The organism is Streptomyces sp. NPDC044063 (assembly GCF_056434285.1).
This window is the reverse complement of the sequence record NZ_JBWKFM010000007.1, coordinates 108,135-163,925: the sequence shown is the minus strand read 5'-3', so window position 1 is coordinate 163,925 and position 55,791 is coordinate 108,135. Positions and strand designations below refer to the sequence as shown.

The following is a 55,791-nucleotide window of genomic DNA, read 5'->3' as shown; positions in this document are numbered from 1 at the left end:
GTCCTCGGCGATGATCTCCAGCTCGCGCTTGAGCTTCGGGGCGAGCTTGTCGGAGTTCGCCAGCTTGTCCTCGGCGAACAGACCGGCCTCGATGCGCTTGGCGAGCTCGACCTCCTGCTCGGCGTTGAGCAGGGGGACCTTGCCGATCTGCTTCAGGTAGTCCTTGACCGGGTCGGCGGTGGCACCGGCCACCGCGACCTGCTGCGCGGGAGCGTCGTCCTCGTCCTCATCGGACAGGACGAAGCCCTTGGTCTCGCCGCTCTCGTCCTCTTCGTCGCCCTTGCCGGGAGCGGGGGTCTCGTCGAGGAGCTCGTCGTCGAGGAGCTCGTCGGCGTCCTTCTTCGAGGCGGTCTTCTTCGCCGCCGTCTTCTTGGCGGTGGTCTTCTTGGCCACCGTCTTCTTGGCCGTGGTCTTCTTGGCCGCGGCCTTCTTGGCGGGCGCCACGGCCTCGTCCGCCTCGCCGTCGTACACGCCCTGGGCCGAGGCCGAGGACGCCGTGGACGCCGAGGAAGACGTCTGCCGCGCCGTGACCGTCTTGGAGGAGACGGCCTTGGTGGCGGTGCGCTTCGCCGGGCTCTTCGCTGCGACGCTCTTGCGGGTGCGCTTGGGCGCCTCTGCGGCACTGACCATCAGCGTCACACCCTCCTCGTCGAGGACCTGGTTGAGGCTGCGCAGAACGTTCTTCCACTGGGTTGGCGGAATCTGGTCAGCCTCGAAGGCCCGACGCACGTCGTCGCCGGCGATCTGCCCCTCGGCCTTTCCCTGCTCGATGAGCGCCATCAGAGACTCGGATTCGGCGATCTCCGGCGGGAGCGTACGGGATGTGCTGGCCGACACGAACAACCTCTCGGAACGATGGAAACGGCTTCCGGATCCGGCCCCGTGTACGGGCGACCGGCTCCGACGACCGCCGGCAATGGATGAACCGACGGCGCGGGCGGTAGTGCAGAGCAACACAGCGTCTCGGACGAGGCCCGTATTCCCTCCGCGGCTACCACCTCTTTAGTCATCGCGCTGCCTCAAGGAGCGTTACGCCCAATCCCCGTGGCCCGAGTCACACCCCATAACGGAGTGAAAGCCTCTGAAATGGACAGATCACCGGAAGGGCCGCCGGAGCGGCCGTTCCGTACGACCTTTTCGCGCGGCCGTTCCGCGCGGTCGTGCGGAACGGCCCGTCCGGCCCGCGCGTACGGCCGTACGCGCGGGCCGGGCGAGCGGCCCCGCACGCACCGCCCCCGTCCCGGGGGTCCGCCCGCGCTCAGTGCTCGCGCGGAGCGGGCACCACGCGCTCGACCTCGGGGTGGGCGATGAGCAGCTGCCGCATGGCCGCCTCGGCCCCGGCGCCGTCACCGGCCCCGACGGCGTCGACGATACGCAGGTGCTGACCGACGCCCGCCTCGGTCGGACGGTCGCAGCCACCCGCCGAGGCCCCGGAGACGTGGAGGGCGGCGGAGACGATGCCGGACAGGTGCTCCAGCATGCGGTTGCCCGCGACCTGCAGCAGCAGGGAGTGGAACTCGGCGTCGGCGCGGGCGAAGGTGAGGGAGTCCCCCTGAGCGAGGGCGTGACCCATGATCTCGGCCATGTCGGCCAGGCGCTGCTGGATGTCCTCGCGGCCGTGACCGGCGGCGAGCCGGGCGGCCAGCGGCTCGATGGTCCAGCGGAGCTCGCAGAGCTCGCGGCGCTGGTCCTCGCGCTGGGGGCCGAAGGCCCGCCACTCGATGATGTCGGGGTCGAGGAGATTCCAGTCGCTCACCGGCCGGACCCGGGTGCCGACGTTGGGGCGGGCGCTGACCAGGCCCTTGGCCTCGAGGACGCGCAGGGATTCACGGACGACGGTGCGGGAGACCTCGAAGCGCTGCCCGATCTCCTCGGGGACCAGCGGGCGGTCGGCGCCCAGGTCACCGGAGACGATCATCTGGCCCAGCTGCTGGACGAGCTGGCCGTGCAGCCCTCGGCCCCGGCTGCCGGCGGCACGGCGGCCGGCACGGCTCAGCTCCGCGTCGCCGTCCCAGGAGGGTACGGCGCCGCGGTCGGCCCCGGAGGCCTCCGCGTAGGAGTAGCGGTCTAGCTCGCCCGGACCGGCGAGGCCGGAGTCGGCGGGACGAGCCGCGGTCATCATGGTGTGCGCAAGGGTACTCACGCTTCCTTTGTCGGCGACGCGTCCGGACCCCTTGAGGTCTTTGGTGAAAAGCACACGAAAGGGTGATCGCCCATTACCTTACAATTGACGCCCAAACGGACAGAACGGGGCACGTCACAAGGGTGGGCGACTGCGGAGCGTAAGGACAATGGGTTCTTTCCCGGGGCCTCCCCGGACTGATTGTCACTCTGCGTTCCCTCGCGTCCGGCGTGGCGCAATAGCACACCCCTCACCTCGCACGGCCGCGGAACACCGTCAGGACGTACGCCCCCAGCAGCCCGGCCAGGCACAGGGCCAGCGCCCAGCCGATCGGCTGGGACATCAGCCGCAGCGCCGTGGAGACCCCTTGGTCCAGCCCTGACGGCCACTGCACCACCGCGGCCGACCGCAGCCGCTCCGGCAACCCGATCAGCGACCGGGCGGCGGGCCGGGAGAGCACACCGCCGAGGACGGGCACCACCACCGTCGGTACGGCCAGCACCGCGACGAGCCCCAGCGCGGTCGACCGGAACAGCCCCGCGGCGAGCAGCCCCGCCCAGGCGCACCCCACCGTGAGCACCGTCCAGCCCGCGAGCGTCGCGGTCCAGCCACCGGCCAGGGCCGTGGCGGACCCGCCGAAGAGCAGCCGGAGCGCGGTCGTGTCGAGGATGACGGCCGCGAGGGCCAGGAACAGCGCCCCGACCGCGGTGACGACGAGCTTGGCACCGAGCAGGCTCAGCCTGCGGGGCACGGTGCCCTGGTCCGGGGCGAGCGCCGGATAGCGGTATTCCTGGCCGAAGGCGAGCGCCCCGAGGAGTCCCGCGCCGAAGGCGGCCGGCGGCAGCGGCAGCCACGCGGGCCAGCCGGTGAGCAGCCGCAGCGCGGGCGGGGCGCCGGTGCGGGCGAGGACCACGGAGGCGAGCAGGGAGGCTGCGACGGCCAGCACGGACACGGTCCAGCCGGTGCGCACGCCCGTGGCGCGGCGCAGCTCGTAGCGCAGGGGCCAGGCGGGGCCGGGGGCCGGGAGCGGGGGCTGCGGGCGGGCCCGGGGCACCCCGGCGGTGTCGTCCGCGGCGTCGTCGGCGCCGGCGGTGTCGCCGGCCGGATCCTCGCGCCGGCCGTCCGCGCGCTGGAGGGGGGCGACCGGCCCGGTGTCGGCGACCTCCTCCACGAGGCGGTGGACCAGGATGCCGTGGCGGTACGCGGTCTCGCCGACCGCGGCGCAGCTGCTGCCGTAGACGCAGATCCGGCTGCCGCCCTCGTGCACCACCTCCACGGGGGGCGCGTCCGTCGCCTCCCGGGTCGTGTCGGCCTCGGCGGCCAGGACATGGGCGAGGCGGCTAGCGAGGGGCGACTGCACGGCGACGCGGGGGCGCAGCCGCGAACCGGCGAACACGGCGGCCTCCTGATCGGCGACCAGACGGCCGTGGTCGATGGTGACGACCTGGTCGGCGAGGCGGGCCGCCTCGACCGGGTCGCCGGAGGTGACGAGGACGGCGCCGCCCTGGGACGCGTAGCCGCGCAGCAGGCCGTGCAGCCAGGCCGTCTCCCGGGGCGACAGGTCGCGGGCGGGCTCGTCGAGCACGAGCGTGTGGGGATCGCCGAGAAGGGCGGCGGCCAGGCCGAGCCGGCGGTCCATGCCCAGGGAGAAGTCGCCGAGGCGCTGGTCGGCGAGGCCGCTGAGGCCGACGACGTCGAGGACCTCGTCGGCGCGCTCGGCGGGGACCCCGGCGGCGGCGCTGAGCATGCGCAGGTGGCCCCGGGCGCTGCGCGCGGGGTGCCCGGGGACGTCGCCGAGGAGCACGCCGATCTCGCGCGTGGGATGGGGGATCCGGTCGAGGGGGCGGCCGCGGAAGAGGGTGACGCCGCGCCCGGGGTCGAGCCGCAGCATCAGCCGGAGGGCGGCGGTCTTGCCGGCTCCGGGGGCGCCGAGGAGGGCGGTGACGCGGCCCGGGCGGGCCTCGAAGGTGAGGTCGTCGACGGAGGGGGGCTGGTTGCGGCGGGGGACGCTGGTGAGTCCGATGGCCTGGATCATGGGCTTCACTCGCGGGACGGCGGGACCGTACCGCAGCACCGTAACCCGATATGTCCTATTTGCTACGCAACGTAGGGCGCTTCCCTCACGCGTGTCCCATCGGGCACACGGGTGGACCTGCCTCGGCCCCGGCTAGGCCTCCGGGCGCAGCATGGGCGGGTTGAGGAGGGTGGCACCGCCGGCCCGGAAGAGCTGGGCGGGGCGGCCGCCCTGGCGTGTCGTGGTCCCGCCCGTGGGGACCAGGAAGCCGGGCGTGCCGGTGACCTTGCGGTGGAAGTTCCGGGGATCCAGGGCCACGCCCCACACCGCCTCGTAGACCCGGCGCAGCTCGCCCACGGTGAACTCCGGGGGACAGAAGGCCGTCGCCAGGGAGGAGTACTCGATCTTGGAGCGGGCGCGTTCGACGCCGTCCGCGAGGATCCGGGCGTGGTCGAAGGCGAGCGGGGCCTCCTGCTCGCCGTCCCGGCCGAAACCGCCCTCCTGGTCCAGCAGGTCCTCCACGGGCGCCCAGCGCACGCTGCGCGCGTCGCCGCCGGGGCGCGGCGCGGGCAGGTCGGGCGCCAGCGCGAGGTGGGCGACGCTGACCACCCGCATCCGGGGGTCGCGCCGGGGATCGCCGTACGTGGCGAGCTGCTCCAGGTGCGCCCCGCCCGCGACCACCGGCCCAACCGGGTCGTGGGCCTGCAGGCCCGTCTCCTCGGCGAGCTCGCGGGCCGCCGCCGTCGCCAGATCCTCGTCGCCCCGCACGAACCCGCCGGGCAGCGCCCAGCGGCCCTGGTACGGCGGCTCGCCGCGCCGGACGGCCAGCGCGCACAGCGCGTGGCGCCGCACGGTGAGCACGACCAGGTCGACGGTGACAGCGAAGGGCGGGAAGGCCGACGGGTCGTAGGGCATGAAGCGATCATAGTCGTCTTCCTGACGATAAACAGGTGCTCTTCCGAGGTCCGAGCACCGCTCGTCCGGCGGTCCGGCGGGCGGTGGTACGCCGGACGACGGGCCGCCCGCGCCGCTCACACCCCCAGCTGCAGACCGTCGGCGGCCTCCTCGACCATGCCCAGCCCGAGCCTGCTGACGCGCACCGCGAACGGCTGGTCGGCCACCCGCAGGCCGGTCAGCCGCAGCTCGCCCAGCGGGGCGGTGCGCGGGGGCCGGACGGTCACGCTCCCGGCGGGCACGTCGGGGCGTATCCCCGCGAGGGCGGTCAGCAGCAGGACCGCGCCCGCGGCCGCGACCGCCGCCGGGCGGCAGGCCGCGGGATGCGGGAGCGGAGCGCCGCCGGCCGTGCGCTGCTCCCCCGCGTACATCTCCGGAAGCCGGTACCCGAAGGTCTCGGCGGCGTCGAGCGTGCCGCGCAGCAGCCCCGCGGCCTCGTTCTCGTAGCCGGCGGTGAGGAGACCGGCCACCGCGACGGCCGTCTCGTGCACGCGGACGGCGCCGCCGCGGTGGCCGAACGGATTGTGGCCGGGCTCCTTCGCCCCCAGGCTGCGCAGGCCCCAGCCGGAGTCGAGGGCGGGGCCGCCGAACAGCCGGGCGAGCTGCTCGGCGCGGACCGCGTCGAGCAGCCCCGGCGCGTGGCCGCCGCCTCCGAGGAGCCCGGTGTCCAGCAGGTGCGCGGCGGCGGAGCCCAGGTGCGCCGTCCGCCGGCCGTCGGGGGCGAGGGCCGCGAGGGGGCGTCCCCCGCCCAGGTCCTCGGTCCAGAAGTCCTCCCGGAATCGGCGCCTCAGCTCGCCCGCCCACTCCCGCAGCCCCTCGGCCCCGGGGCGGCCGAAGGCCTCGAGGAGGTCGGCGCCCAGCACGGCGGCCCGGTGCGCGTGCGCCTGGACCTCGCAGCGGTAGGGGCCGGCGGGGGCGGGGTCGGCGACGTACGCGCCGTCACCCGCCGCCGCCCGCAGCCAGTCCAGGCACCGCTCGGCGGCGGGCAGCAGCGACAGGACCTCCTGCTCCGGCAGGCCCCAGCGCCGGGCCTCGGCCAGCACCGCGGGAAACAGCAGGGTCGCCTCCACGCCCGTGCACCCGGGCGGCAGATGGGCTCCGGAGTGGCGCAGCGCGCCGGGGACGAGGCCCCGGTCGGGGCCGGGGCCGGGCATCTGCGTCCGCGCCAGGGCGCGCAGCGTCCCGGCGGCCAGCCGGGTGCCCAGGGGCAGGGTCATCCTGGCGGCCCACAGGGCCTCGGCGGGCGCGAGGTGCCCGCAGCGCCAGGGGACGCCCCCGGCGAGATGGACCTCGCCGGGGTGGGCCGGGTCGCGCACGAGCAGCGCCCGCAGGTCCGCCAGGCTGGCCGTCAGCAGGGCGCCGACGCGGGGGTCGTCGCCGTCCGCCGCCGCCTCGCCCCAGGGCGGCGCGGCGCCGCCGCGCCCCGCGGGCTCGGGGGTGCGGGGCCTGCCGGGCAGCTCGGCCCGGACCCGCAGCTCGACGCTCCGGGTGCCGCCGGGGGGCAGTGATATCTCCCAGCTCAGCAGTCCGGCCGAGGCCACGACATCGCCCGGCGGCGGCTCCGCGGCGACCACGGCCCGCAGGCCGGGCGCCGACCAGCGCAGCCCGGAGCCGTGCACGGCGGCCGGGATCTCCGGTCCGGCCAGGCCCGCGGCGACCGCGCCCAGCTCGGCGAGGTCGGTGCCCAGGGACACCTCGAGGACCAGCCGGAGCTCCCCGGGGGCCGCGCTGCGCACCGTGATGCGCTCGACGCCCTCGGCCTCGCGCAGCCGCTCGACGGTGACGGCCGGGTCAGGGCCGGCGTCGGCGGGTGTCCGCACCGTGCCGACGAAGCGGGCCCGGTCGGCCGCGAGCATCCTGCCCTGCACCGGGACCGGCTCGACGCCGCTCACCCGGACCCGGCAGCGGGCCAGCAGGCGCCGCCCGCCGCGGTAGAAACCGTCCAGCCCGGCCCCGGTGAGCTGTCCCTGCTCACCGGAGATCGCCAGGGCGGGCAGGGCGACGCAGATCAGCGCGTCGTGCACGGGGCGGGGTCCCTGGGCGCGGGCACCGGCGGTGCGCTGCGGGGGGACGGGGCGGCTGAGCGGCGGGCCGCTGGGGGCGATGCCTCGCACCTGTCTGCTCCCTGGGGCTGCACGGACCTGGACGGCCGTCGACGAGTGAGGGCCACTCAGGTGAACGCGGCCGGGCGGGGCGAGGTCACGGCGGCCGGGGGCGTGACGGCTCACTGCCGACCCCGCACGCCCCGCTGCCCGGCGCGGCGGCGCGTACGCGTCTTCCCCGTGGGCCCCTTCGCTCCGGCGGGCGCGCTCGGACCGCCCGGCCTCGACGGTCCGCCCGCGCCCCGGGGCGTGCTCTCCGGCGCGGGGACCGCGGCACGGCCCGCCCCGGCACCGGCCTGGGCGGCGGCCTCGGGCCCGCACTCCCCGCCGGCCGCCGCGGAGGCCGTACCGCCGTCGGTCCCCACGGCCTCCTCGCGTCCGCGGCGCTCGCCGCGCAGGCAGCGGCGCAGGGGCTCGGGGTCCATGCCGTCGTTGCAGGCGCGGTGGAGAAGCTGGGCGAAGAGGTATTCGGGGTCGGCTGTGAGGGCCTGACTCAGGGCGACGCGGGCCTCGGGCTGGTCCCCCGTCGACCACGCCACCCAGCCGGCGAGGGTGAGCGGCGCGGCGGCGTGCTCGGTGTAGGGCGGCACGCAGCGCCGGGCGAGGGCGCGCCAGACACGCAGGATGGCGGCGGCACGCGGTCCCTCCATCCATTCCGCCGCCCGGTCGCGGGTGACGCGGTCCTGGAGCCCGACGACGATGGCCGCCGCCTCGTCGCAGGCGAGCAGGGCGTCGTCGCGGGCGTCGGCCTCCCGCGGGTCGGCCGCCGGCGGCACGGCGTGGAAGCGCTCCACCACCAGGCCCGCCAGGTCCAGCGTCTCGCGGCACACGGTCTCGGCGCTCGTGCCGCTCAGGATCCGGGGGACGAGGTCGGCTGCGGCCGCGTCGAGGGCGGTCAGCTGCTCGGTGGCCGGGGCGCCGGTGAGCGGCGCGAGCCGTGCCTCCATCTCGCGCAGGGTCCCGCGCACCCGGATGCCGGCGTAGGCGGCGGCCGCGGCCATCACGGAGGTACCCGGAAGGACCATGGGCGTGCCCTCGGGCGGGCAGCAGCGCTCGTCGGGGCAGCAGTAGGACCAGAACCGCCCGTCGGACAGGCACAGCGCCTCGTACACGGGCACGTCGAGCCCGCCGCAGGCGAGGCGCAGGCTCTGGGCGAGCGGACGGAGGCGGTCCCTCACGTCGGCCCCGGTCTCGCCCGGCGCCGGGTCCTGGCAGAGGAACACGACGATGCCGTCGGGCCGGGGCCCTCGCTTGGCGCAGCCGATGACGAGGGTCTCGGCGAGCTGCTCACCGACCTCGGGCCATTCCTCCGGGTGACGGGGGATGCCCAGCCTGAGCCGGCCGCCGAAGCGGCCGCGCTCGCCGTGGAGGGCCAGGAGAACGATGCTGTCCGTGGGTAAGAACCCTGCTAACGGGTAATGGTCACTCTCGGGAGTTGACGCTGGTCAAGGCTGAAGTGGCTGTAAATTGACTCACCAACGAGGCGGGCCGTCTCGTCTAGCGATCCACGCAAATGCTCTACGAGAAGCATGGGCGCAGGCGCATCGATCGCAGCCAGATCCGCCGCGCGGGCGTCCTCAAGAACCCGGCGAGCCGGGCCTCCTAGCCATCTCATCCGACAACTTTTGAGCCGCGCGTGGCGGGTGGACCGGTTCTAGGCGAACCAACCGCAGTCCAAGGCTAGGGATCGGCGACGGTCGCGTCTTCGCTCACGGGCAGCGCTGTCTGCCCATTGGCCAGTTCCAGAAGCAACTTGACCATATCGTTAAGAGCGCCGCGTAGGCGCTCCACGAGGAGAATGAGGCTAGGGGCGTCGATCGTCGCCAGGTCCGCCTTGCGTGCCTCTTGAAGGTCTCGCGCTGCAAAGCTCAGCCGGGTGGCCTGTTCAGGGGTGAGACCCCACGCAGTCTGGCCGGATGCTTGCTCGGGCAACGGGTCCCCCCTTTGATCGTGATGGCGTGACTCTGACGGCTAGGGCTCCGCTGCACCAATGAGATTGCGAGTGACTTGCAGTACATCCGAGGAGGCCCCAGCCGCTGCCGCCCACGAAGGACGACCAGCCGGGGCCGAACTCACTACCAGTCCGCACCGTTAGGCGCCTATTAGTCCGCTACTGGACTGGGTGTCCAACCGTTGTCGGGCATGCCCGCTTCAACCACAATCTCGCCCAGGAACTGCTCCCGAATTTGCTGGCTCGGACTGGCAAGCGGCGAACCGGACCTTGGGCGTCCTCTCTCGACCGCATGGGGAGCGTAGGTGGGTGTCGCAGGTGGCGCCATGGCCAATTACTTGAAACTGGCCCTATCTGCAACCGGACGGGGAGGGCGCTACTCGTTGCCCCTCTCCTGCCACAACCGCTCGGCCGGTGCCGCGGCCTCCTGCTCCTCGAGGGAGAGGAAGCGACGCTCCGTCCGGCACCGGTGACACACGACGATGTGGCTGGGCTGGCCCTCGCTGTGGACCGAGGCGATCGGGACCAGTACGACCGCTGCCGTCTTGCACAGCGCGCACCGGGGGCGCTCGGGGGCTGGACTCCACTTCGGGGGTGCCGCCCCAGATGCCACGACGGCCAGCGCCTCCTTCAGGTGAACCGGGTCGGTGAGGGTGTACGGGCCCGGGCCCGGCTGGCGCTCGGCTGGGAGGACCCAGCGGTAGCCGCCCACGTTCTGCCCGGGAGGGGGCGCTGTGATCCTGTCGCCGCGGCGGCAGCAGCGCGCATGGGGCACTGGCCTGATGAAGAACGTGTTGGCGTTGTGGATGAGCCACCACGTGCCAAGCTGGCGGTGCTGGATCCGCGGGCCGGGGAGCTGGTTGTGCGCCTCCATGATTCTTACGGCGCGGAGAGCGACGTCAAAGGGGACGTGTACGACATCCCACGGCCGGCCAGCGACCATCGACACAGTGAGGCCGCCGGCCCACCTGCGCTCGGCGAGGCCCTGGTCCTCGGCACCGATGGCGAGCCGACGCCGGATGATGGCCAGTTCGTCTGGCGTAGAGGTCATTGGGCGGCTTCCTTCAGCAGCAGAGACTGGACAGTGGCGGGGTCGCAGAGCATGGAGTCGTCGTGCGGGGGCTGCACGGCCCAGTACGTGCCGCGCTCGGGTGCTTCAAGCGGAGGGGGCATGCCCAGGCAGTAGCCGTTCCCCAGTGCTGCGGACCCCGGTACCGTCCATCGCGCGGCGGTGCCCGGCGGGACAAGGGCGTACAGCCAGCGGCCGGCGCTGTCGGCGATGACGGCGCTGGTGATGCCGTGGTCGGCCAGGACGAGCTCGATGATGTCGCCGCGGGCGACCGCATCGGCTGGCAGCCTGATCGCGTCGAATCCCCTGCCCAGACGGATCGGCGCCGACTCGCTGCGCGACCAGCGCTCACAGGCCAGCGCGGGGTCAGGCTGCTGCGAGGCAAGCCACCGGGCGGCCCGGTGGAACGCGCTGGCCTCAGCGAGCCACTCTCTGGATGGGTGCAGCCTGCGTTCATTGGGGGTGAAGGTCACTGGGTGCTTCCTTCTCAAGGAGGGATCGGAGGGCGGCAGGGTCGCAGAGCATGTCCGACCCGTGAGGAGCGGGCAGGAGCCAGCAGGTGTCTACGGTTCGCCCCGCGGGGCGGGGAACGGACAGGTAGCTGGGGTAGGGATCAGCGCCAAGGCATTGGGTCCCTGTGACGGTCCATTGCCGGTAAGTGCCGGGTGGCACCAGCACGCTGTACCGCTCAGGGCGGTGCGAGAAGATCACCGAGTTGAAGATCCCGAACGAGCGGAAGCACTCCCGCACCGCCCCCAGATCCGGCATCGTTCCGCCGACGAGCGCCGCCGGAACATGCACGACGTCGAAATGCCGGCCGACCCGGATCCCGGCCAGCCGCCCCCACTCCCACATCTCCCGAGCCCGCCACGGACTCGCCTCCCGGCACAGCAGCCACTGCGCTGCTTCGGAGGGCCGGTCGGGCTTGCGGACAGGCGGGCTGGTCATCTGTATCCCTCCAGGGGGCTCCGACCGCCTCGGCTGAAAGCGGCACCCAGATCGGTGGCGTCAGTGAGCTTTCCAGTGCCGTCCGGCTGTTCCAGCCAGCCGCGGCCCGCGAAGTACCGGGTCACTGGCGGGCATCGCAGCGACCACCCGGCCGGCTTCACATTCAGCATGGGCAAGTCGGCCAGCTGCTCCTGGGCGTCGTGGGATACCAGCCACCAGGCGATCGACGCCTCGTAGTGGGCCAGGACCGGCCCGAGCCTGCTGGCCCGGCTGAGCGTTTCCATGGCCTCAATGGAGCGCGGCAGGGGGGCCTCGACGACGGACCAGGCAAGGGAAGAGAGCGGCGGAAACTTGTCATGCGCCCACGCGCGGCGTATGGCGGAGGGGTTGGCCGCGCAGCGGGCGAGCCACCGGGTACCGGGGTGGGTCACGGCTCGGCCCTCGCGGCTGCCAGCGCTGCGCGCAGTTGGCGAGGGGACACCAGGGGCCCGGGGAGAGGGTGCAGGGGCGGAATGATCCAGTGAAGCCCGACCGCATCCGCGTCGAGGGTGCCGTTGACGCCGACGTAACAGCCCTTGCCGAAGATGATCGTGTCCGGCTCGCTCCACTGGTCGGCGGTGCCGACGGGAACAAGGAAGTACAGACGGGGTTGCGGGCCCAGAGGGTCGCAGATGATCGGCCCTCGCCCGTCGTCGGTCTGCTTGAGGTGCGTGGCGGCGGCATAGGCGAGGGGCCCGTCAATGGCGATGGCGTCCCACCAGCGGCCGGCAGCCACGGCGTCGATAACCCTCTCAGGGGGGAGCCATGGCGGACGGGCACGGCGGGCTCGGGAGGCGACCGTCGTTCTCATGACCGGACCGTACGAGCAATGCTTGCGCTGTCGTGCTGCGATTGCGCGGTATTGCGCAGCGTGCGGTTTGGCTTCCGCGAGATTGCTAACCCAGGTCGAGGGCTGCCCGCGCGCGGGCGAGGAGGCGGTGCGCCTGGTGCTCGTAGACGGCGGCTTCGCGCAGGGTCTCCCATATCTTCAGGAACATGGTGATCTCGTCCGGATCGTCGAGCCACATCTCCACGGTCCACGTCTCGGAGATCACCAGACGCTCGTCGTAGATGGAGAAGCCGTCTCCGGGGGCGATGTTCACCTGGGCGCCGAGCGGGATGATGCCGAGGGTGACGTTACTCAGACCGGCGATGGAGATCAGCCGGTCGAGCTGGGCGGCCATCACCTCACGAGGGCAGAGGAGGACGTACAGGGCCGCTTCCCACACCACGAGGTCGAAGCGCTTGCCTGCCTCGTACAGTGCGGCTTGGCGCTGCATCCTGGCGTTCACCGCGGGTTCGATGTCCCGGGGTGTGCTCCGCAGCTGACCGTACCGGGTGAGCACGTGCCGGGCGTAGTCCGCGGTCTGGAGGATGCCGGGCACGATGCCGGACTCAAAGGAGCGTGTCGTGCTGGTCCGCCGGGCCTGCTCGATCCCGGCCTCCTGGCGCGGCCGGTGTCCGCCAGCCAGTTGCCTCCGCCACGTCCGGTAGCGCGTTTCCAGGCCTCGAAGCCGCCCCTTCAGCTCCCCGGCCGTCTCAGGCTGTCCACAAGCCATGGCCCACGCTTCGAGGTCAGCGGACGTGGGGGTCTGCTTACCGTTCTCCAGACGGGAGACCTTCGAAGGCGCCCAGTCCAGTGCGTCGGCGACCTGCTTGCCATTCAGACCTGCCTCGGTGCGCAGTTCCCGCATGCGCGCACCGAGGGTCACTCGGGCCTGCTGAAAGTCGGTGCTCACATGGAAGAACGTACCGGCCCGGTCACCTCACGCGCAGGGCGTGCGTAATGCCATGCAGCATCACGGATCTGGCACCCCTGGAGCACGGCGGCCGGGTCATCAGACAGTTCCATGCCGAGGGAACGATCCCCGTCGAAGTGGAAAAACCCGATCGTCCGCGAGTCGAACAGCCAGAAGTCGCGCATCGGTACGTCGAGCCGGTCAGCCTCAGTGCGGGGCAGATACCGAATGTCCTCACCGGCGGCCACGCTGTCCGCCACATCCTCCAAGAGCCACCGCTGATAGTCCGTGGCTGGCTCGTCGATGACGCGGACGCGCTCGACGCGCTTCCCCTCCTGCGTCAACAAGGCCATGGTGACCAGCCACGGTCTCGCTGGCCCTGGTACCGGTGGCTCGCCGCGCAGGAACCGCTGGAAGTCCTCGGTTTCGTGGGCCACTCCGTACGCCCGTCGTGTCTCCCAACGCCACGCCGTGTGCTGGAAACCGTCACGGAAGAACTCGGTGATGCCCGGTCCGCTGATCAGGTTGGGCACGCCGTCTACTCCTTGGGCGCGAAGCGCGTGAGCAGCGCGGCCGGGACGATCACGAACGTCTCGGAGTCCTTCACGTCGCGCAACTGCGCGAGATGCTCGGGGTTGGTGAGGCGGTCTCCTTGAACGACGTAGTTGCCGGTCTCGGTGTCCCGGTAGAGGGTCGGGCAGTCACCGTCTTTGGACGTCGTGCCGATGAACTCCAGGGCCATGAGGGCTTCCTCTCTGCGCTCTCGATCAGAGCCCTCATAATCATCTGTGACTCGCAGCTGCGCAGGAAGATTGCGAAAGATTGCGATGTGGTCCGGCCCCTCGTGGATTGCTCGCAAGAGCTGATTGGACCACGGCGCGAGCAGCAGCCACGCGGCTCGGATGGATCACTCCAGGCTAGCTGGCACCAGTGACACCGGCGCGAGTGAACACGTCGTCAAGCACTCGTGCGATGGCCACGTCGTAGCCCACCTGAGGGCCCACTAGATCCTTGAGACGGAGACCTTTGGGGATCCCGAAGTACGCCTCCACGTGAGTCATAGGCGTACCGTCATCTAGTACCGCCTTCAGCGCCGCGCCGCGCAGTTGATGAACGTCAACATTCACACCAGCCTCGTTGGCTACGGCACGCACCAGTTGAATGAGACGAACGTCGGAGAGCCCAGGCAGCAGGAACGAACTGGCCTCGTCTCGCGACTCGACAACAGCGTCCAGGGCCCGGGCCACAGTAGGCCCGATGGCGACCGTCCGGGGATGCGTGAATCCACCCACGGCGAGAACCGGCTGGCCGTCCCGGTCCTGATAGTCCTCCGGCCGGAGCACGGCTACCTCACCTGGCCGGAGGCCAGCCAGGAGCAGCATCGCCACCCCGGCGTACTCCACCGGGTGCCCGGCGACTACTGCGAGAACACGTGCAGCATCCTCAGCTGAAGCGGCAGGACGATCACGTAGCGCGGCGCCTCCAAATACGAGCCTGCTGCGAGGCTAGCGATCTGGCTGAAGCAGCAGAAGAGGATCAGTGAAAGCGCCCTGCTGAAGTGCCCACGGGTGCTACGTGTACGGTTCAGCGCCCCGCTGGCCGCCCGTGGTGCTCTGGCCCGGAACGGCAGGGTTACGGGCTTGGAGGCGGCATCTCCTGGAGCCGGTCGGAGCCGCACATGCACGGCTGGGCCCCTTCGAAGAGGGCGCGGCGCGCCTCATCGAGGGTGAGCGTGGCCTCGCAGTCAGTGAGAAAGCAGCCCTCGTAGTGGAGGACCTGGATTCTCATGCCGGGGGGCGAGGGAAGTTTCCGGAGGCTCCAGTGGCCAGGGAACTCTTCCGCGAGCTTGTCGCGCGACGCAGGCGCTGCCCGGCGGTGGGGGACGCTTGAGTAGTCCGTCTCCTCGATCTTGCTGATGAGGCTGGCTGGCGCCCGGAAGGTGACCGCTTGTGGTTCGGGAGCGATCTTGCCGCCGGGTAGCCGGAGCTCGGCCCAGAGATTGATTCGCAGCTCGCCCCACCATTCGCCGGAGCGCTGCTGGATCCAGGCCAGGAGCTCCGCGGCGACGGACTCACCGTCGACGAGCTCCACCCACACCTGGGGGTGGGGCGCATCTTTCGCGAGCGCTAGCTCGGCGGTATCGGGGGCCATGGCTATTGCGCGGTGGAGCTCTTGGTGGCCTTCTCGTGGATGCGCTTGAGGCCCATCCTGGCCTTGACGACCTTGTCGCGTTCCACGGTCGCCCAGAACGGGTGGTCGCCGACCTGGATGGAGAGGTCCACGGCCTTAGCCCGTAGGGCCTCGACGGCGTCCATATCGTCCTGGGTCCATCCTTCGGTAGCCGGGCGCCGGGTCGGATGCCAGTGGTCGGCCGGCCGCTCCCACCCCTCGTGGGGTTCCACGGACCACGGGAGGGTCTTGAGCAGGGCGGCGAGCTCCGCGTGGGTTTGGTGCAGCGCGAGCTGCGCTTCGCGGAGATCTTGCGGGTAGTCGAAATCGAGATTGGTCATCGCAAGGTCGATCGTACCTCTGTTCGATTAGAGAGGTCCTCCCCGCGCTCTGGCGTTCGTCCGCCGGTCGTTGCGCAGGCGCTCGCCTGCCGCTTAACCGCCCCGATCGACCGTTCCCCTCCCCAGCTACCAAACCCCAGCAAGAGCCACTGCGACACGGGCTCCGGCCCCCGAACCACACGATCAGCCGCCGGGGTGGACGCCTACCCGGTCCACTTCTTCGCACGTTCCCCTTTCTTCGGTGACCGGCTGGCCGTCTTCTTGGCGGCAGCCTTTGCCGTCTTCGCCGGGGCCTTCTTCGACGGCTTCCGCCCTCCGGAGCCCTTCGCGCCACCCCCACCTTCCGCGGCCTCGTCGATGGAGGCCTGCAGGGCGGCCATGAGGTCGACAACGTTGGACGGCGCAGCCGTCGTCCTGGCCGGCTTGCGTGCAGGCTGGGCCCCTGCCTTGGTGGCGACGAGCTCGCGCAGCGCCAGCTGGTACTCGTCCTCCAGGGCCTTGAGGTCGAAGTCCGCGGACATCTTCTCCATGAGGCTCGCGGCCATCTCCACCTCCTGCGGCCGCACCGTGACCGAGGCCGGCGGCGCGAGGCCAGCGGCATCCCGGACCTCGTCGGGCCAGAGCATGGTGTGGACGACCATCAGGTCCTCGTGGACCCGTAGCAGCGCCAGGGATTCCTTCGTCCGTAGGGCGATCTTGGTGACGGCCACGCGGTCGGTCTGCTTGAGCGTCTCCCGCAGCAGGATGTAAGGCTTGTTCGCCGCCGCGCCCTCCGGGGCCAGGTAGTACGCCTTATCCAGCTGAATGGGATCGATCTCGGACGCATCGATGAAGGCCAGCACGTCGATCAGCTTTTTCGTGGGCAGCGGCAGCTGGTCCATGAGGTCGCTGGTGAGCACCACTTCCTGGCCGTCGTGCTCGACGCCCTTGGCCACGTGCTCATAGGGCACTGTCTCCCCGCAGACATCGCACACCCGATGCCGACGGATACGTCCTTGATCCTCGTCGTGAACCTCATGGAGCACGACATCGTGCTCCTCGATGGCGGGCACGATCTGTACTGGTACGGAAACCAGCCCGAAGCCGATCGCGCCTTTCCAGAGAGACCGGGGCATGAGTTCAGGCTGAAGGCGGCTGGCGGGTCGTGCATCACTGCTCGCCCGGATGGGTGGCAGACGATGTTCAACCGCAGGTGCCCGCGTGACACCTTCCGGCTGGGGATGACGAAAGAGCCCGGTGCCCGCCAACGTGGCGGGCACCGGGCCAAGGAAGTCGGGGTGGGTCAGCGGGCGAGTGTCCCGTAGATGCTCACCAGGAGGCCGACCAGAGCGACGACGGCAGCGAGCGACGGCAGGGGCCAGCGGCCCCGCTCAAGGGCAGTGATGCGACGCTCGAGGTCGGCGATGTCCGACTCCACGGTCGTGGTGCGCTGGAGTGCGACGTCTAAACGGCCATTGAGGGTGGCAAAACCGGTGTCCACGGCTCCTCGTAGTCGTTCCAGCTCGACGACGACCCCGGCCTGGTCGGGGATGGTCAACGGCGTGCCACCGTCTCGGTGAGACCGGGGCCGGGCGTACCGCCGGAGCTGGCGATCGCGGTCAGGAGCGCGAGGACGGTGGCGAGGCCGGCGGCTGAGAGCGCTCCGCCCCAGTCGGCGTCGAGGACGCCAGTGGCGTTGGCGCCGAGGATGCCGAGGAGCGTCTGGGCGCAGGTGCGGATCATGCGCTCGAAGGTTGCGATCCAGAAGGCGGAGGTGTTCATAGGGTCACTTCCAAAGTGAAGGCCGCACGGCACAGGTGCCGGGGTGGACGGTGTTTGCCGCGATGGTTCACGCCGCGGTGAGGCAGGGGCTACCAGGTTTCGATGGCGTAGGCGATGCCCGGGGCGGCGGACTGGAGGCTGACCTTCTGGTCGCCCGGCTGGAGCGCCACGTCGACGGTCCCCTTCCCCGAGGCGAGGGGGACGTCCTGGATGCGCCAGGAGGTGCCGTTGTGGATCGCGACGCGGACCGTGCCGGTGGGGGGCGTGGCGGCGATCTGGTCCATACCGAGGTGCAGGCGTCGGCGCGGGTAGCCGGCCCAGGCGGTTCCGGCCGGGACGAGGACCACGGTGGGCTGGGCGCCGGGCGTGATCTGGCCGGTGATCCATTGGGGCATGTCGTCCTCCTGGGGAACGGGTGTGGGGTCCGGCGTGGGCTGGAAGGAGAGCGCCCAGGAACGGAGTTCGCCGATGTCGCGGAGGTGGCAGTAGTCGCGGTCGACTCCGTCATCGCTGTACTGGTGGAAGAGCCAGTCACCCTGGATGCCTGGGTCGCCTGCGGCGCGGCCAGCGGTGGCGATCCAGAGGAAATCGCCGCGGTATCCGGTGGTGTCGACGTTGCGCCAGTAGTCCGTGTTGCAGTACATCCCGACGGGGTTGTGCGGCAGGCGCTCCTTGACGTAGCGGAGCCATGTCTCCTTGTACGCCGCCTGGACGGACCTCGGGACGCTGCGGTTGGCGTCGTCGTAGCCCTCCCAGTCCAGGACGACGATGTCCCCCGGCTCCCAGTTGACCTGGGCGAGGAAGAAGTCGGCCTCCGCGTGGGGGTCGTTGGCCATGTGGGGGTAGTGGTAGCCGCCCCAGACCAGCCCATGGTTCTTGGCGTGATCGCGCTGGGCGACCCATTTGGGGTTGGTGTACCCGAGCCCCTCGGTGATCTTGAGGAAGGCGAAGGCAAGGTCGGTCGTGTCGGGTTGCGATGGCTGGTAGGAGGCCCAGTCCTGGCCGTAGATGCCCATAGGGGTGCGCTCCTTCGTCAGCGGCTGAGCCAGTACACGCGCATGCTGGGCGCGAAGTCGGCGTTGTAGGCGGCCAGGGCTCCGCCGGAGGACTGCTGTCCCTGGACCTCGACGTAGTCGGTGGTGCCGTTCATCACGACGATCGTCGAGACGCACTGTCCGCACAGCACGGAGTTCGTGGCGTCGGCGCCGACCGCGGCGCCGGGTACGGCGCTGCCGTTGAGGGTGATGCGGCAGCGCCGGTAGCCGGTGGCGTTGCTATTCCAGCCGGCGGTGCCGACGACGAGGTAGGTGCCGGGGACGGTCGCGGTGTAGCGGCTGGTGTTGGTGACGGTGGAGTGCCCGCCGTCGGAGTCGACGACCTCGGTGTCCAGGGTGAACGAGGTGAAGGTGGCATTGGAGATCGACTGGGCGGTGGTCTGGTAGGCCGAGAAGACCGGCGGCGCGGTGGTGTAGTCGTTGAGGGCCTTGACCTGGGCGTTCCACAGGGCGCCGGTGATGAACTGGCCGGGGACGACGCTGGCTGCGGTTGGCACGGTGCGTGCCATGCCTCACCTCCGGGAGGGCGTAGGGCGCGGGGGTTGGCGGTCAGTAGGCGAATGCGCTGGAGTCGAAGGTGGTGACGGGGTCCCAGGTGGTGGGGTCGGTGACACCGGTGGGCAGGGGCTCGCAGATGACGTCGCCGGCTGCGTGGGCCTTGGTGGTGGCCGCGGTCAGGGTGATGGTGGCCTGGGTCCAGCCGGGAGAGGTCGCGCCGACGGAGGAGACGGTGACGGTCTCCTGGTTGGCGGTGTTCTGCCCGAGGACGATCTGCTGGCCCGCGGCCAGCTGGGCGGCCAGGGGGTTGGTGGTGTCGGCCGAGGCGTTGACGGTGATGGAGGTGACGCCGGAGCCGACGGTGGTTTTGAGGGTGGTGTGCCAGCTGGCGAAGGCGGCGTAGGGGGTCACGTCGGCGGGGCTGCACTGGAGGGTGAGCCAGGCGTCGCCGTTGTCGTCCTGATCCCAGGCCATGTTCTCCACGAAGCAGTCGATGGTGATGGCTGGCGCGGGGCTGGGAGGGCGCCGCATGACGCGGATCCGGGTTCCCAGCTCGAGGGACAAGCAGACCGGCCACAGGACGGGGTTCGCTGACGGGTGCAGTTTCAGCGAGGCGACCCGGGTCAAGGGCTGCTTATAGCGGGAGAGGAGATAGCCGGCCGCGTCCTGGCATTCCAGAGCGACCGAGGAATTGATCGACCGGCTCTGGGTGCGCGGGAAGTAGTCGGTGATCGAGGTCGTGTCCTGGGCGTAGAAGTTTTGCCCCGTGCTGGTCTGGGTGACGGTCACCTGGTTGGCCAGGCGTGTGGAGTCGTAGTCGAGGACGCAGTCCTCATACGGGTACTCGCCAGTCGCGGTGTTTTCCCCGAAGGTGTAGAGCGGGGTGGTGGCGTTGTAGCGGGCGCTGCGGGCCTTGAAGACCACGACCCCGGAGCGGTCGACGTAGTGCTGCCCTGCCTCGGTCTGCACCACGGCCTCGAGGGCGCTGACCGCGTCCTGGCCGCCGACGCTGGCCGGGCCCATGGAGGTGGTCAGGCCGGTCTGGATGCTGGAGGGCCCGATGTAGCCGGACCACTTCAGGATGCGTGCGTAGCGCTGGTCGGTGGTGTCTCCTGTGAAGCAGGATTTCCACGCGTTGTAGAGGTTGTTCATGTCCGTCGTGGACAGGGCCGAGGGGAATTCGGCGCAGAAGGACACGTCGCCTTTGAAATTGTCGGTGGAGTAGCCACCTCCGGGGACGTCGACGTAGGCGCCGAAGTTGTCGCTGACCAGGCCCGTGGGCTCCTGGCTGGTGGGGATGCTGGTCCAGGTCGTATTGACGCCGTCCAGATGGACCGTGAGCGTGGCGTTGGCGTGGCTGTAGCTGACGATGGCCAGGTGCCAATTTCCGTCAGCTGCGGTGGTGGGGCCGGGCGTGTAGGCGACGTAGGCGCCGGCGCTGGCGGGGCCGTTGATACCGAAGACGAATTGGCCACTGGTGTTGATCAGCCAGTACAGGACGGAGCCTCCGGGAAAGCCGGCGCCGCGCTGGCTGTCCATGCTGGACCAGAAGAAGGCGCCGTTGGCGGGGTTGGAGCCGGCTGTGTAGCGCCAGGCCGCCATGCGTGTCCATTCTCCGGCGGCGTTGGCCGGGCCGCGGATGCCAGCCTTGTTCAGGGCGAGGTAAGTGGAGGCGCCGAAGGCGTTCTGCCCGGGGTTAGGGTTGCTGATCGTGGCGACGGTGTTGGTGGATCCCGTGTAGATGCCGGTGGTGGGGTTGGCGGCGGTGATCTGGGTGCCGAAGACGAAGGACCCGGGCCCGTATTTGCTGGTGGTCAGCGGTGCGGGCGGGTTGGTGCCGGTCTGGTCTGTGGCCTGCTGGGAGCCCTGGGGGTCCTGCATCGTGTACAGGAACCGGGGCGAGTGGGAGTTGATCTCCATGGTGAGTGCGTCGTCCAGCTGCTGCTGGGACAGCAGCGCCATGGCGTCCACGCACGTCGCCGTGACGGTTCCATAGGTGCCGGACATGGTCCACTGGGGCGCGTACCGCTCGGCGAAGCCCCCGTACACCGGGTACCAGGTGCCCGGAACGGTCCACGCCGAGGCCGTTGAGCCGCGCTCTACCTGCCAGCCATCCACCTGGATCGAGCACGTCGCTGCCGCGGTTGCCGCAACCCGGATCCCGTAGACCGAGTAGGCGGCATCCGCGCCCAGCGTCGCGGTGACGGTCACGGTGGTCCAGGCGGCCGTCGTGGACCCGGTGAGGGTGGCCGTGCTGCCGACGTTCGCCGTGCCGACCAGACCGGCGGTGATGCTGTAGATGAACGGCGCGATCTGCAGGCTGGTGCTGGCGGTGACGTTCCGCACCCGCATCTGCAGGGTGTAGGTCGCGCCAGGCTCGCCGTTGGGCTGCGGGGTCCAGCAGATCAGACCCGGCGTGGTGGTCCCCGTGGCGGCAGCGGTGCCTGAGGGGACGGAGCACTGGATGACGGTGCTGCCCTGCCAGGCGCTGCTGGAGGTGACCGTCGACGCCAAGGGGTCGGTGGCGGAGAACGTGGCGGGGCCGTTGTTGCCCTGGTCGATGACTCCCAGGGGCACGCCGCCGACGTCGCCGCCGGTGGCCTGGAACTGAGAGAGAAGGTTCCGGGTGGGCGGCCACTGGGCCCGGATGCGGTAGGGCTGGTACGGCTGGAGGTGCCCATAGAAGGGGCCGGCGCTGTTGGTGGGGTCGAGGTCGCCGGCGGTGTTGGCCAAAGTGACGGAGGCCTCCGCCGCCCGCATCTGGTCGAGCTCGTACTGGCGACCACGGCTCACAGAGACGCGGCCGCGGGTGCGGCTGCTCATGTCGGTGTAGCGGTCCAGTGGCACGTCGCCGCCGTTGGCGTTCCACCGTGCGCCCCACCCGTGCTCGGCCAGCGGCCAGTTCGGGTTCGCGACGCCACCGAGGCGGGTGTTGACGTGCTGGAGGGTAGCGACGAGCCCGGCGGTCTCGGTGGCGCCGGCCGAGGTCTGGAAGGCGAACGTCATCGCGGTCGCCGCCCAGCTATAGGTGCTCGAGGTCAGCTGGGACCAGGTGACGCCGTCGGGGGATGCGTCGGCGTACCAGGTGCCGGCGGCCTCCCGTAGCCGCCACCACCGGTGTGCGTGCCCGTCGTAGGTGAGCAGGGTCGTGGTGGCGGTGGTCCCTGCGGTCTGGAGAGTGAACTTGAAGACGCCAGCCTCCACCCGCAGGGCGACGGAGTTGTTGGCATCCACCTTCAGCACGAAGGCGGTCTTGGTGTTGCCCGAACCGTTGGGAACGGCGCCGATCTGGGCGTAGATGCTGCTGGTGGTGGCGTCGTAGAGGGTGTTGGAGCCGAAGGTGTTCGTCACCCCGCTGGTGGTGGGTTGGGCGAGGGTGATCAGGTCGTAGACGGTGTCGAGGACCGCCACCCCGCCACCGGTGATGTTGGACCACACGCTCGTGTCGATCGCGGTGCTGGTGAAGGCGTCGACGAGGGTGGCGATCTTCGGGTTGGGCACCGGGCACCTCCCTGACAGTGGCGAGGCGCCCGGTGGCGCTCGGGTTCGGTGGTCAACGCTTGTAGGGCTGCCAGGTCTGGGAGTTGCGGGTGCCGAGCTGGAGCATCTGCTCCTGCACCACGTCCCGCAATTTCCGCTCGGTCAGCACGTGGCCCTCGACGGTGAGGTGCACGTGCTGGTGGATCACCACGCTCTGGCCGCCACCCGCTCCGGCGAGCGCAAGGCCCGGCGCGCCGACCGCGCCCGCTCCGACTACGGCTCCGGCGAGGTTGGTCGCGGCCCGCGTTGCGTGATGGACCGCTCCCTCGATGCCCTTGGCCAGGCCTTGCGGGACGTACTGTCCGAGCTCGGCGAAGACCTGGCTCGGGGAGCGGATACCGAGAGCCTTCTTGATCGCCGACTGCATGGACTTGGCGATCTTCAGCATCTGGGCCTCGATCTTCTTCTGCTGCGACTCCAGGCCCTTCACCAGCCCCTCCGCCGACTTGATCCCCGCCCCGTACATGCTGTCGGCCACCGCCGCACCGGTGGCATCAGCAGCGGACTGCATGCCGCGCTGGAGCTGGTTCATCTCCGCGATCTGCCCCCGTGTCGCCGAGGCCAGGGCCTGCGCGGTAGCGCCTCCCTGGTCTACGCCGGCGTTCGCGATTTGCTGCACCAGATCCGAGCGCAAGCCCTTGGCGCGCAGCTGCTGAAGGTGGCCGGCGAACTCCAGGGTGCGCTGAACCTGATCACGCATGCGCTGGACGACATCGAAACTGGAGAGCGTGCCACCGTCGGCCGGCGCGGAAGCGACGATGGTCGCGTTCTGCATGATGGCCTTGGACGCTTCGTCCCTGGCCTTCGTCCAGTCCTTCCACAGGTCGGAGACCTTCTTTTGCGCGTCCTTCAACCGGGAGGCGACACTGTCTCGCTGCCGGGCCAGCAACATCAGCAGGGCGTTGTCGTGGGCCACGGTGCGCTGCAGCGCCTTGTGGGAGGAACCGAAGGACACGTACAGGTCGCGCGCGAGGCGCTGGGAGGCGGACCGCACGCGGGCGGTGGAGCCGGTGAGCCCGTCCACCAGGCCGTGGAGCACCCACGCTCCGAGTGCCTTGAACGTCCTCGAGGGGGAGGCGATCCCCAGCTCTGAGGCGAAGGCACTGGCCGTCGCCGCCGCAACGCCGCGCATCCGCCCGACCACGGCTGGCGCATCGGTGCTGATGCCCTGGGCCAGGCCCTGCATGAGGGCCTGGCCTGAGTACAGCGTCCAGCCCCGCCCGGAGAAGGGGCCCTCCTTGGCTGGGCTGAAAGGGAGCAGGTTCCGGGCCGAGGACAGCACACTGCTCACGGAGCTGCGCACTGAGCCGGCCATGGACTGGATGCCACTGATCAGCCCTCTGAGCAGGGCCTGCCCGGAGCTGTAGAGGAGGGATCCGAGGTAGCCAAGGGCGCTGCGCAGTTGGCTGGGCAGGCCGCGCATCCATCCCAGCACGCTGGCCGCCACGCTGCGGGAGGCCGCGTAGAAGCGGTTCCAGGCGCTGCTGGCCAGTGAGGACAGCTGGCCAGCGAGGGAGGCGAGCATGCTCAGGATGCGTCCGGGCAGCCCGGAGACCCACGAGACGAGGGATCGCCCGACGGCGACGGTCGCGCGGTAGGCCGCGGAGAAGCCGGCGGTGATCTGCCCCCAGTGCTTGATGATCAGGCCCACGGCGAGGCCGATGGGGCCGGTCAGCAGGGTCACCAGCAGCAGCCAGTGGCTCTTGACGAAGTTGATCACAAAGGACACTGCGGCGCTGATGGCCGCCTTGATCTGGTTCCAGTAGGTGACAACTCCGACAACAGCCAAGCCGAGGGGGCCAAGCAGGACGATCAGCAGGAGTTGCCAGTGCGCCCGGACAAAGCTGATCACAAAGGACACCGCTGCCATGACGGCTTTGAAGACCGCTTGTACGGCGTTGCGGAACGTCGCGAAGTGGAAATAGGCGTACACCAGCGCCGCAATCAGCGCGGTGATCCCCAGCACGATGAGCATGACGGGGTTGTCGCTCATTGCGATGTTGAGCAACCACTGAGCGGCAGCGGCTGACCTCTCGGCTGCAGCCTGAGCCAGGAGCCGGATGCGATTCAGCGCCCATGCTGCCGCCGCGCGCAGCCCGTTTGCCGCCGCGATGAGCATCTTCTTACCGAAGTCGACTGCTGCGAGACCAGCAGTCTTCAAAGCCAACCCGACGCTTTTGGCACCGTTGATGAGGCCGGACCACGCTGCTCTCCCGCCCCGGGCAGAGATTTCGCCGACCTTACGGCCGAAGGACGCCACGGCACTGCTGGCCTTCCCCGCCCCAGCGCGGATTCCGTCCCACGCGTACATCGCCCGCAGCCGTGCAGTGTCGAACGCAGACGAAGCCCCGGAAGCGACTCGGTCCCAGCGCACCTTCCCGATTGCTTTGCCGATCCCTCCGACGGCACTGACGAAAGGCTTGATGGCGCCGCCGATGAACTTCAGCACGGACCCTGTCAGAACAACGCCGATCACCGTCGCCAGAGCGTAGGTGGCGGCCTTGTGCTGCTCGAAGAACCCGATGACCGACAAGATGACAGGAATCAGCTTGGCGCCGATCGTGATGGCCGCCGTGGTGACGGTTTCCTTCAAACGGCCCATCTGCACGTTGAAGGACCGCTGGGTGATCTCCCAGCCCTCGACGTCCTTCCCAGCATGGTTCATAGACTTGCCGACTTTGGCGACACGGTCCCTGAAACCCTCAGTGTTCTCGCCCGTCAGCTGCAACGTAGTGTTCAGCCCGATCGCACCGCCGGTCATCTTCTTGATGGCCTCGGTATACGTCTGGGCCGCTGGCCCGCCCTTCTTCAGCTCCGCGGAGAAGCCGTTGGTCTTGTTCTGCAGGGTCGCGTATTGCGACAGCAGGTTTGCCTGCTCTGGCGGGAGACCCTTGAGCTCCTTACGCCAGTCACCGAGCGAGATGGTGCCCTTGGAGTACGCCAGCGCGAGCTTCTGCAGGCTCGGCGGCATGCTCTGGACCATCTTGTCAGCGTTGGCCGCGGCCTGCTTGGTCTGGTTGAACACGTCGAGCAGGACGGTGCCTGACCGCCCCATCTTCGACAGGACCGTCTGCGACAGGAGATCCAAAGTGCCCGTCAAGCCACGCTTACCAAGCTTGGTGGACACGTCCGTCGAGGACAGACCCAGGCGCTGCATTTCCTGGACGGCCACGTTGTTCGGCGCAGCCAGGCTGCGGATCGTGGAGGCGAGTTCCTGCGTTGCCTCACGTGCGCTCGTACCATGCTGCGTCAGCGTGGCAATCGCACCACCCACCTCCGCGAAACTGACCTTGTTCGCGGATGCAATAGGGATGACAGTCGCCAATGATGCAGAGAATTCCTGCATCGTCATTTTGCCCTCGCCGGCCGCGGTCTTGATGGCGTTCATCACGCGCACCGAGTCCGAAGCCTGGAGGTGGTACGACGCCATGACGCTGGTCATCGCGTTCGTGACGTCCTTAAGCTCCGCACCCTCCTCCCGGGCACCCTGAGCGGCGGCCCGGAGGACCTTCAGACCATCCGCCCCACGGTAGCCGGCCTTCTCGACCTGGTACATGCCCTCGGCCAGCTGGCCCGTGGACGTGCCGGTCGACCGCGCCAGCGACATGACGCCGTCCGAGACCAGCTTCAGGTTGCGCTCCGACTCACCGCATGCGGTGACCAGGAGGTTCATCTGCTGCTGGAAGTCACCGGCTGCCTTGACCCCGTAGGCGACGAAGCCGATCCCCACAGCCGTGGTGGCCTTGCCGACCTTCGTCAGCATGCCCCCGAGGCCGCCCATCCTGGCGGTGAACGACTCCCCGGTCTGGGCAGCCTGGGTCATCCCCCGGGTGAAGGGGGCGGTCTCGGCCCGTAGGCGTACAAAGAGATCGGCGACCTCGGCCACAGCAAACCCCCTCACAGCACGATGCGGGGCCGCTACGGTGAGGCGGCATGACGAGAGCGACAGAGGCCGTCGCAACGGCTGTGATCGTGGCGGGCCTGCTATGCGGCTGCGCCGCTCAACCGCCGGCGCCCAAGGCCACCGCCGCCACGACCGGGCCAGCGCCGACTGACGACGAGGCAGTCGGCACGAAGGCACTCGGGGGGCAGCTGCGAGCGGAGGACCTCGGTATCCACCACGAGGGTCTTCCGCCCGTCGAGGACTATCAGCGCAAGGCCGCCTACCTGTCCACGGTGTGCACCGAGCGAGGCGACGCGCTCAAGCAGATCATCGAGCGTGTCCACACCTCGCAGCACCAGCCCAACCGCTACCAGGCGATGGGCTACATGGCCGCGCTGCAGCACCCGCCAGCCTCTTCGTGCAACGGCTTCCGTTGATCACAGGCGCGGCCAGCCGGTCCGGAAGGCGCTCTGATAGAGCTGTGGCGCGACCGTGGTGACGCCGAACCGGTAGGCAGGCCGAAGGAAGGGGTAGACCGCACCGTTCTTCAAGCCGGTCTCCAGGTACAGCCCGTACCGGCTGGACGGTGTGCGCCCGTACGGTGGGGTGAACCCCACGCCCGTGCCCACCTTGGTCTCCCAACCGGTGCCGGTCGGCAGTACAGGGGTGTGGGTGATCGAGCGGCGCAGCGTCCCGGAGATCACCGACGGCCCGGTGCCGGGCCGTGCCGGAGTCGGTGTGCCCCGCTGATGGCCGCCAACTGAGGCGTTGATTTTGGCCTGGCGCTCGATGGCCAGGGACAATTGCGTCAGGACGCGACGAGTCTTGAGCTGCCCCTCACGGGTGATCTCCGTGAAGAGGCGGCCGAACAGCCCGGGGCGCAGCTCCACGTGATCACCCCATTCGCGACTCCCGCTCGGCGCGCCGTTGTTCGCGTTCCTGCTCGCGCTGCTCGTGCTCGGCGAGCATCCCGAGGATGTCCAGGCAGTAGCGGCGCACGTACACGGGCGTGGCCTGAAGCTGATCCCAAGACCAGTGCATGCGGCGCATCAGCACGTAGTCGGCCCACTCGGCCGGCGTCTCCTGCGACGCCCACGTCCCCTGGATGATCGATTCGATGGGGACGAGGACGTCTTCGTAGTACGGGGAGCCGGGGCCTACTGAGGGTCCGCGACGCGGCTGATCTCCTCCATGATCCGATTCGTGATCCGCAGCGGAAGCTTGGCGATGTTCTCCGGCGTGATGTCCCCCAGCCGCGGCTGCCCGCCACCCTCCCGCAGCTGCTCGTAGAGCGCGACGGGGTCGGCCTCCGGCCCGACCTCGGGCGGTGCCACGCCGTTGGGGTCGTAGACCTTCCACGCCACGATCACCCGCGCGAACACGCGGTACATGGCCTCCTGGGCGGCCTGTGGGTCGATCGGTTGGCCGTTGGCGTCGACCGGGACGTCCTCCGGGGTGATGTCCCTGGGCGGCAGCAGCTGCGGATTGCGCATCAGCACCGAGACCTCGTCACCAAGGTCGGGGAACTGCAGCAGAACGAAAGGGTTCGTGTAGCCAGACACAGGCTTGCTCCTTGAAGGTGAGGGCGTTGAGGGCGTAGGGGTGTCCTCGGCCGTGCCGCGACGCCCTCACGCGCGGCACGGCCGAGGAGTCAGTAGGCGGCCGTGACCCAGTTCTTCAGCACGGCCTGGATGGCGCCGGCGTCGGTGGAGTTGTAGATGCCGGAGATCTCGAAGTCGGCGGTGACGTAGTTGCCGCCCTTGTCGTAGCCGCCCTTGGACCATCCGGGCTGGGTGGTGGTCAGCGTCAGCGACGCCCCGCCGGCCGTGACGGGCTGGGTCAGTACCGCTGTGGTGGGGCTGGTCTGGAGCGCCTGCAGGTACTGGTTGTAGTCGGTATCCGACTCGTAGATCGCCTTGTACTTGATGTCGGCGTCCAGGACCCCGGAGAAGACCTCCCGCGGCTGCTGAGTGCCGTTGGAGGCGTGGATGGCGTCGACGTCGCGCTTGAGGGTCAGGTCGTAGGACAGGCCCCGGGTCGAGGAAGCGCCGGCATTGGTCATGGCCCACTGCCAGCCGAGCATCGGCTGCACGCTGGTGAAGGTCGGCGCGGACAGACCGGTCTGGACTGCTCCGATCCAGCCGGTCACCTTGGTGTCGATGGTGGCCGTGCCCTTCGGGTCGATCTTGAATCCGACCTCGGAGATCATGCAGCCCGGGTAGCCCCACGCCTCGAATACGTTGTGATCCACCAGCGAGTACGTCGGCTTGGCGACGGACGTGGACTGCTTGAACGTGTGCGTCGTCTGCGAGACAACCGTCACGCTCGAGGAGTGCGCCTTGGTCAGACCGCCGGACGGGGAACTGATGGGGATCGTGTACGGGCCCGAACCGGACGGCGTCCCGGTGATCGCATACTCCAGATTCGTGGAGGTGTCGATCGCGATGGTGGAGCCGGCCGGAATCGAGGCCGCGGTCGAGATGGACGTAGCCCCGATGGTGGTCGACGAGGACAGGGTCGTCGAGACGCCGGCGGTGACGGTGTCAGGGCCGATGACCCGCAGGAAGTAGCCCAGGACGTCGGGGTATGCGGCGAGCTCCAGGGATCCGCTGGTTTGACCGACGCCCTGGTACAGGCCCTGGAGGTTGGTGTCGTTGGCCCGGTACGACTCGTCCTTGAGCTGGGTGTATTCGATGTTGAAGTCGCTCTTGGTGACCGGCAGGTAGAACGTCGGGGCAAGGAACGTGCCCTGGACAGATTCCTTGGCGATGCCGACCCATCCGAGCCGAGAGAGGAGCGTCACCGCGGCTCACCTCCCTTGCTCTCGTCCGTGTCCGTGTTCTTCCTGGCCCGCGTCTTGGGCGGGGGGTCACTGGCCTCATCGGCCGTGGCCGTCGGTTCGTCGGCGGGACTCCAGCCATCGAGGAGGACCGGGTGGTCCGTTGTTTCACCGGGGGCCACTGTGCGCGGCCCGGAGTCGTCGGTCGCGGCGAAGTCCCACGCCGTGGTGGTGTCGTTGCGCTGGCGCACAGGGCTCTCCCGGGAACGGGGTCATGGGAAAGCCCCCGGGCCAGGCAGGCACGGGGGCTGAAAGGGGGCCGGGCGGGGCGTCAGCCGTTGATCTCGGCGTCGTCCGCCCAGTAGGTGACCGTGCACCGAAGGTCGGCGCGGTCACGCAGACTCGGCTCGGGATCGGCGAAGTCGACCGTGACTTCGGGCGGGTTCTCAGCCACGGACAGGAACCGGCCGCCGTGCGTCTTGTCGAGCATCAGGCCGCCGATGCGCTGCAGCACCATCTCCACGGCGTCATCGAGGGCCTGCTGCACCTCCTCGCTGCTACCGGTGGGCGATGAGGACGGCCAGACGATGCGCAGCTCGAACAGATGCCTGGCCATGCGGCGCACGTGGGCGGTGCGTTCCTCGCGCAGCTGGCGGCGCAGCACGTACAGCTGGGTGCGGCGCTGCGCGGGGGTGCGCGGAAGGTAGGCCTGGACGATGTCGAAGGGGCCGCCGAACGACGTGTGCAGCGCAGGGAGGCCGTCGGCGGGGTCGTATGCGGTCAGCCAGGCCGCTTCCCTGGCTGCCGCGTCGGAGCTGCTCACCCGATCACCTCCGCCGTGTTCACGTGCGCTGGTAGTTGCACAGGATCGCCTCGGCCTGGGAGGTCAGGACGCCCCGGTCGTGGCCGAACTGGGTGCCGGCCGGATCGATTTCGCCCAGGACCAGGCTGGCGGCGAGGAGCTTGCAGGCGCGGCCCAGGTCAGCAGGGACGGTGGCGTATCCACCGTCGTAGGTGATGCGGATGAGGGAACCGATGGGCAGGAACGTCCCCAGGCTGAACCAGACGTGGCCCGAGTCGGCCTCGGCGCCGATCAGTGAGGCCGCGCTGACGGTCTGCGACCCGCCGTAGGAGCGGAGGATCGTGACGTGGAGGTTGGCGTAGGTCCACATCTCGGGGTAGCGGGGGGCGAATTCGTTCAGCCAGACGTGCCGGACCTGATCCCCGGAGCCGAGGGCATCGGCATAGGAACGGCCGAGCGTGCCCTGGATGTCCATGGGCAGCCCGGCGGCCTCGGTGTACTCGTCGGGGTCGATGCCCTGGGCCCTGTGCGACTCCGGCACGCCCGTGAAGGGGGCCAGGCGGCGTCCGGTGATGCCCTCGCACTGGCGGGTGGCCTCGATCATGAGCTGGCCGAGGGCGTCGGGCGCGTAGTCCCGGACGAGATCGGCGAACTGCCCGGATGCCAGGTCCACCGAGGTCGCGAGCGGCGCCGGGGAGTCCGCAGCCATGGACTACTCCTGAACAGCAGGTCGGCGGCCGCGACGGCCGGCGCTCTTGGGCGCTTCCAGCTCGTCGGCTCGCGGGTCGACCTCGCCGAACTCCGACGGTGTCCGGCTGTCGGGCCCCGGCGTGCTGCCGGATCGCCGCGCGTTGGGGGTGACCTCGCTGAACCCACCGTCGGGGATCGCGAGGAGCGCAGCGGCCTGGCCGGGGTCCTCGACGTCGACGACGGCCCCATCTTCTGGCCAGGTATGGCCATGGGAGTCGCTGCCGGCGCGCTCCTTACGGATGAGCGGCATCAGGTTCGCTCCTTTCGCAGAAGGGGCACTGCGGCACACCAGGGGGAGGTATGTGCCGCAGCGCCCGGGGGCGGTCAGCTGGCGAGGGTGTTGGTGACCCGGGCCAGCCGCCCCAGGTACTTCGGGCCCCGAACCGCGAGGGTGGTGTCCGAGACGATCGCGAAGGGGAGCTGGTCGGGGCCGCTGGTGGTCGGGTAGACGTCCAGCGGGGTGAGCTCGCGCACGTAGGGGCGGACCACGAAGTCCTGGTTGCGGGACATCAGGTACACGTTCTCCTGGCCCGTGGACTGCGGCTTCATGGAGCTGTTGGTGCCCACGTAGGCGGCTGGGTTGGTCGCGGGAACCGTGCTGCCGTTCTTCGGGGTCAGGGTTACGCCGTCGTCGACGATGCTCGTGGTCAGGATCGGGGTGACCCCGTCGGCCCCGACGCCCACGGTGGCATCCACGTAGCCCAGCAGGGTTTCCGTGCCGGTGGAGACGGAGCGGAAAACCTTGTAGAGGTTGGGCTGCGCGCCGTCGAGGCCGGTCGGGGTGCTGAAGCTGAGTGTGACGGTGGAGGTGGCGCCGGTGGTGGCCTGGGAGACCTCGGCCGAGGGCAGGACCTCGCCCTGGCGGGCGATGACCGGCACGATCCGGTAGTAGTACGTCGCCGCGGCCAGGGAGCCGCCGCTGGTGGAGGTGGCGGTGGTGACGGTGCCCATGCTGAACGCCCGCGCGGACAGGAAGCTTGTCTTCACCAGCGGGACGTCGCGGTAGGTGAGGACGTTGAGGCCGCTGGCGATCTCCACGCGGTCGACGAAACGCTGCTGAGCGGTCAGCAGCTGCGCGACGCGTGAGGCGGCGGTCGGCGACATCACGAACATCCAGCTGGAGTCCTGCACGGCCATGGCGGACTGCTGCTCGACCATGTCGATGAGCTGGTCGAGCGCGCCCAGCGACAGCGCGGCGTTGAAGTCGATGGCGTTCTGAGACGTGCCGGAGAAGGTACTGGCGAGGGAGTCCAGGCCATCGAACTGCGGGTACCCGCCGTACTGCGTGGATCCACTGTTGCCCCACAGGACGGCGTTCTCGATGTCCCAGTACAGGCCCTGGATCGATCCCTCGATCTCCTGGGCGCGCAGGTCCCCGATGAGCTGGCGGGTCACGGCCTGGGAGTAGCCGGTGACGGCGCCGACCGCCTGGAGGTTGCGGATGGTGAAGGAGTTCTGGACGTAGGTGGAGTTGCTCACCGGGCGGGCGCCGCCGTCGGTGACGAATCCGCCCTGCCCGCGAGCGGTGCGCTGGTTGAAGTAGTAGACCGTGCTGTCCCACTTGCGGCTCGGGATCGCCCGCACGAGCGGGGAGTAGCGCCGCTGGTACTCCAGCAGCATCGGGTCAATGATCTTGGGGACGAGCGCGGCCGCGCCGGCCGCCGTCAGCGCCTCGCGCAGTTCATTCTGGCTGGTCATGACAGTGCCTTTCCGGCAGGTAGATACGGCGAAGCCCCGCGCCACGGACATGGGCGGGGCGGGTGACCATCGCTGCCGGGCGGCACCAGCACACAGGCGCGCTGGCGGTCAAAGAAGGAGGCTTCGTAGGTGACTACTCGGGCTGCTCTGCGCCGCGGGCGCCGAGGACCGCGCCGACGGTGAGCGGAGCGATGAACTGCCGCCACTCCTCCTGGGTGTACTCGTGCAGAGGCTTGGCCGGCGCACCGTCCGGCAGCCCGGACGCGGCCGGGACGGAGGACTCACTCACCGGGACGACCAGCCCCTTACGGGCCGGACCTCCGGTGGCCTCGACGTGCTCCTGGACCGCGCGCGGAAGGGCCTGGGCGATGCCCTCGGAGACCAGGCGGGTGATGCGCTGCTCCTCGGTCTCGGTGACCTCCGCCGCGGCGGGAACTGTCTCGGCCACCGGCTGGGCGGGCGCGGACTCCTGCGTGGCAGGCTGCGGCGGGGTCATGGCGGTGACGAACGCGGCGAGAGCGTCGTTCAGCTTGTCAATCTTCGCTCCGAGGGCGTCGATGCCGTCGGTGGTGCCCGGGGCCTCGGCCGCCGGGCTGGTGGACTCCGCCATGGCGGTCTCCTTCTCCAGGGTGGGGTCGGCGGCCGGCGTCTCCGGTGCCGATGTCTGGGGGGTGAGGGCGCTCTCCATGGCGTCGTCGTCGACGTCTTCGAGTTCGCCGTCGGTGTCCTCGGCCGGGGCGCCGGAAATGTCGATGTCGGCGTCCATGTCCGGGTCGAGTCCCGCCAGGGCATGGCAGGCGCCGGCCATGGCCGCGCGGCCGATGGCGTCCAGGTCGTGCGGGTCGATGCAGTAGGAGGAGACGGTCACCGTGGTGGGGCCGTTGGTGAGGCTGATGCACATCGACCCGGCGTGCGCGGGATCCGCGTCATATCCCAGGCCCTCGGCGACGGCTTCGCTGACCTGGCCGATCGGGTCGATCAGCCATCCCTCCTGGGTGGCGACGGTGACTCCGAAGCCTTTGAGGGCCTTGGTGATGCGCTGCTTGATGCGCTTGAGCTGCGCGGCCGAGTAGGCGCGGGCATTGTCGGCCTGGTTGATGTACGACCACGCGGCCTTGGCGCGCGCCTTGGTGTCGATGGGATACCGCTTCTTCTTGTCCGCCTGGTACCCCGGGTCGGCATACGGGCCGCCGCCCGGGACAGGGGTCTGGGCCGGCGCGGTGTCGGCTTCCGTGACGGTCGTGTCCACCAGCGCCTCCAGCACTGACTCGGTGATGAGCACCCTGCCGGGCGCGCTCTCCGCCGGCGCCTCCGGCGCAGCGGGGGTGAAGCTGTCCACTCGCGCTCCGGGCACGCCCGGCTTGCGGGTGAAGTCGAGGCCGTCGATCTCCAGATCGTCCGCGGTCTCCACCGGGACGCCATCGGGGCCTGACTGGCGGCGGACCTTGCCGACCCAGGCGCCGCGGATGCTGACCCCGGCCAGAAACGGCGGCCCCCCGGTGCTGTCAACCAAGGCGGCGATCGCCCGGGCGTGGTCGGTGTCGGCGAGGTCGGCGGTGTAATGGGCGGTGCCGTCCTCGGCCTGGGTGAGGCTTGTGAGGCGGCCGACGATGTGGGTGGAGTCGTCGTCTGCCGCGTGGTGCGTGAGCATGGTCAGCGGCTGGGTGCCCTCGTCGATGCGGGCCTGGGCGCGGGCCACAGCGCGGCCAATGACCTCGGCTGTGTACAGGCGGCCGTTGCGGGAGACCCCGGGGACCAGGGCGATCCCGGTGACGGTGCCAATGCGGGTGGCCACGCGGGCCTCCTTTCGGATCAGGCGAACCACGACTCGAAGTGGCTGAGGCTGACGTCTGCGGCGTAGCAGCAGCGGCACAACGGATGGGTCGGCAGCCGCGGTACGTCGAGCGTTGTCCAGGGGCTGCCTGCCTCGTAGTCGATACAGGTCTCACACACCCGGCCGTCGCCGGCCGTGATGACGTCCATCCGCTGCACGCCCTCGGACTGGTAGAGCGCGAGCGCGCCTTCGTCCGCGGCCGTAGTCATGGCCCAGTCGATGGCGAAGGCCACCGAGTCGATCTCTTCGCCGGTCAGCAGGTCCATGGCCGCGTCGATCATCTCCTCGCGAGAGGCACCCTCCTCGGCGGCCCTGGCGAGCATCCGGCCGAGATCATCGGCCGTGCCGTCGACCATGCGGGCCAGCCAGCCATCCGCACCGGCCCACAGTTCCTCAAGCCGTTCCAGGGACTGGTAGGCGTGCTGAAAGGCGATGTTCCAGTCGAGGCGGATACCTGCGGCGCCGAGGCGCTCGGCGGCGATGGCGACGGCGTTGACCATGCCTTCCGCCCGGCCGGCCGCGATGGCGTTCCGCAACGTGGTGCGCAGTGCTGTCCAGCCGGTCCGGTCGGCCAGCGCCCGCAGCAGCGCGAGGGCAGTGGCTAGGGCGCCGGCGGCCAGGGCGCTCAGCGGGCGCCGGGACTCTCCCAGCCCGGCGATGCGCCGGACGGCATCCACCGCCGCAGCGACGTCGCCCCGGTCGACAAGCGAACGCCACGCAGCAGAGACGGCCTGGGTGTGTGCACTCTGCTGCGCTTCGCGGCGGCTGAACAGCAGGGCCCACATGCCCTCCAGCCGGCCGAGGTCGACCGTGACCTCCAGGATGCGCGGGTCGTCGGCGTGCTCGATGGCCGTGTGGACCGCCGCCGTGCAGGCCGCGCAGACCCGCGCGGTCATCGGGCCACCGGACAGGGCCCAGCCCGCAGCGAACGCCTCTCGAGCCACGCGCTCGACCGGGTGCCGCCCGGCCGCCTCAGGCCGCAAGGTCGTCCCCAACGTCTGGTAGCCGGGCCAGCGCCTCACGCAGCCTCACCCGGTAGGACGCCCGGATGGACTCCCCGGGCACGCTCCCATCCGCCGGTCCGGATCGACCGGACAACTCAGGACGGTCAAGGCCGGACACGCGCCCTGACCTGCTATCCGTCGTGTCCGGACCGCTTCCCGGCTTCTCCACCGCGATCGGCTCGCCCTGTTCGGGCGCACCGGGAACCAGTGCCGTGCCGCGGAGCTTGTTCGCGATCCACGCCTTCGACGCCGCGTCCATGTCGGCCCACCGCACCAGGTTGGTGCGATCCACCAGGACCGGCTGGTCACCCCCGTCGACAGGCGGTTCGCCGATATCGGCCCGGTAGCGATCCAGGCTCCACGCCCCGTTGCGGAGCCGCATGTCGCGGATCTCCTCGACGGTCTTGGAGTCCCGCATGTCTACGTCCCGGAACTTCAACCGCCAGCCCTCGACACCGAAGCCCACGCGCGCGAGGTGGAAGTTGAAGGCTTCCAGCACGAGTTCAGCCAACGGCTGGCAGGTGTTGACCATGAATGTACGGTCCTGCGATTCACCGGTGCCGCCACCCAAGTTGCCGGACTCAATGATCCCGACTTTCGCAGGAGGGACCCCATAGGCGGCGATGACCTCGTCCCGCTTCTGGTCCAGGTACTGCAGGTAGTCCATCGTGCGGGACTGCGCCAGCTCCTGGATCTGCGCCCCGCCCTTGGTGGAGATCGGCGTGCCGATGTTGCGAGGCCCGATATTGCGCTGCTGGTACTGAGCGTTCCACCGGTTGATCTCCGCCGCCGAGGCACTGGCCGGGAAGTCCACGTGGATCTGTGGCGGCGCGCCCTTGCGGAAGATCTCCTTGCTCGTGGCAGCGGCGAACAGCCACGCGGTGATCGGCAGAAGCGCGGCCTGAGTGGGCGAGACACCAAAGACGCCCGAGCGCGGGGAGTCCAACGAGATGTGGATGACCTCGCGCGGCTCGAAGACGGCGCGCTGCCCGAGCTCGGTGAGCTGGACGTAGCCGGTGACCGTGCCGTGCTCGTCGACGATCGGCAGCATGCTCGGGCAATCCAGCGAGTACAACGCGACCGGCTGGTTACCGAGCCACACCACCTCGATGAACGCGTCGCCAAACACGAGCAGGTCCGTGATCGCGCCGCGCAGGATCTGACGAATGTTCTCCCGCGGGTTGCAGTACGCGAGCATCCGCTCCAACAGCAGCACCTCGGCCGGCTTGTCCGGCTGCTCCACGTCGCCGTCGCCGTCGCCGTTGTCGTTGTCCCAGTCGGTGACCAGGCCGCCGGCGGTGATGGTCCGGGCGATGGAGTTCACGCTGGCCCAGGCCCACGGGCAGGCGAGGTAGGCGTCATAGAGCTGGTTGAGGGTGGAACGGCGGTCCGTCCGGGTGGCCACACCGATGCCCTGGTTGGTCTCGGTCAGACCACCCGGACCGATCCCGAACTCGAACCCGGCCCGCTCCGGGAGCTTGGCCGGTGCGCTCTCCAGTACCTCGAGGCCGGCGCCGGTCAGGCTCTGCCACCACGTCCGCAGGCTCACGGGGACTCCACCGTCCCTCCTGCGCGCGGCGCTCCATCGTCGTCCAGCCACCACGCACCGGCATCGACCGTCTCGTCGGGCCGGTAGGCCATCGTCGTCCCCAGCGGCTTCAGCACCTCGTCCGTGGCGACAGAGGCGTCCTCGTCGAGGACGAGGAACTGCGGACCGGAGCCGAGGTTGGTCAGGAGGTAGCGCAGGGCGTCGGCCGCGTGGTCATCGGCTGCTGTGTCCGCGTCCTCCGGGTCGCCCTTGGTCGCGTGCGGCAGGTCGGTCAGCTCCCGGTACAGCTCACTGACCGTGGAGAACATGTGGAGCATGGGGCAGGTGCTCCAGCCCAGGGCCCTGTGGTGGGGGCAAGCGGGGCCTTCACCGAGGTAGCTGCGCACGCGCTGCCAGCCGGTGACCCGCGACCCCGAGCCCTTCCCGGCCGGCGTGAGGTGAACGCCGTTCTCCGCGTAGATCCCCGCGATCGGTTTGGCGTCGCCGCGGGTGGCCCACATCGCGTCATCGGCGTACCGCACGGCCACCTGCTCGCCATCATCCTCGGCGGCCAGGATCTGCTGGGCCTGCTCCGCCTCGCCCACACCGCGCCGGTAGATCTCGCGGTAGACCCAGACCCGGCCGTCCTCGTCGACCGCGGCCCACAGCACTGCCCAGGGGGCGGAGTAGCCCCAGTCGAGGCCGTTGTACCGCTTCCAGGACGCCGGCAGCGGCATGGGCCCGACGACGTGGCGCTCCCGCTTGACCTCAGGGAACATCTGGCCGGCGAAGACGTCCCAGTCTCCGTCGAGGAAGGCAGAGCGCAGCTTGCCGGTCAGGCCCTGGAGGTCCTTGGCGTACTCGGGGTTGACGTGGGGATTGTCGGCGAGCTTGCTCGGGATGAACCGAACGGTGCGGTCTCGTGCGTCGGTGACGACCTTCTGGCCGTAGTTCGTGGGCTGGATATAGCGGGCCTTGACGGCGCCGTGGCCGGCGCCGCCGGGGTTGGTACCGGAGCGGATCCCCAGGACAGGGACCTCCCGGCGTCCCGAGCGCAGCCGGCTCTCCAGGAAGCTGCACACGTCGGGCGGGGTCAGAGTCCGCTCGTCAAACAGCAGCTTTTGGTACTGGCCGCCCTGACGGCGGGTGGCATCAGCGATGGTCTCGGCGTACCGAAACATCAGCAACGACCCGTTTGGGAACCTCAGCTCGTACTCGGTGCCGTTCCATGAGGCGCCGATCGCGCGCGCGAACCCGATCTGCGCAAGCTCGGCGATCAGCGACTCCTTCAGTTCCCCGTACGTCCGCCGGAACGCCCCGACTCGCAGCCCCGGGTAGGTGACGCAGTCGCGGAGCGCGTCCATGAGGAGCGCGCGGGTCTTGCCCCCGCCGGCAGCGCCGCCGTAGAGGACGTCGAACTCGGTCGCCTCGTGGAACGCGCGCTGCTTGGCCGTGGGGACGTACTCCAATGCGGCGAAGACATCCTGGGGCGGCGCTTCCAGGCGTTCAGCGGCGAGGAGCAGAGCATCCATGGGCCTGCCCACCTCCCCTGTGACCGTGACGAGTCTGTGGGGTCAGCTGACGGCGCGCAGTCGGCGGGCCGCGATCTGCTTCGCCTCGGTGGCCAGCGGCCCCGTCACTCCGGCGTGAGCGAGAGCGGCGTCGATGGCCCGGATGACAGCCTCAGCCTGCCGCTCGCTGATCGCGGCGAGACGTTCGTCGATGTTGAGGCGGGCGATCGTCCCGAGGACGCTGGCGGCCCGGTCCATGGCCCGCTCGTAGAGGGTGACCTCGGCCCGGATCTGCTCTCCGTGATCGGTCTTGTAGCGGATGCTGGTGAGCTCGTTGACGCGCTCGGCGAGCGCGTTTTTGAAGGCGTTCACCTCGCCTGCCAGCTGCGAGAGCGCCACCAGGGGGTTGTCAACGGGCTCGGCGCCGAGCGCGGCCAGGGTCCTGCGGGCCTGGGTGTCGACGGCGGCTTCGGCCCGGCGCCGTGCGGCGGCCGCCTTCGACCGGCCATTCGCGCCGCCGTGGTAGCGGCAGACCTTCATGTCCCGCAAAGCCCAGTTCTTGCAGCGTTCGCCGTCGCTGCTTCGGTGAGCGGTGCACTGTCGCTCCGGCGGGGGCGGTAGAGCGCTCATGCCTCACCTCCACTCATGGGGCAGCAGCTGCGCGCCGCTGGAGGGGTGGACTTCGGCGTCGGCCGGGGGCGGTGGTTCGGGGGTGCAATCGCAGCCGGGCAGGTCGGCCGCGGCGGGAGCGCTGCAGGTGTTCTGGTGGACACGTGCAGCCGCCTCCAGGCCGATCGCGTGCCCGGCGCAGGCGAAGACGGACGTCGTGCACTCGCCCGGCACCGGCAGGGGCCCGAACTCCGGTGGGGGCTGCTGAGGGTCAGCAAGGTCCCGTATCCGGTCTCGGCGGCCCTGCTCCCACGCCAGGTGCTCAGCAAACTCGTTCTGCGTGAGGCGGCGTTGCCAGCTGACAACGGCCCGCTGCCCGCACAGCCCGCACACCGGGCCGACAACGGGAGCAGGCACCGGAGCCGGGGCGGGGGGCGGAGCGTCGTGGGCCACGGGGGTTTCGCCTCCTACTTGTCGAGGTGTGGTGGTCAGGCCGGGGCGAGGGTGGTGACGGTGCCGCTGGAGCCCTTGTACTTCAGGGCGCCGCTTTGCACCCACAGGACGCCACCGCCGGCCGGTGTGGCCGGTTCGCTCTGGTTGGTGACGGTCAGTGCACCGGACAAGGTGCCACCCGCCTTGGTGAGAAAGGTGTCGAGGGCGAATCGCAGGTGAATGAGCTGGTTATCGAACACGGGCGTGATGCCAGGGCCGAGAGGGATGGTGTCGGTGAACCACACCAGGCCACTGACCTGCTGATTCGAACCCGCCAGGAGAACGACCTGCCCTACGGCGGCCGCGTCGGACGAGGCGGTGCCACTGGCCAGGTTGGTGATCTTCTGCCCGCCGGCGCTCACCGCGGCGGTCGGTGCAGCCACCTGATCGAGGCGCGGCATGGAGTGCACGTGCCCGGCATCAGCCGCCTGCCCGGTGGCCCCGGCGGCCTGGGTGCCCAGGGGCTGGATGTCGGAGGCGGTGCCGTCGAGCTGGACCAGCCCGCTTGAGAATGTCGATGCCGCGGGCAGGGCCTGCCAAGTCGCGGCGCTGGCCCCCGTGGCGGTCGGAACGTACCCGGCGGCTGGCGTGCCGGAAACGGCAACCCCATTTACTCGGGCCACGGCGGGGGCCGGATACGTTCCGGACAGGTCGCCGGATGCGGATCCGGTGGGGGTGCGGGCGTCCGTGAAGCGCGCGTCGCCGCCATCCGCCACGGTCCCGCCGGTCGTGCCTACGGAGCGGGTCGCAGCATTACCCAGCCCCAGGTTGGACCGGGCGGTGGAGGCGCTGGCGAGGTCGGACAGGTTCGAGGCCACCGCCAGAGCGGAGACGTCAGCAGCCGTCAGCACAACAACACCGGTGTGGCCGTTGACCGAGGCCACACCTCCGAAGGGCTGGCCGATACCCCACGCGCCCGCCGTCTTGGGCCCGTAGATGGTCAGAGCCTGCGGGGTGGTGCGGTCGATGTACCAATCCCCATCAACACCAACGGATGCAGCCGGCGCACCGGTGCCGCTGAGGACGCTGTTGCCGCGCGGGCCGGACGTACCGGCGGAGGAGACGATCACAACGGCCACGTGGTCCCTCCCTCGGGCTAGGCCGCGGCAACAGCGCGGCTGTTGAAAGTCCCCTCGGCCAGGCACTCCTGGTCGGGCAGGCCCGGGTTCATCCACAGGGCGTAGGCCCGCGCCCCCGTGCCGAGCAGGGTTGTGGCGGCCGGGCTGAGCACGACCTGGAGGGTGGCTGTGGCGGTGGTGACCGTGATGTAGCCCTGGGGGCTGCTGGTGGTGGTCACACTGACCAGTGGAGGCGAAGCGGAGTCGGCCGTACTCGGGCGGATTACGAACTCGAACGTCTTGGTGACGATGTTCATCGGCGTGCCATCGTCGTTCAGGAGCCGGAGGGTGGCCGCCCACTGGGATCCGGTCTGGGCGGATGCGGTCCAGCGTGCCGGGAGACCGGCCACGTTCTCACCCCCTGGGAGTGGTCAGGCTGCCCGGTAGGTGCGCCGTGCCCGCTCGCGGGTGGCCTTCTCGGCCAGGACCACATCGATGGCTCTGTATTTCGGTACGCGGCAACGGGGGGAGTTCGCCCGGGCGAGGTGCCCTCGGTAGACCCAGGTGCGGATCACGCCCGTCTTCACACCGGCGGCTTCCGCGGCCTGGGCTGTCGTCCACAGTGTGTTCTGCAGGTCGCCGATCAGTTCCGCCATGGGATCCTCCCTCGAACGCGAAAGCCCCGGACAAAGGTCCGGGGCTGATGGTCGAGTAGGCACACGGGTGCCTGCGGATCACGTTACGCGTGACGCAATTGAACGGTCAAGCAGCTTGGGCGGCCACCAGCTAGCGGCGTGCGCGTCGTACTCAGCACGGGTCAACAGCATGCCGCAGGCGAGGTTGCGGCATTCGATGTAGCTGTCGCCGTCCGTGCGGTACAGGCCGAGCAGATCACACCGGGGGCACGGTGCCGCGTACCGCTCAACCAGGGCGTCCCGTGCCGTGAATCGCACGGCTGCTCGGTACCACGCGTGGATTTGAGCCGCGGGGTTGGCCGACAGGCGGTCGTGGACCTCGCCAGCGGCGGGGTGTTCGGTCAGGGCCCAGTCCAGGTGGGTGGCGATGAAGCGCACGGAAGCGGTGGCAGCAGCACCTTCCGCGACGCCGGTTCGGCGGTCGCGGAGGTGCCGGAGCGAGCGGATGTCGTCTTCCAGGGTGAGCAGGCCGCCGACGATGTGATCGGTGAGGATCCGGGAGGGCTCCCCGGGCCACCGTGGCGTCGCGGGTGAGCGGCCGATTGTGCCCGTCTTCGGCCCTCGGCTGCCGTGGATCGCCTCCAGCCAGACGGCGGCGAGGAGTTCGGGGAGGTCGAGTAGTTCGATGCGGGCGCGGTCGGCGCATCGGGCGCAGTGCGTGGGAGCGCCCCAGGTCGGCTGAAGTTCGTGGTCGACGCCGGCGGCTTCTCGCGCGCCTTCGGCGTGGCGCCAGGCGTTGTTGTGGGTTCCAGGGCACGGGGTGAGGACAGGCACGTATGGCCTCCCGGGGTGCGTGAGGGTCGTGAACTCATTGTGCAAGAAGCGCGGATCAAACGCGTTTGACCGGAACTTGGTCACGAGACGAGCGTGACAGCCTTCTGCCGTAGCTCATCCGCTTCGGGCGTGCCACGGAACCGGTTGAGCCGGGTGCGCATGTCATCGGCCGCCGTGTGGACTTTGATAGAGCGGATGCCGGCCGCGCAGTCGACGAAGTCGTTCCAGGTAGCGAGGGCGCCATCGAGGTCGCCTTGGCGGAGACGTACTCCGCCGAGGTCGGCCAGGACAATGGCGCGGGTGCGGCGGCGGTCTAGGCCGTGGATGTCGAGGGCAAGGCGAAGGTGTTCTTCGGCAGCGTCGAGGTCGCCGAGGCGGGTGAGGATCATGCCGGACTCGTGGGCCCACCGGCCGGGCGAGTAGTGGGCGGCCCAGGACTCGCCTGCTGTGGCGGAAGAGCGGCCGATGGCGATCTCGGATAGGCCGAGGTGGCGGGTGGCCGTCCGGCGGTCGTCGTCCTGGGCCGCAGCGTTGGCCAAGGTGGCCTCGTAGTAGGCCACCGCGCGGGCGTTGTCGAGATCCTTGCCGTAGTGGACGCAGGCTTCGCCGAGCTGGACGGCTTCGGCCCGGAAGCCTAGGTCGATGGCCTGCACAGCGAGGCCGCGCAGGGCGGTGGCGGACAGTTCAGGGTCGCGGGCTTCGGCGGCGAGGCGATAGGCGTGCGCATAGTACTGCTGGGCCCGGCCCTGGTGTTCGGGATCGTTGCCTTCGTCCTGGGCCATCCAGCCAGCGAGGTGGACGAGCTGGGAGGTAGCGGCGAACAGCTCGCGGCCGGCTGCCTCGGTGTACTTACCGTTCAACCATGGGGCGACGTCGTCGGTGAGGTAGCGCACGGCCAGATGACGGGCGTGCCCGCCCCCAAGCTCGGCGGCGGCGTCACCGAGGGCCTTGACCATCTGCTTGACGGCAGCGACCTCGCCAGCGCCGACGCGGACTGCTCCGGCTGAGGCGGTCTTGGTGCGGCGGGTGATGCTGTCGAGGTCGGGCAGCGCGAGGGCGCTCAGGGCGTAACCGCTCGTGGCGCCTAGGAAGTTCCGGCGGTGCACGTCTCGCCTCCCCAGCTGGATGACTGATGCCACGGTATCGGTGGCCGCTGTCGCGAACCTGGCGGTTCGCGTCTGTTCGGAGGTCTCTAAGTCCAAGTCGAGGACCTGGACGACGTACGGGAGCCAGTGCGTCGGAGCCCGCTCGCCCTTCAGCCACCGGCGGGCGTACTGGCGCTCAAGGGTGTCTGGGGGCCGCCCGGCGGCGATGCTGACTTCCCGGGCGAGCTTGGTGGGGCCCCAGCCACGTTTCTCGCACGCGCGTCGGATTAGCTGGGCGAGCTCCTGTTTGGTCGGCACGATGCCGTCGCCTCCTGGCCTACACGGGCCTACAGCTGCCCTACATCCTGGCCCCTCCCTGCCCTGTCCGTACGGCCCTTCACTGAAGACCACCGCCCGACCCGCGTGGGCGGATGAAACGGCAGCGGGCCCTCGGCGCCCGATCACTGTTTCCTCGCCACGTCGGCGGCCTGCTGCCTCCACCTCTCTGGGACGAGAAGGAGACGACGGTGACGTACACGTGCCGTACGACCGGCGGCAGGACGGCCCGCGGTGGCTGGCTGGGGCCCGTGCTCGGCTGGTGCTGGGCCCTGGGCACCATCGCCGCGGCCAGTAGTCTGGCGGCCGCCGTCCACCACGACCTTGACCGCCCCGGGCAGGCCCCGGCCGCCCTGTCCCTGCCGGACGCGGTGACGACGGCGACGGGGGGCTGGTGATGGCCGCCGGTTCGAGCGCCATCGCCGCCGCCGAGGTCTTTGTCTACGCGGACGAGAAGATCAGGCAGGCCGCCGCCGAGCTGTGGCCGGGCGGCAGCGTGCGGCTGGGCCAGCACACGCCGAGCGTCACCGCCTACGTCCGCCGCCTGACCGTGGATAGCCGCCCGTTGTACGCGAAGGTGTCGCTGCTGGGCCTGTCGCTGGTCTCGGTGCTGCGGGGCACGGCCGGGGACTGGGCCCAGGTCCGCGCGGCCCAGGCCGCCTACCAGGGCTCACCCGGGGCCCTGCTGGAGCGGGAGGCCAGGGGCCTGGCCATCCTCCAGGAGGCCGGAGCCCGGGCCTGCCCGGTGGCAGGTCTCCAGGGCGGGGTGCTGTTCACCGAGCCGGTGACGGGGCCGACGCTGGCCGACCTGCTGGCCAAGGACCCGCACCAGACCGGCGAGCTGATGACCCGGGCGGTGGTCGAGCTGGCGGGGCTCCAGCAGCCCGCCGTCGCCCGGGCCGTCGACGAGGCGGCCATCACCGAGCGGGGGATCGGCTCGACCTTCGACCGGAAGTTCAACGGCATCAGCGGCCCCACCTACCTGCGAAAAGCCGGGCAGGTAGGGGAGGCGCTGGGCACGGTGGTCCTGCGGCTGAGGCGGCTGCGGCCCGCTCCGGCGGCCGGGCACCGGCCGGTGATCTACGGTGACCTCAAGCCCGACCACGTCGTCTTCCCCGACGGCGCCGACGGGCGGCCGGTCTTCCTCGACCCCGGCCTGGGCCGGGGACGGCCACAGACCGATGCCGCCAAGCTGATCTCCCGGACCGTACTGAACCTGGTCGCCTCCGCCCCGGACCTGGTGACGGCCGACGCGACGGCGATCGGGATCGAGGAGTTCGCCGACGCCCTCACCGCTGACCTCGCCCCGGACGAGCGAGTCGAGTGGCTGCGGCACCTGGTGGTGCTGTGGCTGATGGACACCACCAACATCCTCAGCACCTACCTGACCTGCCCGCCCGACCTGCCCCTGCCTGAACACGCCGGAAAGCTCACGGGCCGGGCGGAGACGGTGTGCGGCCTGCTGGATGCGACGACCGCCGGTCTGGTCGCCGGGACGGACCCGCGGGCGGTGTGGCGGCTCGCGCTGGCCGACGTCGTGAAGGCGGCGAACCGGTGACGGCGGCGAAGATCGGTGCGATCGGGGTGATCGGCGCTGGTGCCGTCGGCCAGAGCGTGACCATGCTGCTGGCGGCCGGCGGCTGGTGCGAGTCCGTCCACGTCGTCTCTCGCACCGGGAACTCCGCGCGGGCCCTGGTGACCGACCTGGAGGACATGTGCCAGGTAATCGGTTCCCCCGTCCGGGCAGTGCACGCCGCCAATGCGGGTGAGCTGACCTCTTGCGAGGCGGTGGTGGTCTGTCCCCGGGCAGAGTTCGTCAACACCCACCGCACGAACGTGCGGATGGCCGGACTGAATGCGAACGCCCCCGTCATCGCCGCCTTGGCCCGAGCGCTGACCTACTACCAGGGGCTGGTGGTCATGGTGACCAATCCGGTCGATGTCATGACCCGGCTGTTCGCCGAGGTCTCGGGCTGCCCGCGCGTCTATGGTGTCGGCTCGAACACTGACACCGCCCGGTACCGCCTTACTCTCGCCCACCTCCTGGGCGTGCCTGCCGCCGAGGTGGAGGGCCATGTGCTCGGCGAGCATGGTGACCAGGCAGTGGTGTGCGCGTCGGCCACCTGTGTGAACGGCCGCCCGGTCGAGGTGCCGGTCGGGCAGGTCCGCCGCGAGCTGGCCGACCGCCCGGCCAGGATCAACACAGGGCTGGGCCGAACCCGCTGCGGCCCCGCCGGCGCCGTCATCGCCGCCCTCCGCGCGGGCCTGGGCCTGGACGACCGAGTGGTGGAACTCTCCGTCAACCACGAGATGCAGTGGATGGGAATCCCGTTGCGCTTCACCGCCGGAACCCCGAGCGTGTGCCTCCCCCGGCGCAATCCCGTCGAGGCCCGCCAACTGGCGGCTGCGGCCGCCAAGCTTCGCGACGTCTACGAACCGCTGGCCCGCCTGCACGTTCCCGCACACCCTTCATCGGAGGAGAAGACCGCAGTGACCAGGACCGCCACCCGCATCGCCACGGCCACCCAGGCCGCCACCGTCACCAGCAACACGCCGGTGGTCACCGAATGGGCCCGCCGGTACTTCGGCCCCTGGTGGAACGCCACCAGCACCACCCCGGACGCCGACACGGCGGTGATCGCCGACGTCAACGTCGACCGTGTCACCGAGATCGCCCAGTACGTGGCCGACCACTCCCACGAGGAGGCCCTCTACGCGAACTCGACCATGCACGTGGGCCGGAACGACGACGGCACCGTGCTCGCCTCCCAGCCCGCGGACAAACTCGTCTACAGGGCTGAACCCGGCGGCCCCTTGTGCATCTACGGCTGCGAGGACGTCCCCGTCGCCTTGGCCGCCGCCCGCCTCGCCCGCGAGGTGGTCCGCGGCCAGCTGCTGGCTGACGGCTGGTCGATCCTGCACGCCTCCGCCGTCGTCTGCGACGGGCAGACCATGCTGACCCTGGGCGACAAGGGCGCCGGGAAGACCACCACCGCCCTCCTCCTGGCCCGTGCCGGCTGGCAGCTGCTCGCGAACGACCGCGTCTTCATCCGCCCCGACGGGGACCGGCTACAGGTCCTGCCCTGGCCCTCCGCCGCTGCCATCGGCCTTGGCCTCCTGGACGCCCTCGACTGGTACGACCAGGTCCGCGAACGCGTCCAGAGCGGCGAACAACTTCACCCCACCCAGCACCAGAAAGTGACCGACGCCCTTCACGCCGGCAGCCGCACCCCCTTGTGGAAGGAGAGCGGCAAGGAACTCAAGCCCCAGTTCTTCCCCGACCAGCTCTCCACCTGGCTCGGCTTGACCCTGGCCACTGAAGGACAGGCCGCCCACATCCTCCTCCCCCAGATCGTTCCGGGAGCTGAACCCGCCCTCCTCGACGAGGGCCGCACCGTGGCAGCCAGCGACTTCTTCACCGCCGGGACCGAAGACCGCTACCCCGACGTCTTCGGCCTTCTCCCGGCCGACCTGCCGGGCACCGAGCTCCTGCTCGAACTCCTCGGCGAGCTCCCCCGCCAAGCGATGACGCTCGGACACGACGTGAAGGCGAACACTGACCTCCTGGCGCAGGCCACAGGCCCGGGCGCCTGAACGTTGCGATTTCACGCAGGGCAAGCGCCGGCCCCATGACAGTTCATGGGGCCGGCGCAATAGCGTCAACCAGCACCCGCAGCTCAAGGAGCGCGAACGCCGCCGCCTCCGTCCCAGCAAGAGCCGGCGCCTCGAGGACACGGACCGCGCGGTCAAGCAGACCGATGACCGGGCTGTCGATCACGGTCGCCTGCCGGATGCCCGACCTGAGCCCCTCAGACGTCCAGCGACCGCGTGCGATGTCCTCGGCCCAGCAGGCTTCCTCAGGTGTCGGCTCCCAAGTGCCGGCGTTGAACGCCTTCCGTAGGGCGCTGCTGTCCCGCGCCAGCTCATCGACCATGACCTTCAGCCTGACGCGACTGGCTGTCAGCGCGGGTCAATTGTGTGAATATGAGCCTATTTGATCGCTATCGAAGGCTGGTGACCAGCAGGTCGACTGTGGTGATCAGCGGACTAATGGGCTGCTGCTCCTCGCTGAACTCCAGCCTCGCGTGACCGCGCGCCATGGCCTCGCAGAACGAGGAAGCGTAAACGTTGAAGTGCCTCCCGAAGGGCCCTTCGGGAGGCACTGACTCGGCCCCGGAACGCTGTTGGCACAGGGGGGCTGACCAGCAGCGACAACCGCCCTTGGGATAGCGGTGTGGCCCCCTTGAACCGAGTGAGATCAAGGTAGACCCAAGCGTCCCGTGTGTCAGTAGGTGCGTGAGAGGAATTTCAACTTTGGATCGTCTTGGAGGTGTGGTTGCGGCTGTTGCATGCCGCACCATGGCCCTCAGCGTCCCGGCGTGCCGCGGCCTGCTCCTCCTCGGCCGTGGCGCGGCGGGCCACTTGGGCGCTCTGCTGGCACCCGGCGCACTCCCAGCCGTGGTGGACGTCGGTCTCGTCGTCGATCTGCTCGGTGATGCGCACCAGCAGGATCACGGCGCCACCGGTGGTGGTGATCTGGTCGAGGGTGATGGTGGTGGTCACGGTGATCTCCAGTCGTATCGTCAGGCGGTGTGGAGGGGCTGGGACGCGCGGACGATCTTGAGCGCACCGCCGCAGTGCTCCTCCACGAGGGGTGTAGGTGTAGCTGTAGTCGGGTCTGTAGCTGTGTCCTGACCTGCGACAACTACGGCTACGTCCGGGCCCTCGGGGGTGAGCGAAGAGAGGGGAGGAAGGTCGGCAACCTTGACCCCGGTGGACACGCGGCCGGCGTGCCGGACGGACGGCGATACCGGTACCCCATACTCGGCGCACAGGGCCCGGATGGTGGAGGTGCCCTTGGGATCGCCGGTGAGGTGCTCGGCGAGAGTGGAGAGGTGGGCGCCGGCGCCGCCCTGGGCGAGCTGCCGGACGAGGCCGCAGAACTCCTCCAGGGGAAGGGCGGGTTCGGGGGCTCGCAAACCGGCGGCCGAGTCGGGCTCACCCGGTTCCGCGATGCCCTCGCCGTCTGTTGGCGGGGCCGCCTTCCATGCGCCGATCCCCCATGCGAAAAGGATCACGAACATGGTGTCGGGAGCGGCTGCCACCGCGAGCACGCAGCCCCATCCGGCGCCGAGCAGGGCGAGCCCGCGGGTGATGGGGCCGAGCGCGGCCTTGAGGCCAGTGAGGTCGTCACGGTAGCTGCTGGCGCACCAGTCGCAAGCCCAGCTCCAGATACGCGTGCCGAGCACGACGGAGCCGGAGGCGAATCGGTGGCCAATGTACGGGATGTACGGAGGCAGGTTCACAGCAGGCCCGTCCCGCTGTTCAGCAGGTTCAGGCCCGACTCCCCTGCCCAGTTGATGCCCGTGACAAGGTAGGCGAGCACCGCGGACACGGCTGGCAGGATGCCGAGGACCGCGAAGGTGAGGAAGCCGCCGACGATGCGGTGCCGGTCCTTCTTGCCGGAGGCCTTGTAGAAGGCTGCTACGGCGAGGGCAAGCAGGAAGACGATCACTCCCCCCTCGTTGCTGAGGGTGCCGTCCATCGCGGTTGCCACCGGTGCTGTGCTGGTGCCGACCACGGTGTGAACGGATTTGTCGCCGCCCTTGGACAGGAGGGCTCCAGCTCCCATGGCGCCCCAGCCGAGGGCTCCGCCGGCGCAGACGGTGGACAGCGCGCCGAGGAGGCTGCCGCTGGCGTAGGGCGCGATTGCTTTGAAGTCGCGGTTGGACTTCGACCAGGTCCTCAGGTTCAGGTACAGGATGCCGAAGGCCAGGGCGACGCCCCCGAGGCTCAGCGCGATGTTCACGGGCGGACTCCAGTGAGCAAGGTGACGGGGTCGTACCAGCCGAGGGCTCCGGTGCCCCCGATGGTGGTGACGATGAGGAGGGCGCGGGTCCACCAGGCCGATCGGAAGTGGTCGACGAAAAGGGCGCTGCCCGAGGCCGCGATGGCGAGGATGTAGGCGGTGGACAGGTTGTCGGTGCGGGCGTCGTGGAGTGTGGCGGCCCAGGCGCTGGTGAGGCTGTGGCCGTAGGCAGGGACCGGGAAGAGGACGGCGATAGTGGCGGTGGCGGTGCGCCAGGGGCGCATCCAGTTCCAGAACCAGCTGAAGTCGCGCCGGTCCTCTGGCTGGGGCTGAGCAGGGGCCAGGTCGACGACGACGCGTACCTCGAGCGGTCCGGCTGGCGGCGGGGGCGGTGGCCACGGCACCGTCGTGGGGGGCGGCACGAACGGCGGTGGCGGAGGCGGCGGTGGAGGCAGTGGTGCAGGCTCGCGCCAGGGCGGCAAGTCCACCGCACCGGGCGGTGCCGGGGGCAGCGGGGGCGCGGCGGGGATGGCCTGGTCGGCCGGGATGATGCGGGTCGGGGTGATGGGCTTGGGCATGGCTACGACCGGCCGTAGCTCAGGCACAGCGCCACGACAGCGGCCGCGGCGGCGAGCAGGCGGATGGCCCAGTGGAATCGGCGGTCGACAGCGAAGTAGGCGCAGAAACCGCTGACGCAAATCAGCGCGCAGAACAACATGGTGTCCTCGAGGTGAGAGAGGGCGGCCACGGAGACGACCGTGACGGCGATGAGGGCAGGCAGGACGTGATGGCCGGGACCCCGGCGGCAGTAGGTGATGAGGCCGGCCGCAGCGAGCGCGGCCTGGAGGGGGCAGAGCCAGGCGAAGAGCGTCATGCGTAGCCGCCTCCGCCCTTGCCGACGCCGTCGATCTCCAGCTGGCGCGTTCGCTGCGCCACGCCCTGCGCAGCTCCGGTGCGGAGCTGCTCCGCTTTCCGCGCCCGCGACAGGACCGTGCGGACGTACGGCGTGTCGACCGGGATACGGGCGATGAGCTGAGCTCGGTGGGCGATGTCGCTGGCTTTCGCATCAGGGCCGAGGGCCGATGCGGCATCGAGGATCGCCTTGGTCTTTGAGACCGGCGGCAGGGCTCCGACCTGCGGCGCATCATGCTGCACGACATCCGCAGCGCGAGGCGTATCAGCTCGGTGCAGTGTGGCGGCGTGACGGGTCTCGCCGCGGAGGACGAGGGTGACCTGGACGGCGTCAACGATCACGCCGTAGTGGACGAGCAGCGCGGCGAGTTCGGCTGGCTTCAGATCGGGCTGCGATTCGTGTGCGATCTCGATGGCCTCAGCGGGGTCCATTGCCGAGAACCGCTCCCGCAGTCTCTCCGTCGCGGTGTAGGTGCGCTCCGGCCGAGGTTGCTCGGATTTCGGCAGAGTGCTGCTGGGACTGACGACGTGTGCCATCACGTGCCGCTTCGTTCGATCCCATGCCTGCTCTCGGGCGAACAGCCAGCCCCAGACGCCAAGGCGCGGCAAGGTGGCCGGCGTTTCGCCGTCCTCGGCCCGGAGGCGCGCGCGGGTGGCGGACCATGACAGGCCCGCGACAAGAAGAAGCGCGATGGTAGGGGCGGCGAAGAGGAGGAAGGCGCCGAGGCCTCCGTGGATCAGGTTGGCGTGGAAGCGGTTGAGGTAGACGGAGACGGCGGCCAGCCCGAGGGTGGCGCAGTGCGGGCCCAGAGCGGAGCGGCGCTCGCGGGTGGCTTGCCCGGCGAGGAAGAGGCAAGCCATAGCCGCGCCGTCAAAGACGGCGGCTGTACCGATAGCCAGGAAGTCGGGCACCTTGTAGTGGTCGGCGACCTTGTACAGGGACCAGCCGGTCATGCCGGCAGCTGCACCACCGATCAGGGCAAGACTGGCCCACCAGACGACGCGGACCGTGAAGCGTGGCTTGAAGTTCACCTGCTGCTCCTGGCGGAGGCGGGCCGGGCCCGCGGAAGAGGAAGGCGCGGGCCCGGCGGTCTGTGGGTCAGCGGTGCTGCGGGCAGGCCGTTCGGGGCCAGTCGCAGTCGGGGCAGTCCACCTGCTGGGCGCAGCGGCGGCAGGTGAACGCGGGCTCCTCGTGACGCAGGCACAGCTCGTCGGCGAAGACACCGGGTACGCCGCGGTACGTGGTGTGGAGGGCCTGGACGGCGAGAACGGCCGGGTCGAGACGTCCGCAGTCGTCATCGAACCGGGCCAGCGCCTGACCGCCCTGGTCGAAGACGGCCCAGATCACGGTCACCGGCCGGCGCGCTTGCTGCGGGCGATCCGCTGCCGGTCCACCTCGGCCTTTCGGGCGCCCTTCCCCTTCTCGTAGTCCGCCCGACAGCGCTTGGCGTCGGCCGGCTCGTTGAAGACGCTGCCCCCGGTGCTCTGCGCGCGGGCGTGCTCACCGCGGCTGTCGCCGTTAGAGTTCGGCATGGTCATTCCTCCTGGTTACGCAGGTGGGTGACTGGCCCCGGCCACACGGCGTTGCGAGCGCCGGCCGGGGCCGTTCTGTTGGTGCTGGTTCGAGAGTAGCTACTTCCTTGTTTTAAAACAAGGAAGTTGAGAGGATGGGGGCATGCCCAACTCCCCCCAGGGAGAGGAAGCGCACGCCAGAGGAGGGCCCGACATGGTCACGTTCCCGGAGATGCCTGATCGGCTGGAGCGGGCCAAGCTGGCGCGGCTCACCGTCCAGCGGATCCGGCAGCTTGCCGAGACAGACCCCGACTGGCCGGTTCCTTTGGACCAGGCGCCGAAGGTGGGCCGCATGCGGCTCTTCGACTGGCGCGTGCTGGAGCCGTACTTCCGCAACCGGAAGTCGCGACAGGGGCATCGCACGGACCTCAAGGGGCGTCGGGCTGCCCAGGCGAGGCGTGGCGACGGAGTGGCTCGCGATGCGGTGATCCAAGAGGAATCGGACCGCGATCGTCCCTAGACTGGGTCGGCCGCGATGGAAGGAATGATCACAAATGCGACCCGCACGCTTCCAGGAGTTCGCCGTCAAGACGCTCGCTCAGGCCCCGGACGTCCGGACTGTCGAGCCGTGGACCGAAGGCACGAAACGCCCCTTCGGCCTGAAGGTGGAGTTCACGACCGGTGCGCAGATCTGGGCCGGCATCACGTACAGCCGGGCCCCCGGTGAGCGTTTCGAGGACAAGGATGGCAACCCCGTCGCGGAGGCCCCCGTCGAGGGCGACGCGCCGGCCGAGGCGCCGTGGCCCGAGATCATCAAGGGCGGGAAGATCGATGTCCGCGAGGCCGAGCTGTACTTCGTAGCCGCGCTGCACAACTCGGGGTCCCTCGAGATCGCCAGCGCCTACGGCTACTCGGACGGGGAGGCGCCCAGTATGCACCCGGGCTTCGGCGTGAACTTCCACAACGGGTCGCGGATCTTCTGCATCTTCGAGCACGCCCTTCAGTCCGGACGCCAGCCTGGGCGGAGCTACGACCTGCCTGAGGCGGTCTAGCGAACGATCTCACGCTGGCCTCACCATCGGTGTGCAATGTGTGGCGTCCGATGAAGGAGGTCTGCGTGCGAGGTCAGCGGTTCGATCCGGGGCGGTGTGAGGGTACGTGCCCTGTGTGTGGGCAGATTGTGGGCGCCGAGCCGGGGTCGCCGGTGGCGATGCATCAGGGGCCTGATGACAGGTCCACGTGCGCCGGCAGCGGGCAGACGGCGCAGTAGGACAGCGTGAGCCCCCGCACTGGTCTCCAGCATGGGGGCTCACGTTCGAAGCCTGTTACGTGGACGGGGTGAACTCCATCGAGCACGCGCTGCGGCCTCATCAGAGGCGGTATGGTCCACGCGTGCTCGAGCGGGTCGTAAGCGCGGTCGCCTTGCAGCACTGACCGCCGTCCTTGTGCTGGCCGAGGGCTACCAAACCGGGCCAGGGCAAGAGGGCGGCGGTCGTTTCGCTTCTCGGGGTGAGGACGCTATGGCTTCGCTGGTTCGTATGACACGTGGAGAGCTGGAGGTGCAGCGTCAGCGGCTGCTCGACGAGTGCCGGCTGACCTACGACGAGCTCCGTGCCCGCGCCGCCGCGTGGTCTCTCAGCCCGGAGGAGCTTGACACCTGGTACGCCCTCAAGGGGATCGACTACCTCCTCGATGCGCCGGATGCCGAGGCACGCGCCCAGGAGACACCGACAAGTGCCTTGCCTGCCCCATCCTCTGCTGATCGTGGCATGGACGAGGTCGCACGCTTGTGGGCGCTGATCGAGGACCAGGACGAGCGGCAGCCGCTGATGACGCTCGGCGAGGCGCGGGCCGTGGTGGCGCTGCTGCAGGCCCTGGCCGCAGGTGGCGGCCCTGCGGCGGAGCTGACTGACGAGCTGGCCGCCCGGTTCGCCCGCCGGCTGCCTGCCGAGAGGTAGCCAGTGCGGTGATGCACTACGTCGGGCTAGCTGGCTGGATGGTTGTTGGTTCCGTGTCCCGGGCTTCCTCTTCTACGCCTGGGGAGATCTGGGCCGGTCGGATCAGGGCCAGCATGCGGTCCGGTCCGTATTGGGCTATGAACTCTTCTTCGGTCAGCGTGTGGATGCCAACGTCGGTGGTGACGGCAACGGCGAATCGATTGCCGTTAGCGAGAATGGCACTGCAGATCTCAATGCCCGGTTCGTTGCTTGTCATGGTGCCCCAGGTGTGCGGTGGGGTGTGGGTGACGACGATCCGCCTGCTGAGCGCTCAAGGTCAAGAGTCGTGCCGAGATCTGGCGTGTGGAAGCTGTCGACCTCCCCGGATGCGTTCGGGCAGGTCCGAGCGCAGGCCGGATGTGTCTCCGGGCCTGGTCGGATAGTGGTCCACCCGCCGTCGCCATCGGGCGGCCAACGGGTGACGGTCGGGGCGGAGACCCTCGGTACGGCCTACGGGGTCGTCGACGTCCTCCATAGGTGAGGGGTCCCACCTCTGGTGAGCGAGACGGGGCCCGACGTGTTTCCGCTAGTGAAGAAAATGGCACTGAAGTGGTCCACGGTGCGCGATATCGGCCATTCAGGACTCAGGAATGAGTCACGTGTTCGACGTCCGGTCGCGGGAGAGTCAACCCGACGGTTGAGTTGAGGCGCTGACGCGCGGGCTGCGCGCCAGAGGCAAACCCATTGAGAGGACCGACGTGGCAAGACCACACCCTGCTCGTACCCGCCGGAGGTTACGCTCGCTGGCCTTGGCGACTGCTGTCGCCTTCCTGGTGCCCACGGCATCATCGGCGACGGCAAACGATGCGGCAGACAGCGAGCTCGGCATAGAAACATTCATCCTTCCGGCTGGCGCCCCCATTCCCTCCCTGGAGGAACTCCAGTCGGAGCGCTCGTTCAGCGCCTTCAAGGAAAGCGCTCACAGCCTGCACGCCGAGAGCGAAGCCGCCACCGGGACGGTCGGGCCAGCCGCTACTTACGATCCGGGGGCAGCAGCAGACCCGGCACAGGAGGACGTCAACTCCTCGGAGTCGACGCCGGCAGACACGGCGGAAAATCCAGCCGATGACGTCTCCGAGGACTCTGATTTGGCGGCGGCCAGCGCCTCATATCCGGAGCCGTCGCACGAGATGACGTTCGACGAATGCAAGAAGGGGCTTGGGACTAAGAACAAGCTGTTCATCAAGTCTCGTTTCGCCGTCTGCACCGGCGCTTCGTTCATCCAGTTCTGGACACAGAACCGGAAGCCTGTAGGCGAGAGCGCATTCGACGTCCGTACGATCGGAACCATTGCCAAGGGCAGCAGAGAGATGAAGGCGCAGACCTACTTCTCCAACTTTGCCAAGACTGGCAGGAATGCCACCAACGGGCTGACCATCAAGCCGAGCATGGCGGTCCCCCAGAAGTGGCCAGCCGCTGCGAAGTACACCCAGGGCGGCAGTGTCCCCGGGGCTCGAAGCTTCGACGCGATCGCCCGGCAAGGAGCTTCCTCCTCCTTCACTCATTCAGTGACCTTCGCGTCAGGGCAGGGGGACCGGTCCAAAAAGGATGACCTCGTCTTTGCGGTCTACGAACCCCGGATCAGTATCACCCCTCCGCCTGGGTGGGGCATGTCCGGCGACATGGGCGGAAAACTCTTCTTCCTCGCCCCGCGGTGGGACACGGCCAAGTATGTGACCAAGAAGGGCGGCGCAGTTTTCAGTAACGTCGTCACGCTGCCGTACAGCTCGAAGCAGGGGGCTGCAGAGAAGGAAGTGGCTGAGCACATCCGAGACGCCTACAACAACACTCCTGATATTCGCCCGAAGAACGCGCATCGAGACATCCCTGGCCGGGACCCGAAGAAGCCGCTGCACCGGCTTTACCACGATGGGCAACGGCGCAAGGACAACCGGTCTGCGGCCATCAAAGTATGTGAGCAGAACTGGGGAAAGAACTACCCGGAGGATCCCCAGAATCCCAACCGCAAGCGGGAGTGTGACGAGTTCCCGTTCGCCACAACCTACGAGGGTTCCGCTCAGAAGCAGTATGACCAGTCAGCCCCTGCGGACAATTTCTCTGCAAGGCCCTTGACGAAGGCGGATAACGGAGCCGGTGGCACGATCCTGGCAGGCTTCCTGACGAAGAATCGCCTGATCGATGGCCCGGACGACGGGTTCCTGGTCTCGATCCAGTAGTCGCGCGGCGGGGAGGGGCGTTAGAGCTACTCCCCGCTATTGGGTGCTGGCCAGAATTGCGCCAGGTAGCGTTCCGTGCCTTGCGGGACTCCGTGCTGGGCGAGGCCGGCTACCTCCTCACGCCCGGCGCAAAACAGGCGCACTCTCCACAGGCGGTTGGGGATCCCTAGTTCCACGTAGTCCTCTTGTGCTCCCGCTACCGCACGGATCTCCAGTTCTCCGGACGGTGACCGGAACTCAGTCT

63 protein-coding genes (2 of these 63 running past the window's edge) are annotated in these 55,791 nt (G+C 69.7%); 8 read left to right on the top strand and 55 right to left on the bottom strand.

Features of this window, described 5'->3' with window-relative positions:
- The 15 genes from AC07BS_RS12035 to AC07BS_RS11965 form a co-directional block, all read right to left on the bottom strand.
- Positions 1-837, bottom strand: partial view of an RNA polymerase sigma factor gene (locus tag AC07BS_RS12035; protein WP_478931780.1) — the 5' portion only. Its footprint begins 726 nt before the window's first position; only the first 837 of its 1,563 coding nucleotides appear in the window; its start codon is at positions 835-837; the stop codon falls past the left edge of the window.
- 421 nt (positions 838-1,258) lie between these two features.
- On the bottom strand, positions 1,259-2,197 hold the full coding sequence (locus AC07BS_RS12030; protein WP_478640955.1) for a FadR/GntR family transcriptional regulator: 939 nt from the start codon (positions 2,195-2,197) through the stop codon (positions 1,259-1,261).
- Between the two features lie 175 nt (positions 2,198-2,372).
- Positions 2,373-4,157, bottom strand: a complete 1,785-nt coding sequence (locus AC07BS_RS12025) for an ATP-binding cassette domain-containing protein (protein WP_478931777.1) — start codon at positions 4,155-4,157, stop codon at positions 2,373-2,375.
- Between the two features lie 132 nt (positions 4,158-4,289).
- Positions 4,290-5,051, bottom strand: a complete 762-nt coding sequence (locus AC07BS_RS12020; protein ID WP_478640958.1) for an NUDIX hydrolase — start codon at positions 5,049-5,051, stop codon at positions 4,290-4,292.
- 116 nt (positions 5,052-5,167) lie between these two features.
- Positions 5,168-7,195 carry a glycogen debranching N-terminal domain-containing protein gene (locus AC07BS_RS12015; protein ID WP_478931847.1) on the bottom strand — a complete coding sequence of 676 codons (2,028 nt, stop codon included), beginning with the start codon at positions 7,193-7,195 and terminating at the stop codon, positions 5,168-5,170.
- A 119-nt stretch (positions 7,196-7,314) separates the two neighbouring features.
- Entirely contained in the window at positions 7,315-8,568 is a 1,254-nt protein-coding gene (locus AC07BS_RS12010) for a DUF4192 domain-containing protein (RefSeq protein WP_478931845.1), read from the bottom strand.
- Positions 8,569-8,872: 304 nt separating this feature from the next.
- Positions 8,873-9,124 (bottom strand): hypothetical protein, encoded by a 252-nt coding sequence (locus AC07BS_RS12005; protein WP_478931775.1) that lies wholly within the window; start codon positions 9,122-9,124, stop codon positions 8,873-8,875.
- Between the two features lie 395 nt (positions 9,125-9,519).
- Positions 9,520-10,194: a hypothetical protein gene (locus tag AC07BS_RS12000; RefSeq protein WP_478931773.1), complete on the bottom strand. Its 675-nt coding sequence runs from the start codon at positions 10,192-10,194 to the stop codon at positions 9,520-9,522.
- Complete coding sequence (locus tag AC07BS_RS11995) at positions 10,191-10,685, bottom strand: hypothetical protein (protein ID WP_478931771.1); 495 nt, start codon at positions 10,683-10,685, stop codon at positions 10,191-10,193. Before AC07BS_RS11995 ends, AC07BS_RS12000 begins: the two co-directional genes overlap by 4 nt.
- Positions 10,666-11,160: a hypothetical protein gene (locus tag AC07BS_RS11990; RefSeq protein ID WP_478931769.1), complete on the bottom strand. Its 495-nt coding sequence runs from the start codon at positions 11,158-11,160 to the stop codon at positions 10,666-10,668. The genes AC07BS_RS11995 and AC07BS_RS11990 overlap by 20 nt, the downstream gene beginning before the upstream one ends.
- On the bottom strand, positions 11,157-11,444 hold the full coding sequence (locus tag AC07BS_RS11985; RefSeq protein ID WP_478931768.1) for a hypothetical protein: 288 nt from the start codon (positions 11,442-11,444) through the stop codon (positions 11,157-11,159). The genes AC07BS_RS11990 and AC07BS_RS11985 overlap by 4 nt, the downstream gene beginning before the upstream one ends.
- Before the next feature lie 143 nt (positions 11,445-11,587).
- Positions 11,588-11,935, bottom strand: a complete 348-nt coding sequence (locus AC07BS_RS11980) for a hypothetical protein (RefSeq protein ID WP_478931766.1) — start codon at positions 11,933-11,935, stop codon at positions 11,588-11,590.
- Positions 11,936-12,095: 160 nt separating this feature from the next.
- Positions 12,096-12,938 carry a helix-turn-helix domain-containing protein gene (locus AC07BS_RS11975; protein ID WP_478931764.1) on the bottom strand — a complete coding sequence of 281 codons (843 nt, stop codon included), beginning with the start codon at positions 12,936-12,938 and terminating at the stop codon, positions 12,096-12,098.
- Entirely contained in the window at positions 12,935-13,471 is a 537-nt protein-coding gene (locus tag AC07BS_RS11970; RefSeq protein WP_478931762.1) for a DUF6879 family protein, read from the bottom strand. Before AC07BS_RS11970 ends, AC07BS_RS11975 begins: the two co-directional genes overlap by 4 nt.
- Positions 13,472-13,476: 5 nt before the next feature.
- Positions 13,477-13,680: a hypothetical protein gene (locus tag AC07BS_RS11965; RefSeq protein WP_478931760.1), complete on the bottom strand. Its 204-nt coding sequence runs from the start codon at positions 13,678-13,680 to the stop codon at positions 13,477-13,479.
- A gap of 532 nt (positions 13,681-14,212) precedes the next feature.
- Between AC07BS_RS11965 and AC07BS_RS11960 the strand changes: the two genes are divergently transcribed.
- Complete coding sequence (locus AC07BS_RS11960; protein ID WP_478931758.1) at positions 14,213-14,389, top strand: hypothetical protein; 177 nt, start codon at positions 14,213-14,215, stop codon at positions 14,387-14,389.
- A 181-nt stretch (positions 14,390-14,570) separates the two neighbouring features.
- Here AC07BS_RS11960 and AC07BS_RS11955 read toward each other — a convergent pair whose 3' ends face one another.
- The 9 genes from AC07BS_RS11955 to AC07BS_RS11915 all read right to left on the bottom strand — a co-directional run bounded on the left by AC07BS_RS11955 (position 14,571) and on the right by AC07BS_RS11915 (position 26,188).
- Positions 14,571-15,029, bottom strand: coding sequence for a DUF6233 domain-containing protein (locus AC07BS_RS11955; RefSeq protein WP_478931756.1), 459 nt, complete (start codon positions 15,027-15,029; stop codon positions 14,571-14,573).
- A gap of 62 nt (positions 15,030-15,091) precedes the next feature.
- Positions 15,092-15,448 (bottom strand): hypothetical protein, encoded by a 357-nt coding sequence (locus AC07BS_RS11950; RefSeq protein ID WP_478931754.1) that lies wholly within the window; start codon positions 15,446-15,448, stop codon positions 15,092-15,094.
- Between the two features lie 203 nt (positions 15,449-15,651).
- The gene (ku, locus tag AC07BS_RS11945) at positions 15,652-16,563 is read right to left on the bottom strand and encodes a non-homologous end joining protein Ku (RefSeq protein ID WP_478931752.1); all 912 of its coding nucleotides are present in this window, start codon (positions 16,561-16,563) and stop codon (positions 15,652-15,654) included.
- A 167-nt stretch (positions 16,564-16,730) separates the two neighbouring features.
- The gene (locus tag AC07BS_RS11940; RefSeq protein ID WP_478931750.1) at positions 16,731-16,985 is read right to left on the bottom strand and encodes a hypothetical protein; all 255 of its coding nucleotides are present in this window, start codon (positions 16,983-16,985) and stop codon (positions 16,731-16,733) included.
- Positions 16,982-17,209: a holin gene (locus AC07BS_RS11935; RefSeq protein ID WP_478931748.1), complete on the bottom strand. Its 228-nt coding sequence runs from the start codon at positions 17,207-17,209 to the stop codon at positions 16,982-16,984. Before AC07BS_RS11935 ends, AC07BS_RS11940 begins: the two co-directional genes overlap by 4 nt.
- Positions 17,210-17,298: 89 nt before the next feature.
- The gene (locus AC07BS_RS11930) at positions 17,299-18,225 is read right to left on the bottom strand and encodes a glycoside hydrolase family 25 protein (protein WP_478931746.1); all 927 of its coding nucleotides are present in this window, start codon (positions 18,223-18,225) and stop codon (positions 17,299-17,301) included.
- Positions 18,226-18,242: 17 nt separating this feature from the next.
- Positions 18,243-18,773, bottom strand: coding sequence for a hypothetical protein (locus AC07BS_RS11925; RefSeq protein WP_478931744.1), 531 nt, complete (start codon positions 18,771-18,773; stop codon positions 18,243-18,245).
- 40 nt (positions 18,774-18,813) lie between these two features.
- On the bottom strand, positions 18,814-22,263 hold the full coding sequence (locus AC07BS_RS11920) for a hypothetical protein (protein WP_478931742.1): 3,450 nt from the start codon (positions 22,261-22,263) through the stop codon (positions 18,814-18,816).
- 52 nt (positions 22,264-22,315) lie between these two features.
- The gene (locus AC07BS_RS11915; protein ID WP_478931741.1) at positions 22,316-26,188 is read right to left on the bottom strand and encodes a phage tail tape measure protein; all 3,873 of its coding nucleotides are present in this window, start codon (positions 26,186-26,188) and stop codon (positions 22,316-22,318) included.
- A 47-nt stretch (positions 26,189-26,235) separates the two neighbouring features.
- Between AC07BS_RS11915 and AC07BS_RS11910 the strand changes: the two genes are divergently transcribed.
- On the top strand, positions 26,236-26,622 hold the full coding sequence (locus AC07BS_RS11910; protein ID WP_478931739.1) for a hypothetical protein: 387 nt from the start codon (positions 26,236-26,238) through the stop codon (positions 26,620-26,622).
- Here AC07BS_RS11910 and AC07BS_RS11905 read toward each other — a convergent pair whose 3' ends face one another.
- From AC07BS_RS11905 to AC07BS_RS11810, 20 genes are all read right to left on the bottom strand, one after another.
- Positions 26,623-27,075, bottom strand: coding sequence for a hypothetical protein (locus AC07BS_RS11905; RefSeq protein WP_478931737.1), 453 nt, complete (start codon positions 27,073-27,075; stop codon positions 26,623-26,625). It lies immediately after the preceding gene.
- A gap of 4 nt (positions 27,076-27,079) precedes the next feature.
- A complete protein-coding gene (locus AC07BS_RS11900; RefSeq protein WP_478931735.1) occupies positions 27,080-27,226 on the bottom strand; it encodes a hypothetical protein in 147 nt (48 codons plus the stop codon).
- Positions 27,227-27,342: 116 nt separating this feature from the next.
- Positions 27,343-27,747: a hypothetical protein gene (locus AC07BS_RS11895; RefSeq protein WP_478931733.1), complete on the bottom strand. Its 405-nt coding sequence runs from the start codon at positions 27,745-27,747 to the stop codon at positions 27,343-27,345.
- Between the two features lie 89 nt (positions 27,748-27,836).
- A complete protein-coding gene (locus AC07BS_RS11890) occupies positions 27,837-28,988 on the bottom strand; it encodes a phage tail tube protein (protein WP_478931731.1) in 1,152 nt (383 codons plus the stop codon).
- A complete protein-coding gene (locus AC07BS_RS11885) occupies positions 28,985-29,215 on the bottom strand; it encodes a hypothetical protein (protein ID WP_478931729.1) in 231 nt (76 codons plus the stop codon). Before AC07BS_RS11885 ends, AC07BS_RS11890 begins: the two co-directional genes overlap by 4 nt.
- A gap of 80 nt (positions 29,216-29,295) precedes the next feature.
- Entirely contained in the window at positions 29,296-29,787 is a 492-nt protein-coding gene (locus AC07BS_RS11880) for a hypothetical protein (protein WP_478931728.1), read from the bottom strand.
- A gap of 19 nt (positions 29,788-29,806) precedes the next feature.
- On the bottom strand, positions 29,807-30,475 hold the full coding sequence (locus AC07BS_RS11875) for a hypothetical protein (protein WP_478931726.1): 669 nt from the start codon (positions 30,473-30,475) through the stop codon (positions 29,807-29,809).
- 3 nt (positions 30,476-30,478) lie between these two features.
- A complete protein-coding gene (locus AC07BS_RS11870) occupies positions 30,479-30,766 on the bottom strand; it encodes a hypothetical protein (protein ID WP_478931724.1) in 288 nt (95 codons plus the stop codon).
- 74 nt (positions 30,767-30,840) lie between these two features.
- On the bottom strand, positions 30,841-32,214 hold the full coding sequence (locus tag AC07BS_RS11865) for an SU10 major capsid protein (RefSeq protein ID WP_478931723.1): 1,374 nt from the start codon (positions 32,212-32,214) through the stop codon (positions 30,841-30,843).
- Positions 32,215-32,347: 133 nt separating this feature from the next.
- Positions 32,348-34,009: a DUF6582 domain-containing protein gene (locus AC07BS_RS11860; RefSeq protein WP_478931721.1), complete on the bottom strand. Its 1,662-nt coding sequence runs from the start codon at positions 34,007-34,009 to the stop codon at positions 32,348-32,350.
- Between the two features lie 17 nt (positions 34,010-34,026).
- Complete coding sequence (locus AC07BS_RS11855; RefSeq protein ID WP_478931719.1) at positions 34,027-34,944, bottom strand: hypothetical protein; 918 nt, start codon at positions 34,942-34,944, stop codon at positions 34,027-34,029.
- A gap of 76 nt (positions 34,945-35,020) precedes the next feature.
- Positions 35,021-36,601, bottom strand: coding sequence for a phage portal protein (locus tag AC07BS_RS11850; RefSeq protein WP_478931717.1), 1,581 nt, complete (start codon positions 36,599-36,601; stop codon positions 35,021-35,023).
- A complete protein-coding gene (locus AC07BS_RS11845) occupies positions 36,598-38,112 on the bottom strand; it encodes a terminase large subunit domain-containing protein (protein ID WP_478931715.1) in 1,515 nt (504 codons plus the stop codon). The genes AC07BS_RS11850 and AC07BS_RS11845 overlap by 4 nt, the downstream gene beginning before the upstream one ends.
- Positions 38,113-38,154: 42 nt before the next feature.
- Complete coding sequence (locus AC07BS_RS11840; RefSeq protein ID WP_478931713.1) at positions 38,155-38,721, bottom strand: hypothetical protein; 567 nt, start codon at positions 38,719-38,721, stop codon at positions 38,155-38,157.
- A 3-nt stretch (positions 38,722-38,724) separates the two neighbouring features.
- Positions 38,725-39,117 (bottom strand): hypothetical protein, encoded by a 393-nt coding sequence (locus AC07BS_RS11835; RefSeq protein WP_478931711.1) that lies wholly within the window; start codon positions 39,115-39,117, stop codon positions 38,725-38,727.
- 71 nt (positions 39,118-39,188) lie between these two features.
- A complete protein-coding gene (locus AC07BS_RS11830) occupies positions 39,189-40,271 on the bottom strand; it encodes a hypothetical protein (RefSeq protein ID WP_478931709.1) in 1,083 nt (360 codons plus the stop codon).
- Positions 40,272-40,288: 17 nt separating this feature from the next.
- On the bottom strand, positions 40,289-40,489 hold the full coding sequence (locus tag AC07BS_RS11825; protein ID WP_478931707.1) for a hypothetical protein: 201 nt from the start codon (positions 40,487-40,489) through the stop codon (positions 40,289-40,291).
- Positions 40,490-40,681: 192 nt separating this feature from the next.
- Positions 40,682-40,906, bottom strand: a complete 225-nt coding sequence (locus AC07BS_RS11820; RefSeq protein ID WP_478931705.1) for a hypothetical protein — start codon at positions 40,904-40,906, stop codon at positions 40,682-40,684.
- Positions 40,907-40,984: 78 nt separating this feature from the next.
- Positions 40,985-41,803, bottom strand: a complete 819-nt coding sequence (locus AC07BS_RS11815) for a hypothetical protein (RefSeq protein WP_478931703.1) — start codon at positions 41,801-41,803, stop codon at positions 40,985-40,987.
- Positions 41,800-43,122 (bottom strand): tetratricopeptide repeat protein, encoded by a 1,323-nt coding sequence (locus tag AC07BS_RS11810; protein ID WP_478931701.1) that lies wholly within the window; start codon positions 43,120-43,122, stop codon positions 41,800-41,802. Before AC07BS_RS11810 ends, AC07BS_RS11815 begins: the two co-directional genes overlap by 4 nt.
- A gap of 415 nt (positions 43,123-43,537) precedes the next feature.
- On the opposite strand from AC07BS_RS11810, the gene AC07BS_RS11805 reads away from it, so the two are divergent.
- Together AC07BS_RS11805 and AC07BS_RS11800 are read left to right on the top strand one after the other, a co-directional pair.
- Positions 43,538-44,698, top strand: coding sequence for a phosphotransferase (locus tag AC07BS_RS11805; RefSeq protein ID WP_478931699.1), 1,161 nt, complete (start codon positions 43,538-43,540; stop codon positions 44,696-44,698).
- Positions 44,695-46,734, top strand: coding sequence for a lactate/malate family dehydrogenase (locus AC07BS_RS11800; protein ID WP_478931697.1), 2,040 nt, complete (start codon positions 44,695-44,697; stop codon positions 46,732-46,734). The genes AC07BS_RS11805 and AC07BS_RS11800 overlap by 4 nt, the downstream gene beginning before the upstream one ends.
- 43 nt (positions 46,735-46,777) lie before the next feature.
- Here AC07BS_RS11800 and AC07BS_RS11795 read toward each other — a convergent pair whose 3' ends face one another.
- The 9 genes from AC07BS_RS11795 to AC07BS_RS11755 form a co-directional block, all read right to left on the bottom strand.
- On the bottom strand, positions 46,778-47,074 hold the full coding sequence (locus AC07BS_RS11795; protein ID WP_478931695.1) for a hypothetical protein: 297 nt from the start codon (positions 47,072-47,074) through the stop codon (positions 46,778-46,780).
- A 374-nt stretch (positions 47,075-47,448) separates the two neighbouring features.
- Positions 47,449-47,703: a hypothetical protein gene (locus tag AC07BS_RS11790; protein WP_478931693.1), complete on the bottom strand. Its 255-nt coding sequence runs from the start codon at positions 47,701-47,703 to the stop codon at positions 47,449-47,451.
- 20 nt (positions 47,704-47,723) lie between these two features.
- Positions 47,724-48,446, bottom strand: coding sequence for a hypothetical protein (locus AC07BS_RS11785; protein WP_478931691.1), 723 nt, complete (start codon positions 48,444-48,446; stop codon positions 47,724-47,726).
- Positions 48,443-48,949 carry a hypothetical protein gene (locus AC07BS_RS11780; protein WP_478931689.1) on the bottom strand — a complete coding sequence of 169 codons (507 nt, stop codon included), beginning with the start codon at positions 48,947-48,949 and terminating at the stop codon, positions 48,443-48,445. The genes AC07BS_RS11785 and AC07BS_RS11780 overlap by 4 nt, the downstream gene beginning before the upstream one ends.
- The gene (locus tag AC07BS_RS11775) at positions 48,946-49,527 is read right to left on the bottom strand and encodes a hypothetical protein (RefSeq protein ID WP_478931687.1); all 582 of its coding nucleotides are present in this window, start codon (positions 49,525-49,527) and stop codon (positions 48,946-48,948) included. Before AC07BS_RS11775 ends, AC07BS_RS11780 begins: the two co-directional genes overlap by 4 nt.
- A 2-nt stretch (positions 49,528-49,529) precedes the next feature.
- Complete coding sequence (locus AC07BS_RS11770) at positions 49,530-49,823, bottom strand: hypothetical protein (RefSeq protein ID WP_478931685.1); 294 nt, start codon at positions 49,821-49,823, stop codon at positions 49,530-49,532.
- On the bottom strand, positions 49,820-50,893 hold the full coding sequence (locus AC07BS_RS11765; protein ID WP_478931683.1) for a DUF2637 domain-containing protein: 1,074 nt from the start codon (positions 50,891-50,893) through the stop codon (positions 49,820-49,822). Before AC07BS_RS11765 ends, AC07BS_RS11770 begins: the two co-directional genes overlap by 4 nt.
- 67 nt (positions 50,894-50,960) lie before the next feature.
- The gene (locus AC07BS_RS11760) at positions 50,961-51,215 is read right to left on the bottom strand and encodes a hypothetical protein (protein WP_478931681.1); all 255 of its coding nucleotides are present in this window, start codon (positions 51,213-51,215) and stop codon (positions 50,961-50,963) included.
- A complete protein-coding gene (locus tag AC07BS_RS11755; protein ID WP_478931679.1) occupies positions 51,212-51,394 on the bottom strand; it encodes a hypothetical protein in 183 nt (60 codons plus the stop codon). The genes AC07BS_RS11760 and AC07BS_RS11755 overlap by 4 nt, the downstream gene beginning before the upstream one ends.
- Positions 51,395-51,587: 193 nt before the next feature.
- Between AC07BS_RS11755 and AC07BS_RS11750 the strand changes: the two genes are divergently transcribed.
- The 3 genes from AC07BS_RS11750 to AC07BS_RS11740 all read left to right on the top strand — a co-directional run bounded on the left by AC07BS_RS11750 (position 51,588) and on the right by AC07BS_RS11740 (position 53,331).
- A complete protein-coding gene (locus tag AC07BS_RS11750) occupies positions 51,588-51,893 on the top strand; it encodes a hypothetical protein (RefSeq protein ID WP_478931677.1) in 306 nt (101 codons plus the stop codon).
- 34 nt (positions 51,894-51,927) lie between these two features.
- Entirely contained in the window at positions 51,928-52,425 is a 498-nt protein-coding gene (locus AC07BS_RS11745) for a hypothetical protein (protein ID WP_478931675.1), read from the top strand.
- A gap of 468 nt (positions 52,426-52,893) precedes the next feature.
- Complete coding sequence (locus tag AC07BS_RS11740; protein ID WP_478931674.1) at positions 52,894-53,331, top strand: hypothetical protein; 438 nt, start codon at positions 52,894-52,896, stop codon at positions 53,329-53,331.
- 16 nt (positions 53,332-53,347) lie between these two features.
- Here AC07BS_RS11740 and AC07BS_RS11735 read toward each other — a convergent pair whose 3' ends face one another.
- Positions 53,348-53,587 carry a hypothetical protein gene (locus AC07BS_RS11735; protein ID WP_478931672.1) on the bottom strand — a complete coding sequence of 80 codons (240 nt, stop codon included), beginning with the start codon at positions 53,585-53,587 and terminating at the stop codon, positions 53,348-53,350.
- 532 nt (positions 53,588-54,119) lie between these two features.
- Here AC07BS_RS11735 and AC07BS_RS11730 point away from each other — a divergent pair.
- The gene (locus AC07BS_RS11730; protein ID WP_478931670.1) at positions 54,120-55,547 is read left to right on the top strand and encodes a NucA/NucB deoxyribonuclease domain-containing protein; all 1,428 of its coding nucleotides are present in this window, start codon (positions 54,120-54,122) and stop codon (positions 55,545-55,547) included.
- 26 nt (positions 55,548-55,573) lie between these two features.
- Here AC07BS_RS11730 and AC07BS_RS11725 read toward each other — a convergent pair whose 3' ends face one another.
- Positions 55,574-55,791, bottom strand: partial view of a hypothetical protein gene (locus AC07BS_RS11725; RefSeq protein ID WP_478931668.1) — the 3' end only. The gene runs 256 nt beyond the window's last position; the window shows 218 of its 474 coding nt (coding positions 257-474); the start codon falls outside the window, past its right edge; the stop codon is at positions 55,574-55,576.

What these genes read in the sequence shown, in the direction of transcription:
- AC07BS_RS12025 (WP_478931777.1), bottom strand. Translation starts at nt 4,157, where the DNA reads ATGATCCAGGCCATCGGACTCACCAGCGTCCCCCGCCGCAACCAGCCC.
- AC07BS_RS12020 (WP_478640958.1), bottom strand. Translation starts at nt 5,051, where the DNA reads ATGCCCTACGACCCGTCGGCCTTCCCGCCCTTCGCTGTCACCGTCGAC.
- AC07BS_RS12000 (WP_478931773.1), bottom strand. Translation starts at nt 10,194, where the DNA reads ATGACCTCTACGCCAGACGAACTGGCCATCATCCGGCGTCGGCTCGCC.
- AC07BS_RS11990 (WP_478931769.1), bottom strand. Translation starts at nt 11,160, where the DNA reads ATGACCAGCCCGCCTGTCCGCAAGCCCGACCGGCCCTCCGAAGCAGCG.
- AC07BS_RS11985 (WP_478931768.1), bottom strand. Translation starts at nt 11,444, where the DNA reads ATGGAAACGCTCAGCCGGGCCAGCAGGCTCGGGCCGGTCCTGGCCCAC.
- AC07BS_RS11965 (WP_478931760.1), bottom strand. Translation starts at nt 13,680, where the DNA reads ATGGCCCTGGAGTTCATCGGCACGACGTCCAAAGACGGTGACTGCCCG.
- AC07BS_RS11960 (WP_478931758.1), top strand. Translation starts at nt 14,213, where the DNA reads ATGCGTGAATCCACCCACGGCGAGAACCGGCTGGCCGTCCCGGTCCTG.
- AC07BS_RS11950 (WP_478931754.1), bottom strand. Translation starts at nt 15,448, where the DNA reads ATGACCAATCTCGATTTCGACTACCCGCAAGATCTCCGCGAAGCGCAG.
- ku (WP_478931752.1), bottom strand. Translation starts at nt 16,563, where the DNA reads ATGCCCCGGTCTCTCTGGAAAGGCGCGATCGGCTTCGGGCTGGTTTCC.
- AC07BS_RS11935 (WP_478931748.1), bottom strand. Translation starts at nt 17,209, where the DNA reads ATGAACACCTCCGCCTTCTGGATCGCAACCTTCGAGCGCATGATCCGC.
- AC07BS_RS11930 (WP_478931746.1), bottom strand. Translation starts at nt 18,225, where the DNA reads ATGGGCATCTACGGCCAGGACTGGGCCTCCTACCAGCCATCGCAACCC.
- AC07BS_RS11925 (WP_478931744.1), bottom strand. Translation starts at nt 18,773, where the DNA reads ATGGCACGCACCGTGCCAACCGCAGCCAGCGTCGTCCCCGGCCAGTTC.
- AC07BS_RS11910 (WP_478931739.1), top strand. Translation starts at nt 26,236, where the DNA reads ATGACGAGAGCGACAGAGGCCGTCGCAACGGCTGTGATCGTGGCGGGC.
- AC07BS_RS11900 (WP_478931735.1), bottom strand. Translation starts at nt 27,226, where the DNA reads ATGCACTGGTCTTGGGATCAGCTTCAGGCCACGCCCGTGTACGTGCGC.
- AC07BS_RS11875 (WP_478931726.1), bottom strand. Translation starts at nt 30,475, where the DNA reads ATGGCTGCGGACTCCCCGGCGCCGCTCGCGACCTCGGTGGACCTGGCA.
- AC07BS_RS11870 (WP_478931724.1), bottom strand. Translation starts at nt 30,766, where the DNA reads ATGCCGCTCATCCGTAAGGAGCGCGCCGGCAGCGACTCCCATGGCCAT.
- AC07BS_RS11865 (WP_478931723.1), bottom strand. Translation starts at nt 32,214, where the DNA reads ATGACCAGCCAGAATGAACTGCGCGAGGCGCTGACGGCGGCCGGCGCG.
- AC07BS_RS11855 (WP_478931719.1), bottom strand. Translation starts at nt 34,944, where the DNA reads ATGACCGCGCGGGTCTGCGCGGCCTGCACGGCGGCGGTCCACACGGCC.
- AC07BS_RS11845 (WP_478931715.1), bottom strand. Translation starts at nt 38,112, where the DNA reads ATGGATGCTCTGCTCCTCGCCGCTGAACGCCTGGAAGCGCCGCCCCAG.
- AC07BS_RS11840 (WP_478931713.1), bottom strand. Translation starts at nt 38,721, where the DNA reads ATGAGCGCTCTACCGCCCCCGCCGGAGCGACAGTGCACCGCTCACCGA.
- AC07BS_RS11820 (WP_478931705.1), bottom strand. Translation starts at nt 40,906, where the DNA reads ATGGCGGAACTGATCGGCGACCTGCAGAACACACTGTGGACGACAGCC.
- AC07BS_RS11805 (WP_478931699.1), top strand. Translation starts at nt 43,538, where the DNA reads ATGGCCGCCGGTTCGAGCGCCATCGCCGCCGCCGAGGTCTTTGTCTAC.
- AC07BS_RS11795 (WP_478931695.1), bottom strand. Translation starts at nt 47,074, where the DNA reads ATGGTCGATGAGCTGGCGCGGGACAGCAGCGCCCTACGGAAGGCGTTC.
- AC07BS_RS11775 (WP_478931687.1), bottom strand. Translation starts at nt 49,527, where the DNA reads ATGCCCAAGCCCATCACCCCGACCCGCATCATCCCGGCCGACCAGGCC.
- AC07BS_RS11770 (WP_478931685.1), bottom strand. Translation starts at nt 49,823, where the DNA reads ATGACGCTCTTCGCCTGGCTCTGCCCCCTCCAGGCCGCGCTCGCTGCG.
- AC07BS_RS11755 (WP_478931679.1), bottom strand. Translation starts at nt 51,394, where the DNA reads ATGCCGAACTCTAACGGCGACAGCCGCGGTGAGCACGCCCGCGCGCAG.
- AC07BS_RS11750 (WP_478931677.1), top strand. Translation starts at nt 51,588, where the DNA reads ATGGTCACGTTCCCGGAGATGCCTGATCGGCTGGAGCGGGCCAAGCTG.
- AC07BS_RS11745 (WP_478931675.1), top strand. Translation starts at nt 51,928, where the DNA reads ATGCGACCCGCACGCTTCCAGGAGTTCGCCGTCAAGACGCTCGCTCAG.
- AC07BS_RS11740 (WP_478931674.1), top strand. Translation starts at nt 52,894, where the DNA reads ATGGCTTCGCTGGTTCGTATGACACGTGGAGAGCTGGAGGTGCAGCGT.
- AC07BS_RS11735 (WP_478931672.1), bottom strand. Translation starts at nt 53,587, where the DNA reads ATGACAAGCAACGAACCGGGCATTGAGATCTGCAGTGCCATTCTCGCT.